The organism is Amycolatopsis sp. NPDC049691 (genome assembly GCF_040675005.1).
Classification (GTDB): Bacteria; Actinomycetota; Actinomycetes; order Mycobacteriales; family Pseudonocardiaceae; genus Amycolatopsis.
The window spans coordinates 220,893-276,140 of record NZ_JBFANX010000002.1; the positions used below are offsets into that span (position 1 = coordinate 220,893).

57 protein-coding genes (2 of these 57 running past the window's edge) are annotated in these 55,248 nt (G+C 70.5%); 37 read left to right on the top strand and 20 right to left on the bottom strand.

Annotated elements, in window-relative coordinates:
* On the top strand, positions 1–181 hold the 3' portion of the coding sequence (locus AB0J40_RS05290) for an amino acid permease (RefSeq protein WP_364447894.1). It extends 1,364 nt beyond the left edge of the window; the window shows 181 of its 1,545 coding nt (coding positions 1,365–1,545); the start codon falls outside the window, past its left edge; it ends in the stop codon at positions 179–181.
* Here the strand turns inward: AB0J40_RS05290 and AB0J40_RS05295 are convergent.
* Complete coding sequence (locus AB0J40_RS05295; RefSeq protein WP_364447897.1) at positions 108–1,385, bottom strand: aromatic acid/H+ symport family MFS transporter; 1,278 nt, start codon at positions 1,383–1,385, stop codon at positions 108–110. The genes AB0J40_RS05290 and AB0J40_RS05295 overlap by 74 nt on opposite strands.
* A gap of 149 nt (positions 1,386–1,534) precedes the next feature.
* Between AB0J40_RS05295 and AB0J40_RS05300 the strand changes: the two genes are divergently transcribed.
* A complete protein-coding gene (locus AB0J40_RS05300) occupies positions 1,535–3,169 on the top strand; it encodes a cation:proton antiporter (protein ID WP_364447899.1) in 1,635 nt (544 codons plus the stop codon).
* On the opposite strand, the gene AB0J40_RS05305 is transcribed toward AB0J40_RS05300, so the two are convergent.
* Positions 3,150–4,055: a TIGR03564 family F420-dependent LLM class oxidoreductase gene (locus tag AB0J40_RS05305; RefSeq protein WP_364447902.1), complete on the bottom strand. Its 906-nt coding sequence runs from the start codon at positions 4,053–4,055 to the stop codon at positions 3,150–3,152. The genes AB0J40_RS05300 and AB0J40_RS05305 overlap by 20 nt on opposite strands.
* Positions 4,056–4,582: 527 nt before the next feature.
* On the opposite strand from AB0J40_RS05305, the gene AB0J40_RS05310 reads away from it, so the two are divergent.
* Positions 4,583–5,080 (top strand): OsmC family protein, encoded by a 498-nt coding sequence (locus AB0J40_RS05310; RefSeq protein ID WP_364447905.1) that lies wholly within the window; start codon positions 4,583–4,585, stop codon positions 5,078–5,080.
* Here AB0J40_RS05310 and AB0J40_RS05315 read toward each other — a convergent pair.
* Positions 5,077–6,363, bottom strand: a complete 1,287-nt coding sequence (locus AB0J40_RS05315; RefSeq protein ID WP_364447908.1) for an adenylosuccinate synthase — start codon at positions 6,361–6,363, stop codon at positions 5,077–5,079. The genes AB0J40_RS05310 and AB0J40_RS05315 overlap by 4 nt on opposite strands.
* 112 nt (positions 6,364–6,475) lie before the next feature.
* Here AB0J40_RS05315 and AB0J40_RS05320 point away from each other — a divergent pair, with 112 nt between their 5' ends.
* The 8 genes from AB0J40_RS05320 (at position 6,476) to AB0J40_RS05355 (ending at position 15,023) form a co-directional block, all read left to right on the top strand.
* On the top strand, positions 6,476–7,120 hold the full coding sequence (locus tag AB0J40_RS05320; RefSeq protein ID WP_364448694.1) for a hypothetical protein: 645 nt from the start codon (positions 6,476–6,478) through the stop codon (positions 7,118–7,120).
* 140 nt (positions 7,121–7,260) lie between these two features.
* A complete protein-coding gene (locus tag AB0J40_RS05325; protein ID WP_364447910.1) occupies positions 7,261–7,899 on the top strand; it encodes a DUF1524 domain-containing protein in 639 nt (212 codons plus the stop codon).
* Between the two features lie 127 nt (positions 7,900–8,026).
* A complete protein-coding gene (locus tag AB0J40_RS05330) occupies positions 8,027–9,634 on the top strand; it encodes an ABC transporter substrate-binding protein (protein WP_364447912.1) in 1,608 nt (535 codons plus the stop codon).
* Positions 9,631–10,584, top strand: coding sequence for an ABC transporter permease (locus AB0J40_RS05335; protein ID WP_364448696.1), 954 nt, complete (start codon positions 9,631–9,633; stop codon positions 10,582–10,584). Before AB0J40_RS05330 ends, AB0J40_RS05335 begins: the two co-directional genes overlap by 4 nt.
* Complete coding sequence (locus AB0J40_RS05340) at positions 10,577–11,392, top strand: ABC transporter permease (protein ID WP_364447915.1); 816 nt, start codon at positions 10,577–10,579, stop codon at positions 11,390–11,392. Before AB0J40_RS05335 ends, AB0J40_RS05340 begins: the two co-directional genes overlap by 8 nt.
* Positions 11,389–12,936 (top strand): ABC transporter ATP-binding protein, encoded by a 1,548-nt coding sequence (locus tag AB0J40_RS05345; RefSeq protein ID WP_364447918.1) that lies wholly within the window; start codon positions 11,389–11,391, stop codon positions 12,934–12,936. Before AB0J40_RS05340 ends, AB0J40_RS05345 begins: the two co-directional genes overlap by 4 nt.
* Before the next feature lie 69 nt (positions 12,937–13,005).
* Positions 13,006–13,899, top strand: coding sequence for a glycosyl hydrolase family 18 protein (locus AB0J40_RS05350; RefSeq protein ID WP_364447920.1), 894 nt, complete (start codon positions 13,006–13,008; stop codon positions 13,897–13,899).
* Between the two features lie 17 nt (positions 13,900–13,916).
* Positions 13,917–15,023 carry a glycosyltransferase gene (locus AB0J40_RS05355; RefSeq protein ID WP_364447923.1) on the top strand — a complete coding sequence of 369 codons (1,107 nt, stop codon included), beginning with the start codon at positions 13,917–13,919 and terminating at the stop codon, positions 15,021–15,023.
* Positions 15,024–15,038: 15 nt separating this feature from the next.
* Here the strand turns inward: AB0J40_RS05355 and AB0J40_RS05360 are convergent, their stop codons facing one another.
* Positions 15,039–16,919 (bottom strand): FAD/NAD(P)-binding protein, encoded by a 1,881-nt coding sequence (locus AB0J40_RS05360; RefSeq protein ID WP_364447926.1) that lies wholly within the window; start codon positions 16,917–16,919, stop codon positions 15,039–15,041.
* A 248-nt stretch (positions 16,920–17,167) separates the two neighbouring features.
* Between AB0J40_RS05360 and AB0J40_RS05365 the strand changes: the two genes are divergently transcribed.
* The 4 genes from AB0J40_RS05365 (at position 17,168) to AB0J40_RS05380 (ending at position 21,742) form a co-directional block, all read left to right on the top strand.
* Entirely contained in the window at positions 17,168–17,458 is a 291-nt protein-coding gene (locus tag AB0J40_RS05365; RefSeq protein WP_364447929.1) for a hypothetical protein, read from the top strand.
* A gap of 80 nt (positions 17,459–17,538) precedes the next feature.
* Positions 17,539–18,684 (top strand): LLM class flavin-dependent oxidoreductase, encoded by a 1,146-nt coding sequence (locus tag AB0J40_RS05370; RefSeq protein WP_364447932.1) that lies wholly within the window; start codon positions 17,539–17,541, stop codon positions 18,682–18,684.
* 312 nt (positions 18,685–18,996) lie between these two features.
* Positions 18,997–20,256, top strand: a complete 1,260-nt coding sequence (locus AB0J40_RS05375) for an MFS transporter (protein WP_364447935.1) — start codon at positions 18,997–18,999, stop codon at positions 20,254–20,256.
* A gap of 319 nt (positions 20,257–20,575) precedes the next feature.
* Positions 20,576–21,742 (top strand): GGDEF domain-containing protein, encoded by a 1,167-nt coding sequence (locus tag AB0J40_RS05380; protein ID WP_364448699.1) that lies wholly within the window; start codon positions 20,576–20,578, stop codon positions 21,740–21,742.
* Here the strand turns inward: AB0J40_RS05380 and AB0J40_RS05385 are convergent.
* On the bottom strand, positions 21,739–22,383 hold the full coding sequence (locus AB0J40_RS05385) for a TetR/AcrR family transcriptional regulator (RefSeq protein WP_086671830.1): 645 nt from the start codon (positions 22,381–22,383) through the stop codon (positions 21,739–21,741). The two genes, AB0J40_RS05380 and AB0J40_RS05385, sit on opposite strands and share 4 nt — an antisense overlap.
* Before the next feature lie 88 nt (positions 22,384–22,471).
* Here AB0J40_RS05385 and AB0J40_RS05390 point away from each other — a divergent pair, with 88 nt between their 5' ends.
* Positions 22,472–23,686: a lipase family protein gene (locus AB0J40_RS05390; protein WP_364447938.1), complete on the top strand. Its 1,215-nt coding sequence runs from the start codon at positions 22,472–22,474 to the stop codon at positions 23,684–23,686.
* A 40-nt stretch (positions 23,687–23,726) separates the two neighbouring features.
* Here the strand turns inward: AB0J40_RS05390 and AB0J40_RS05395 are convergent, their stop codons facing one another.
* Together AB0J40_RS05395 and AB0J40_RS05400 are read right to left on the bottom strand one after the other, a co-directional pair.
* Entirely contained in the window at positions 23,727–24,137 is a 411-nt protein-coding gene (locus AB0J40_RS05395; RefSeq protein ID WP_364447941.1) for a DUF3151 domain-containing protein, read from the bottom strand.
* A gap of 21 nt (positions 24,138–24,158) precedes the next feature.
* Positions 24,159–24,431 (bottom strand): hypothetical protein, encoded by a 273-nt coding sequence (locus AB0J40_RS05400; RefSeq protein ID WP_364447943.1) that lies wholly within the window; start codon positions 24,429–24,431, stop codon positions 24,159–24,161.
* Here AB0J40_RS05400 and AB0J40_RS05405 point away from each other — a divergent pair.
* Genes AB0J40_RS05405 through AB0J40_RS05415 form a run of 3 tightly spaced genes read left to right on the top strand, consistent with a single transcriptional unit; the run spans position 24,430 to position 26,300 of the window.
* Positions 24,430–25,602 (top strand): hypothetical protein, encoded by a 1,173-nt coding sequence (locus AB0J40_RS05405; protein ID WP_364447946.1) that lies wholly within the window; start codon positions 24,430–24,432, stop codon positions 25,600–25,602. The two genes, AB0J40_RS05400 and AB0J40_RS05405, sit on opposite strands and share 2 nt — an antisense overlap.
* A gap of 22 nt (positions 25,603–25,624) precedes the next feature.
* Positions 25,625–25,903 (top strand): type II toxin-antitoxin system prevent-host-death family antitoxin, encoded by a 279-nt coding sequence (locus AB0J40_RS05410; protein ID WP_364447948.1) that lies wholly within the window; start codon positions 25,625–25,627, stop codon positions 25,901–25,903.
* Complete coding sequence (locus AB0J40_RS05415) at positions 25,896–26,300, top strand: type II toxin-antitoxin system VapC family toxin (RefSeq protein WP_364447950.1); 405 nt, start codon at positions 25,896–25,898, stop codon at positions 26,298–26,300. Before AB0J40_RS05410 ends, AB0J40_RS05415 begins: the two co-directional genes overlap by 8 nt.
* 47 nt (positions 26,301–26,347) lie before the next feature.
* Here the strand turns inward: AB0J40_RS05415 and fbaA are convergent, their stop codons facing one another.
* The gene (gene fbaA, locus AB0J40_RS05420) at positions 26,348–27,379 is read right to left on the bottom strand and encodes a class II fructose-bisphosphate aldolase (RefSeq protein ID WP_364447952.1); all 1,032 of its coding nucleotides are present in this window, start codon (positions 27,377–27,379) and stop codon (positions 26,348–26,350) included.
* A 154-nt stretch (positions 27,380–27,533) separates the two neighbouring features.
* Positions 27,534–28,358 carry an LLM class F420-dependent oxidoreductase gene (locus AB0J40_RS05425; protein WP_364447954.1) on the bottom strand — a complete coding sequence of 275 codons (825 nt, stop codon included), beginning with the start codon at positions 28,356–28,358 and terminating at the stop codon, positions 27,534–27,536.
* A gap of 63 nt (positions 28,359–28,421) precedes the next feature.
* Here AB0J40_RS05425 and AB0J40_RS05430 point away from each other — a divergent pair, with 63 nt between their 5' ends.
* The 6 genes from AB0J40_RS05430 to AB0J40_RS05455 all read left to right on the top strand — a co-directional run bounded on the left by AB0J40_RS05430 (position 28,422) and on the right by AB0J40_RS05455 (position 34,180).
* A complete protein-coding gene (locus tag AB0J40_RS05430; protein ID WP_364447957.1) occupies positions 28,422–29,330 on the top strand; it encodes an aldo/keto reductase in 909 nt (302 codons plus the stop codon).
* Between the two features lie 71 nt (positions 29,331–29,401).
* Positions 29,402–30,313, top strand: coding sequence for an SDR family oxidoreductase (locus AB0J40_RS05435; RefSeq protein WP_364447960.1), 912 nt, complete (start codon positions 29,402–29,404; stop codon positions 30,311–30,313).
* 2 nt (positions 30,314–30,315) lie between these two features.
* Positions 30,316–30,789 carry a pyridoxamine 5'-phosphate oxidase family protein gene (locus tag AB0J40_RS05440; RefSeq protein WP_364447963.1) on the top strand — a complete coding sequence of 158 codons (474 nt, stop codon included), beginning with the start codon at positions 30,316–30,318 and terminating at the stop codon, positions 30,787–30,789.
* Positions 30,790–30,870: 81 nt separating this feature from the next.
* Positions 30,871–32,343, top strand: coding sequence for an NAD(P)/FAD-dependent oxidoreductase (locus AB0J40_RS05445; RefSeq protein ID WP_364447966.1), 1,473 nt, complete (start codon positions 30,871–30,873; stop codon positions 32,341–32,343).
* Complete coding sequence (locus AB0J40_RS05450; RefSeq protein ID WP_364447969.1) at positions 32,340–33,191, top strand: metal-dependent hydrolase; 852 nt, start codon at positions 32,340–32,342, stop codon at positions 33,189–33,191. The genes AB0J40_RS05445 and AB0J40_RS05450 overlap by 4 nt, the downstream gene beginning before the upstream one ends.
* A complete protein-coding gene (locus AB0J40_RS05455; protein WP_364447971.1) occupies positions 33,188–34,180 on the top strand; it encodes a PDR/VanB family oxidoreductase in 993 nt (330 codons plus the stop codon). Before AB0J40_RS05450 ends, AB0J40_RS05455 begins: the two co-directional genes overlap by 4 nt.
* Here the strand turns inward: AB0J40_RS05455 and AB0J40_RS05460 are convergent.
* Positions 34,175–34,459 carry a YciI family protein gene (locus AB0J40_RS05460; protein WP_364447974.1) on the bottom strand — a complete coding sequence of 95 codons (285 nt, stop codon included), beginning with the start codon at positions 34,457–34,459 and terminating at the stop codon, positions 34,175–34,177. The two genes, AB0J40_RS05455 and AB0J40_RS05460, sit on opposite strands and share 6 nt — an antisense overlap.
* A gap of 189 nt (positions 34,460–34,648) precedes the next feature.
* Here AB0J40_RS05460 and AB0J40_RS05465 point away from each other — a divergent pair, with 189 nt between their 5' ends.
* The 4 genes from AB0J40_RS05465 (at position 34,649) to AB0J40_RS05480 (ending at position 37,580) form a co-directional block, all read left to right on the top strand.
* Positions 34,649–35,221, top strand: a complete 573-nt coding sequence (locus AB0J40_RS05465) for a SigE family RNA polymerase sigma factor (RefSeq protein WP_163046624.1) — start codon at positions 34,649–34,651, stop codon at positions 35,219–35,221.
* Between the two features lie 91 nt (positions 35,222–35,312).
* A complete protein-coding gene (gene nagA, locus AB0J40_RS05470) occupies positions 35,313–36,464 on the top strand; it encodes an N-acetylglucosamine-6-phosphate deacetylase (protein ID WP_364448701.1) in 1,152 nt (383 codons plus the stop codon).
* A gap of 24 nt (positions 36,465–36,488) precedes the next feature.
* Positions 36,489–36,827: a hypothetical protein gene (locus AB0J40_RS05475; RefSeq protein WP_364447977.1), complete on the top strand. Its 339-nt coding sequence runs from the start codon at positions 36,489–36,491 to the stop codon at positions 36,825–36,827.
* A gap of 45 nt (positions 36,828–36,872) precedes the next feature.
* Positions 36,873–37,580, top strand: a complete 708-nt coding sequence (locus AB0J40_RS05480; RefSeq protein ID WP_364447979.1) for a VTT domain-containing protein — start codon at positions 36,873–36,875, stop codon at positions 37,578–37,580.
* 395 nt (positions 37,581–37,975) lie between these two features.
* On the opposite strand, the gene AB0J40_RS05485 is transcribed toward AB0J40_RS05480, so the two are convergent.
* Complete coding sequence (locus tag AB0J40_RS05485) at positions 37,976–39,367, bottom strand: FAD-linked oxidase C-terminal domain-containing protein (protein ID WP_364447982.1); 1,392 nt, start codon at positions 39,365–39,367, stop codon at positions 37,976–37,978.
* 57 nt (positions 39,368–39,424) lie between these two features.
* Positions 39,425–39,850: a PPOX class F420-dependent oxidoreductase gene (locus AB0J40_RS05490; RefSeq protein ID WP_364447985.1), complete on the bottom strand. Its 426-nt coding sequence runs from the start codon at positions 39,848–39,850 to the stop codon at positions 39,425–39,427.
* 185 nt (positions 39,851–40,035) lie between these two features.
* Here AB0J40_RS05490 and AB0J40_RS05495 point away from each other — a divergent pair, with 185 nt between their 5' ends.
* The 4 genes from AB0J40_RS05495 (at position 40,036) to AB0J40_RS05510 (ending at position 44,762) form a co-directional block, all read left to right on the top strand.
* A complete protein-coding gene (locus AB0J40_RS05495; RefSeq protein WP_364447987.1) occupies positions 40,036–40,566 on the top strand; it encodes a MarR family transcriptional regulator in 531 nt (176 codons plus the stop codon).
* Positions 40,563–43,145 carry an MFS transporter gene (locus AB0J40_RS05500; RefSeq protein ID WP_364447990.1) on the top strand — a complete coding sequence of 861 codons (2,583 nt, stop codon included), beginning with the start codon at positions 40,563–40,565 and terminating at the stop codon, positions 43,143–43,145. Before AB0J40_RS05495 ends, AB0J40_RS05500 begins: the two co-directional genes overlap by 4 nt.
* Complete coding sequence (locus tag AB0J40_RS05505) at positions 43,142–43,963, top strand: YceI family protein (protein WP_364447993.1); 822 nt, start codon at positions 43,142–43,144, stop codon at positions 43,961–43,963. Before AB0J40_RS05500 ends, AB0J40_RS05505 begins: the two co-directional genes overlap by 4 nt.
* A 130-nt stretch (positions 43,964–44,093) precedes the next feature.
* Positions 44,094–44,762, top strand: a complete 669-nt coding sequence (locus tag AB0J40_RS05510; RefSeq protein WP_364447995.1) for a DedA family protein — start codon at positions 44,094–44,096, stop codon at positions 44,760–44,762.
* A gap of 1 nt (position 44,763) precedes the next feature.
* On the opposite strand, the gene AB0J40_RS05515 is transcribed toward AB0J40_RS05510, so the two are convergent.
* The 8 genes from AB0J40_RS05515 to AB0J40_RS05550 all read right to left on the bottom strand — a co-directional run bounded on the left by AB0J40_RS05515 (position 44,764) and on the right by AB0J40_RS05550 (position 51,424).
* Positions 44,764–45,174: a VOC family protein gene (locus tag AB0J40_RS05515; protein ID WP_364447998.1), complete on the bottom strand. Its 411-nt coding sequence runs from the start codon at positions 45,172–45,174 to the stop codon at positions 44,764–44,766.
* 151 nt (positions 45,175–45,325) lie between these two features.
* Positions 45,326–46,345, bottom strand: coding sequence for a 2OG-Fe(II) oxygenase family protein (locus AB0J40_RS05520; RefSeq protein ID WP_364448000.1), 1,020 nt, complete (start codon positions 46,343–46,345; stop codon positions 45,326–45,328).
* 71 nt (positions 46,346–46,416) lie between these two features.
* Complete coding sequence (locus AB0J40_RS05525) at positions 46,417–47,157, bottom strand: SDR family oxidoreductase (protein ID WP_364448003.1); 741 nt, start codon at positions 47,155–47,157, stop codon at positions 46,417–46,419.
* Complete coding sequence (locus AB0J40_RS05530) at positions 47,154–47,789, bottom strand: nucleoside/nucleotide kinase family protein (protein WP_364448006.1); 636 nt, start codon at positions 47,787–47,789, stop codon at positions 47,154–47,156. The genes AB0J40_RS05525 and AB0J40_RS05530 overlap by 4 nt, the downstream gene beginning before the upstream one ends.
* Entirely contained in the window at positions 47,786–48,613 is an 828-nt protein-coding gene (locus AB0J40_RS05535; RefSeq protein ID WP_364448703.1) for a PfkB family carbohydrate kinase, read from the bottom strand. Before AB0J40_RS05535 ends, AB0J40_RS05530 begins: the two co-directional genes overlap by 4 nt.
* 2 nt (positions 48,614–48,615) lie before the next feature.
* Positions 48,616–49,425 carry an ATP-binding cassette domain-containing protein gene (locus AB0J40_RS05540; protein ID WP_364448009.1) on the bottom strand — a complete coding sequence of 270 codons (810 nt, stop codon included), beginning with the start codon at positions 49,423–49,425 and terminating at the stop codon, positions 48,616–48,618.
* Entirely contained in the window at positions 49,422–50,411 is a 990-nt protein-coding gene (locus AB0J40_RS05545) for an ABC transporter permease (protein WP_331658570.1), read from the bottom strand. Before AB0J40_RS05545 ends, AB0J40_RS05540 begins: the two co-directional genes overlap by 4 nt.
* Positions 50,408–51,424, bottom strand: a complete 1,017-nt coding sequence (locus tag AB0J40_RS05550; protein WP_364448012.1) for a substrate-binding domain-containing protein — start codon at positions 51,422–51,424, stop codon at positions 50,408–50,410. Before AB0J40_RS05550 ends, AB0J40_RS05545 begins: the two co-directional genes overlap by 4 nt.
* 107 nt (positions 51,425–51,531) lie before the next feature.
* Between AB0J40_RS05550 and AB0J40_RS05555 the strand changes: the two genes are divergently transcribed.
* From AB0J40_RS05555 to AB0J40_RS05570, 4 genes are all read left to right on the top strand, one after another.
* Entirely contained in the window at positions 51,532–52,569 is a 1,038-nt protein-coding gene (locus tag AB0J40_RS05555) for a LacI family DNA-binding transcriptional regulator (protein ID WP_364448015.1), read from the top strand.
* A gap of 69 nt (positions 52,570–52,638) precedes the next feature.
* Positions 52,639–53,505 carry a substrate-binding domain-containing protein gene (locus AB0J40_RS05560; protein WP_364448018.1) on the top strand — a complete coding sequence of 289 codons (867 nt, stop codon included), beginning with the start codon at positions 52,639–52,641 and terminating at the stop codon, positions 53,503–53,505.
* Between the two features lie 105 nt (positions 53,506–53,610).
* Entirely contained in the window at positions 53,611–55,128 is a 1,518-nt protein-coding gene (locus tag AB0J40_RS05565) for a hypothetical protein (RefSeq protein ID WP_364448021.1), read from the top strand.
* 26 nt (positions 55,129–55,154) lie between these two features.
* On the top strand, positions 55,155–55,248 hold the 5' end (the start) of the coding sequence (locus AB0J40_RS05570; RefSeq protein ID WP_364448024.1) for a GNAT family N-acetyltransferase. Its footprint extends 428 nt past the window's final position; only the first 94 of its 522 coding nucleotides appear in the window; the start codon lies at positions 55,155–55,157; its stop codon lies beyond the right edge, outside the window.

Genomic DNA, 55,248 nt, shown 5'->3' on the forward strand with positions numbered 1-55,248 from the left:
GCAGGTGTCGCCGGTGACGGTGGACTCCTTCAACTACACGCCGATCGCGTTCCTCGTGGTGCTCGGCGGCGCGGCCCTGTGGTGGGTGCTCTCGGCCCGCAAGTGGTTCAAGGGCCCGAAGGTCCAGGGGTCCGAGGCGGAACTGGCCGCGGTCGAGCAGGAGCTGAAGGAGCTGGGCTGACGTCGTCTTCGGCCGGGGAGCGGCGGCCGGGACGGACCACCGTCACGGCCGCCGCGCCCAGCGCGCCGACACCCGCGAACGCGTAGAAACCCCACGGGTACGCGATTCCGGCCGTCAGCAGCGCGCCGCCGAGGATCGGACCGGAGATCGCGCCGATCCGGCCGATGCCGGCGGACCAGCCGAGGCCGGTCGCGCGGATGGCGTCCGGGTAGATCCGGCCGATGTAGGCGTACACCAGCACCTGCGCGCTGAACACGAAACAGCCGGTGAGGAACACCGCCGCATACAGCCCGACAGCGGGCAGCTTCACGCTCAGCAGTGCGAGGAACACCGCGCCCGCGCAGAACCACACGATGGCCGACGGCCGGATGCCGACGCGGTCGGCGACCCGGCCCGCCACGAGCAGGCCCGCGATGCCGCCGACGTTCAGCGTCAGCAACAGGCTCAATGCCGCGCCGAGCGGGTAGCCGGCCTGGCGCATGATCTCCGGCAGCCACGTGTTCAGGCCGTACACCAGCAGCAGTCCCATGAACGACGTGACCCAGAACGCGATCGTCGCGCGCAGCAGGCCGCCGCGGAACAGGCCGGCGACGGCGTGCCCGGCCGACCGCTCGGTCTCGCGAACCCGCTGGAACGACTCGGACTCCGGCAGGAACTTCAGCATCAGCGGGATCAGCACCACCGCCGGGATCGCGCCCGCGACGAACATCGCGCGCCAGCCCAGCGGCGAGATCAGCACGATGCCCAGCAGCGCCGTCAGCACCGCGCCGACGTGGTAGCCGGTCATCACCGTGGTCGTCGCGCTGCCGGACTTGCCTTGGCGCGCGTACTCCGTGACGAGCGTGATCGCCGTCGGCAGGCAGCCGCCGAGGCCGAGGCCGGCGACGAACCGCAGCAACCCGAAGACGAACGTCGAGGGCGCGAACGCGCACAGCAGCGTGCAGAGCGAGAACAGCGTCACCGAGATGATCAGCGACTTCCGGCGGCCGATGACGTCGGTGACGGTGCCGATCGCCAGCCCGCCCAGCATCATCCCGGCGAGCCCGACCGTCGACACGACCGACGCCGTGGCGGGTGTCAGGCCCCAGACGTGGCCGCGGAGCAGCACGGGCAGCACGGTGCCGAGCACGACCAGGTCGAACCCGTCGAGCAGGACGGCGGTCCAGGCCAGGGGCACGACCCAGGAGCGGGTGCCAGGGGACATGGAGAACCTCCGGATGTGCGTCGGTGCACGTGATCCGCACAGGTGTACGTATTGCGCACAAGTATGCCTGGGAGGTATGTCGTAATCCAGGTCACTTCCACTGAGCGGAAGCCGAGCGCAGGCCGTCTACCTGCGGGAAGATCACGCGAGTGGAAATCCTGACGCTGATGGGCGTGCTCGCCGGCTCGCTGGCCCTGACCGCCCTCGCGCGGCGCTACAACCTGTCGGCGCCGCTGCTCGTGGTGGTCGTCGCGCTCGGCGTCGCGCTGATCCCCGGCGTCCCGCGGTTCGAGCTGGAGCCCGAGCTGGTGCTCACCGTCGTGCTGCCGCCGCTGCTCTATTCGACGTCACTGGAAAGCTCGCTGACGCACTTCAAGAACAGCCTGCGGCCGATCGTCGCGCTCGGCGTGGTGCTGGTCGCGGTGACCGCGGTGGTCGTCGCCTCCGTCGTGCACCTGCTGCTGCCGGACGTGCCGTTCGCCTCGGCGCTGGTCCTCGGCGCGGTGGTGGCGCCGCCGGACGCGGTGACGGCGGTGGCGATCGGGCGCAAGCTCGGCCTGCCGCGGCGGCTGATGACCGTGCTGACCGGGGAAAGCCTGGTCAACGACGCCGCCGCGCTGACGCTGTACAAGGTCGCGCTGGCCGCGGTCGCGGGCACCGCGGGTTCGGCGGGGCACGGGTTCGCGGTGTTCGGCGTGGCGACCGTGCTGGGCATCGCGGTCGGCCTCGCGATCGGCGCGGCCGTCGTGCTGGTCCGGCGCCTGCTCGACGACCCGCTGATGGAGTCGGCGTTCGGGATCATCGTCCCGTTCGGCGCGTACGTCACCGCGGAACACCTGCACCCGTTCGGGGCGGAGTTCAGCGGATCCGGCGTGCTGGCGGTCGTCGCCGCCGGCCTCTACCTGGGGGCACGCTCGCTGTACGCGTCCCCGGCGACGCGCATGCAGGACAGATCCGTGTGGGCGTCCATCGACGTCCTGCTGGAGGCGCTGGTGTTCGCGCTGATGGGGCTGCAGCTGCCGTTCGTGCTCGACGGCGCCCAGCACGCCGCCCGCGACAACGGGACGCTCGCGCTCGTCGCGGTGGTCGTGCTGCTGGTGACGATGGCGGTGCGGATCCCGGCGGTGTTCGTCTTCGCCTACCTGCCACGGGCGATGCGGCTGTTCGGCCGCGGCCGCGCGGCCCCGCCGTGGCGCTCGCTGGCGGTGTTGTCGTGGACCGGCATGCGCGGCGTCGTGACGCTGGCCGCGGCGGCCGGCGTCCCGGCGGGCACCCCGGGCCGCGAGGAGATCCAGCTGTTCGCGTTCGCCGTGGCGATCGGGACGGTGCTGATCCAGGGGCTGACGCTGCCGCCGTTGATCCGGGTGCTGAAGGTGCAGGACCCGGCGGAAGCGTCGCGGGACGAGGCCGAGGAGCTGGCCGCGCGGGAGGTCGCGAAGAAGGCGGCGCACGAACGCCTGCGCGAGATCAGCCGCGAGCGGCTGGCATCGCTGGACCTGCCGCCCGAGAAGGTCCAGCGGCTCAAGGAGCGGCTGGAACGGCTGGTCGACACGCGCTACCGGTTCGCCGAAGCGACGATCAAGCTGTCGGGCGAGGACCGCCCGGGCACCCCGCAGGCCCAGTTCGCGAAGGCCCGCAAGGAGCTGCTGATCATCCAGCGCAAGGCGATGATCGAGGAGAACCGCGCGGGCCGCCTCGATGACGACGTCCTGCAGAAGGTGCTGCGGGAGCTGGACCTGGAGGAGATGTCGGTGACGGCGACCCTCACGAACCGATTGAGCTGATGACCTCCCAGGTCCGTTTCCGTTCCGCGGCCGACCGGATGCCGGTCTGCGAGACGAGGACGTCGGTCGCGCCGGCGTCGTAGTAGCGCCGGAGCCCCTTGAGGACGGTGTTTTCGTCGCCGATGATGGCGAGGTCCGCCGCGTGGCCGACGCCTTCGACGTCGAGGATCCGCCGGTAGGACGGGATCTGGCCGTAGAAACCCATCTGTTCGACGGCTTTCGCGCGGACTTCATCGGGTTCGTCGGTGACAATGGCGGGGACGGCGGCGATGACCCGCTTGCCGGCCATGGCCGGCACGATCCGCTCGGAAAGCGCTCTCGGGCCGGCGAGGAAGGGCAGGGTGCCGTCGGCGAGCTCGGCGGTGACCTTGAGCGCCTGCGGCCCCATGGCGGCGACGATGACCGGGATGTCGCGGCCGCCGGCCACGGTGGAGGGTCCCGGCGGTTTCGCTTGGACGGTTTCGCCTTCGAAGTCGACGGCTTCCCCGGCGAAGACCTGCTTCAGGACGGTGAGGTACTCGCGCAGGTGCCGGATGGGCGGCGGGTAGCCGAGGCCGTAGACGGGACCGAGGAAGCCTTTCGAGCCGAGCCCGATGCCGAGGGTGAAGTTGCCGTGCGCGGCGGCTTGCGCGGTTTGCGCGGCACTGGCGACGAGCAGCGGGTGCCGCGGGTAGGTCGGGACAACGGAGGTACCGACCTCGAGGCCGGGGTTTTCCCGCCCGGCCAGCGCGGCGACGGCGATGGCGTCCTGGCTGAGGGGAAGCTGCGAGAACCAGACGGACTTGAGCCCGGCATCGGCGGCTTGCCGGGCCTGGGCGAGCAGCTCGTCGACGAGATTGGGGGCGGCGTCGGTGTCGCCGGCGGGGAGGGTGACTCCGATGGTCATGGGTTCAAGTTAGCGAGACGCGCCACCGGTTTCCGGCTTCCCAGGAATTGAGAACCGACGGCTTGGCTTGGTTCGGCGGGGTTTCCGACAGTTTCCGGCTCGGGGAGCCGCGGCGGGCCTGGGTTGTCCACATGCGGTCCGGTTGTCCACAGATTCCGGCCGAGCCCGTTTTTGCTACCCGGGTGCCGATACGCTGGAAGCGGGACCGGCCCCCCAAGGGAAGGGCGGGGTGCGCCCGGCGGCCGGTTCGACGGGTCCCGGTCGGATTGCTGCGGAGCTTCGAAGAAGTTCAGCTCAACCTCGTGATCGTGATCGCGACTGGACCGACGTTGGTCGCCACAGGAAGAACTGGCCCGCCCGCGCCGGCAGGCACAGCGGACGGAGGCCGCCGCTCATCATCCCCGTCCCAGCCGCCCGTGCAAGCGCTTCCGCATTCCGGACGCCGCCGCTCCCAGGAATTGAGAACCCGAGCGGGCCGTCGTGAAATCCCCCACCCTGAAGCGAAATCACGATCTTCAGGAGAGCCCATGTCGCTGACCGACGTCATCGAAGGCACCCGCAAGGCCGTCGACGCCGACCCGCACAACGCCGCTGTTTCCTTCTCCGTCGCCAACACCCTCAAGCCCGGGACCAAGACCGAGGTCCACGTCCAGGTGCGGGACCACAGCTTCACCGTCGACGAGCCGCCCGCGCTCGGCGGGACCGACCAGGCCGCCAACCCCGTCGAGTTCGCGCTCGCCGCCCTTGGCTCCTGCCAGGTCGTCACCTACCAGTTCTGGGCGGCGAAGCGCGGGATCCCGCTCGACTCCGTCAAGGTCACCGTCGACGGCGACCTCGACCTCCACGGCTTCTTCGGCTTCTCCTTCAACACGCGCCCCGGTTTCGGGGACGTGCGCGTGTCCGTCGAACTCGAAGGGCCGGCGAGCCGGGAGCGCTACGAAGACCTCAAGCGCGAGGTCGACGAGCACTGCCCGGTGCTCGACCTCTTCCGCAACGAGACGCCGGTCAGCACGAAACTGACCTAGACGAACTGGTGCCGGACGATCGTCTGGTCGCGGCCCGGGCCCACGCCGATCGCCGAAATGCGGGCGCCCGACAGTTCTTCCAGGCGCTCGACGTACGCGCGCGCGTTCGCCGGGAGCTCCTCGAACGTGCGACACGCCGAGATGTCCTCGAACCAGCCCGGGTGCTCTTCGTAGATCGGGATGGCGTGGTGCACGTCGGTCTGCGTCATCGGCATGTCCGGCGTGCGGAAGCCGTCGACCTCGTAGCCGACGCACACCGGCACCTTCTCCAGGCCGGACAGCACGTCCAGCTTCGTGAGGAAGTAGTCGGTGATGCCGTTGACGCGCACCGCGTACCGCGCGATCACCGCGTCGAACCAGCCGGTGCGGCGTGAGCGGCCCGTCGTCACGCCGAACTCGCCGCCCTGCTTGCGCAGGTACTCGCCGGACTCGTCGTGCAGCTCGGTCGGGAACGGGCCCGAGCCGACGCGGGTCGTGTACGCCTTGAGGATGCCGAGCACCGTGGTGATCCGGCCCGGGCCGATGCCCGACCCCGCGCTCGCGCCGCCGGACGTCGGGTTCGACGACGTCACGAACGGGTACGTGCCGTGGTCGACGTCGAGCAGCGTGCCCTGCGAACCCTCCAGCAGCACGGTTTCGCCGCGCTCGAGGGCCTGGTTGAGCTGCAGGCGCGTGTCGGCGATGCGGTGCGCGAACTTCTCGCCCGCGGCCAGCACCTCGTCGGCGACCTCGTTCGCGTCGAGCGCCTTGCGGTTGTAGACCTTCACCAGCACCTGGTTCTTGAACTCCAGCGCGGCTTCGACCTTCTGGCGGAAGATCTTCTCGTCGAGCAGGTCCTGCACGCGGACGCCGACGCGGGCGATCTTGTCCTGGTAGCACGGCCCGATGCCGCGGCCGGTGGTGCCGATCTTGCGGCTGCCGAGGTACCGCTCGGTGACTTTGTCGATGGCCACGTGGTACGGCATGATCAGGTGCGCGTCGGCCGAGATCAGCAGCTTGGACGTGTCGACGTCCCGCGCTTCGAGGCCGGACAGCTCTTCCAGCAGCACGCCCGGGTCGACCACCACGCCGTTGCCGATGACGTTCGTCACGCCCGGCGTCAGGATGCCCGACGGGATGAGGTGCAGGGCGAAGTTCTCGCCGTTCGGCAGGACGACCGTGTGACCGGCGTTGTTGCCACCCTGGTAGCGGACGACCCACTGGACGCGGTCACCCATCAGGTCGGTGGCCTTGCCCTTGCCTTCGTCTCCCCATTGGGCACCGATGAGCACGATGGCCGGCATGTGACACTCCAGGTGTTCGACGACTGAGGTTTAGTGTCCCGGACGGACACCGGTGGCGCTGACGAAATGCCGGTGCATGACTGTAACGGAGGACCTGCGGGTGCGCGGAATCGTGGTGGCCTGTGGCGACGGCGCGGCCGGCTTCGAAGAAGTCGACGACGTCGAATCCGTCCGCGTGCCCAGCCGTCCCGGCAAGGCGGAAATCGACCCCTTGCTGGGCGAACACGATCACCTGGTCGTGTCGGGCACGGACGCGGACCTCGCCGCGGTCGTGCTGCGGCTGCTCCGGAAGGACGCGCTCTCCGGCGTGTCGGTCGGGTACGTGCCGTCGTCGCCGGACTCGTCGGTCGCCGCGCTCTGGAACCTGCCGAAGACGCCGCTGCAGGCCGTCGCGCTCGCGCTGCGCGGCGAGGTCGACCCGGTGCCGCTGATCCGCGACGACGTCGGCGGCGTGCTCGTCGGGCGCGGCGAGCTGCGGCTGGTCCGCGGGGTGGCCTACGCCGACGAGCAGGTGGCGCTGCGCGGGCCCGCCTCGACGGTCGAGGTGACGCCGGACCCGGGCGGGCCCGGCCTGGCGATCCGCGTCGTCAAGGGGACCCTCTTCAAGCGGCCGACGACGTTCTACGCGCGCGCGTTCCAAATCGGCTGCATCCCGACGCGGCCCGTCAGCGACGACGTCGTCCACGAGCGCGCGGTGAACAAGTGGACGTGGTACCGGCACACCCAAGACCTTCGGCTGGTCCGCGGACCGGCCTGACCTGCTAGTTTCACGGTCGAGCGAACCGGTGGCAACGCAGCGTTCACCAACGGGCAGCAACATGTCACCTATACGTGTTGCACACGCCACTCAGGTGTATCAGGGTTAGCTGTCCCCACACCTGAACCGGAGGCAGCAAGATGCCAACCAGGCGTGCTGTTCGTCATTCGTTCACCATCCTCGCGGCCACCGCCGTGCTCTCCGGGACGCTGGTCAGCGTCGCCGAGGCCACCCCGCCGGGCATCCCGTCGGCTTCGACGGCGAAGACCGAGCTCGCGTCCCTGACCGTCAAGGCCGACGGTTCGCAGACCGGCTACAGCCGCGACAAGTTCCCGCACTGGATCGACCAGGGCGGCGGCTGCAACACCCGTGAGGTGGTGCTCAAGCGCGACGGCACGAACGTGGTCACCGACTCCAGCTGCGCGGCGACCTCCGGCAGCTGGAAGAGCCCATACGACGGCGCGACCTGGACGGCGGCGTCCGATGTGGACATCGACCACGTCGTGCCGCTGGCCGACGCGTGGCGCACCGGCGCCTCGTCGTGGACGACCGCGCAGCGCCAGGCGTACGCGAACGACCTGTCCGACCCGCAGCTGATCGCCGTGACGGACAACGTGAACCAGGAGAAGGGCGACAAGTCGCCCGACCAGTGGAAGCCGCCGCTCGTGTCCTACTGGTGCACCTACGCAAAGATGTGGGTCGCGGTGAAGTACAAGTTCAAGCTGACGATCAACACGGCGGAGAAGTCGGCGCTGACGGACATGCTCGGCCGCTGCTGAGCGCTGTCAAGGCCGAATCCGTGCGGTGTCAGGGATTGGGACCGCGGTTCGCCTGGTGGGACGGCCTTCAGCGCGTGGTTAGCGTCGCTCTTCGAAGACGCAACCGCTCCCCGCTGGAGGCCGTCCGGTGTCCCCACTCTTCCGCGCCCGCAACGCCGCGGCCCTGCTCGCCCTGCCCGTTCTGCTGACCGCCTGCTCCGCCGCCGGCACCGAACAAGCCGCTTCCGGGCCGCCGAAACCCGGTGGCACGCTGCGCCTGGGTATTTCGTCCGCGCCCGACTGCATCGACCCGCAGCAGGTCGCGACGAACGCGTCGATCAACGTCGCGCGTCAGCTCGTCGACTCGCTCACCGACCAGGACCCGAAGACCGGCGAGATCAAGCCGTGGCTGGCCGAAAAGTGGGAGAGCAACGCCGATTCGACGGCGTTCACCTTTCACCTGCGGTCCGGCGCGACGTTCTCCGACGGGAGCCCGGTCGACGCCGCCGCGGTGAAGACCAGCTTCGACGGCATCAAGGCCCTCGGCACGAAGGCCCAGCTCGGTTACGGCTACCTCGCCGCGTACAAGGGCGCCGGCGTGGTCGACCCGCGGACCGTCCGCCTCGAGTTCTCCGCGCCCAGCGCGCAGTTCCTGCAGGCCAGCTCGACCGTCTCGCTCGGCGTCCTCGCCCCCGCCGCGTTCAAGAAGACGCCGGAGCAGCGCTGCCAGGGCAACGGCCTGATCGGCTCCGGGCCGTTCGTCTTCGAAAGCCTGAAGCAGAACCAGGAAATCGTCCTGGCCAAGCGCAAGGGCTACGGCTGGGGCTCGTCGCTGTTCAAGCACCAGCGCGAGGCCTACCTCGACAAGATCGACTACAAGATCGTGCCCGAGCCCGGTGTCCGCACCGGCAGCCTCTCCTCCGGCCAGCTCGACGCCGCCACCGACATCCAGCCGGTCGACGAGCCGCAGTTCAAGGGCAACGGCTTCAGCGAGAACATCCGGCCCAATCCCGGCGTCGTGTTCAACCTGCACGCCAACACCACCCGCGGCGTGCTCACCGACGAGAAGGTGCGCCAGGCCGTGCTCAAGGGCGTTGACCGCACCGAGGTCGTGAACACCGTGCTGACGCCGAGCTACCGGGCCGCGACCAGCATCCTCGGCTCGGCGACCCCGCTGGTCAGCGACCTCTCGCAGCAGCTCGCGTACGACCAGAAGAGCGCGGCCGCGCTGCTGGACGGCGACGGCTGGGTGCCCGGTCCCGACGGGATCCGCGTCAAGGACGGGCGGCAGCTGAGCGCCTCCGTCGTGTTCTCGCCGGTGTTCAACCAGAACCGCAGCGTGCTGGAGCTGATCCAGCAGCAGCTCCGCAAGATCGGCTTCGACCTGCGGATCGAGCAGCACACGACGGCCGAGACGACGCAGCTCCAGCTGGCCGGCAACTACGACTTCCTCTGGTACAACGTCACGCGCGCCGACCCGGACATCCTGCGCGGCCAGTTCTCCACCAAGGCGGGCAACCGCAGCAAGCTCGCCCCGGGCAACCCGCTCGACGTGGCCCTGGACGCCCAGTCGTCCACTGTGGACACCGCCAAGCGCAAGCCGTCCGCCGACGAGGTGCAGAAGCTCATCATCGACCACGCCTACGCGATCCCGGTGTTCGAGCTGACCCAGGTCGTCGCGCTCAGCGCGAAGGCGCACGCCGTCGACTTCGAAGCGTCGTCGCGGCTGCAGCTGTTCGACGCGTGGCTGTCGTGAGGCGCTACCTCCTCCGCCGCGTCGGGCAGGCGGTGTTCGTGCTGTGGGCGGCGTTCACGCTGTCGTTCCTCATCCTCTACCTGCTGCCGGGGGACGCCGTTTCGGCGAAGCTCGCCGCCGGGGAGGCGGGTTCGTCGGCGACGCCCGAGCAGCTCGCCGCCGCCCGCTCGGAGTACGGCCTCGACTCGCCGTTGCCGGTGCAGTACCTGAAACGGCTGGTCTCGGCGCTGCACGGCGACTTCGGCCGCAGCGTCGCGACCGGCGACGACGCGACCCACATGGTCGTCACGGCGTTGCCGCCGACGCTCGCCGTGACCGGCCTGGCACTGGTCTTCGCGGTGCTGTTCGGCGGCGGGTCGGCGTTCCTCGGCACGTTCACGCGGTTGCGCTGGCTGCGGCAGGCGCTGCTGTCCCTGCCGTCGCTGGCCATCTCGCTGCCGCCGTTCTGGGTCGGGCTGCTGCTGATCCAGTTCTTCTCGTTCCGCCTGCGGCTGCTGCCGGCGCTCGGCACGCAGGGCTTCGCCGCGGTGATCCTGCCCGCGATCACCCTGGCCCTGCCGACGGGCGCGATCATCGGGCAGGTGCTGGCCAAGAGCCTGGCGACGCAGCAGGAGGAGCCGTACGCGGAGATCGCGGCGGCCAAGGGCGCGAGCCGCTGGCGCGTCCACTTCGGACACCTGCTCCGCAACGCGGCCGTGCCGGCGCTGACCATCACCGGGGTGGTGGCGGGCAACCTCGTCGCGGGGTCGGTGATCACCGAGACGGTGTTCTCGCGCGACGGCGTCGGCCGGATCACCGCGGCCGCCGTCACCGCGCAGGACGTTCCGGTCGTGCAGGCGGTGATCGTGCTGGCCGCGCTGGTGTTCGTGGTGCTCAACCTGGTCGTCGACCTGCTGTACCCGCTGCTCGACCCGCGCATCGCCCGGACGCCGGAGGTGGCCCGTGGTTGACCTCGCCACCCCCGTCGTCCGCCGTCCGGGACTCGCGATCGCGGTCGCGGTACTGGCGTTCGTCCTGCTGGCGGCCTTCGCGCCGGCCCTGCTGACCGGGTACGACCCGATCACGGGTGTCCCGGCCGAGCGGCTGCAGGCGCCGTCGTTCCACCACCTGTTCGGTACCGACGAAACCGGCCGGGACGTCTACGCGCGCGTGATCCACGGTGCGTCGCTGTCGTTGCGGGCCACCGCGATCGCCGTGCTCGTGGCGCTCGTCGCGGGCTCGGCGCTCGGCCTGCTCGCCGGGTTCCGCGGCGGCTGGGCCGACACCGCGATCATGCGGGTCGTCGACGTCTTCCTGGCCATCCCGCCGATCCTGCTGTCGCTGGCGCTGGTCACGGCGCTGGGCTTCGGCACGACGAACGTGGCGATCGCCGTCGGCATCGCGAACCTGGCGTCCTTCGCGCGGGTGATGCGCGCGGAGGTGCTGCGCGTGCGAAACGGCGTGTTCGTCGAAGCGGCACGGGCCTCCGGAGTGCGTTGGTCGGGCGTGCTGCTGCGGCACGTCCTGCCGAACGCGGCGGGCCCGGTGCTCGCGCTGGCGACGCTCACGCTCGGCACGGCCGTGCTCGAGGTGTCGGCGCTGAGCTTCCTCGGCTTCGGCGCGACGCCGCCGACGCCGGAGTGGGGCTCGCTCGTCGCGGGCGGGCGCAGCTTCCTGGCCACCGCGTGGTGGATGACGACGTTCCCGGGCCTGACGGTCGCGGCGGTGGTGCTCGCCGCGAACCGGCTGTCCCGCGCGCTGGACGGAGGAGACCGATGAGCCTGCTGCGGATTTCGGACCTGGCCGTGTCATACCAGGGGGTCCCGGCCGTGCGTGACGTCGGGTTCGCCGTCGGCGCCGGCGAAGTGGTCGCCGTCGTCGGCGAGTCGGGCTCGGGCAAGTCGACGACCGCGCACGCGGCGATCGGCCTGCTGCCCCGCGGCGGCCGCGTCGACGGCGGTTCGATCACCTTCGACGGCCGGGACCTGCTTTCACTGTCGCCCCGGCAGTGGCGGTCGGTGCGCGGCCGCGAGATCGCGCTGGTGCCGCAGGACCCGGCGGTGTCGCTGAACCCGGTGCACCGCATCGGCGACCAGGTCGCGGAGGTGCTGAAGATCCACGGCCTCGCGGACCGGCGGTCGGCGCCGGCCGAGGCGATCTCCTTGCTGGAGCGGGCCGGCGTCCCCGAGCCGTCGGTGCGCGCCCGGCAGTACCCGCACCAGCTGTCGGGCGGGCTGCGGCAGCGGGTGCTGATCGCGGCGGCGCTGGCCGGGCGGCCGAAGCTGATCATCGCGGACGAGCCGACGTCGGCGCTGGACGTCACGGTCCAGCGCCGGATCCTCGACCACCTGACGTCCTTGGCCGCCGGCTCCGGGACGGCGATCCTGCTGATCACGCACGACCTCGGCGTCGCGGCGGACCGGGCGTCGCGGATCGTGGTGCTGTCGCAGGGTTCGGTCGTCGAGGAGGGCTCGTCGGTGGTCAGCGCGCCGACGCACCCGTACACGCGGCAGCTGATCGCGGCGGCGCCGAGCCTGTCGAGCACGCTGCGCCCGCCCGCGCCGTTGGCCGAGCCGCTGGTGTCGGTGCGGGATCTCGCGAAGTCGTTCGACGGCATCCGCGCGGTCGACGGGGTCTCGTTCGACATCCCGCGCGGCCAGACCTTGGCCCTGGTGGGCGAGTCCGGCTCGGGCAAGTCGACGACGGCCCGGCTGCTGCTGCGGCTGGAAACGCCGTCTTCCGGCTCGGTGTCGTTCGACGGCCAGGACATCACTTCGCTGGCAGGTGAGGAACTCCGGAGGCTGCGGCGGCGGATGCAGATCGTGTACCAGAACCCGTACGCGTCGCTGAACCCGAAGTTCTCGATCGAGGACGTCGTGGCGGAGCCGCTGCGGGCGTTCAAGCAGCCGCGCACGCGGGTCCCGGAGCTGCTCGACCAGGTGGCGTTGCCGGCGTCGGTGGCGCGCCGCAAGCCGGCGGAGCTGTCGGGCGGGCAACGCCAGCGGGTGGCGATCGCCCGGGCACTGGCGCTGCGCCCGGACTTGGTGGTCTGCGACGAACCGGTGTCGGCGCTGGACGTTTCGGTGCAGGCCCAGATCTTGGCGTTGCTGGCAGAGCTGCAGTCGTCGCTGGGGTTGTCGTACCTGTTCATCTCGCACGACTTGGCGGTGGTGCGCCAGCTGGCCGACCAGGTCGGCGTGATGCGCTCGGGCAAGCTGGTGGAGCTGGGACCGGCGGCGCAGGTACTGGCGGAGCCCCAGTCGGAGTACACGAAGGAACTGCTGGCGGCGATCCCGGGGCGGTCGGTGCAGGAGGTCGGCTGAGACAGAAAACCGGACAGGACGCACGGTGGGTGGTTCCCCAACCACCCACCGCGACGTATGGTCTGGACCATGCGGAGGATCGGCGTGGCCTTCGTGGCCTTGGTGCTGATGATTTCGGGTGCGGTGCCGGCTTCGGCCGCCGCCGGGCGCAGGGTTGTCGTCTACTACCAGACCATCTACAACGGCTCCGCCTACGTCTCGCCGCTTCCCCTGCGCGACGCCGGGGCCACGGACGTCATCGTCGGGGCCATTCACCTCGACGCCAACAGCGTGGTGCACCTCAACGACGATCCGCCGAACGCCGCCAAGTTCACGCGGATGTGGCAGGACCTCGCCACCCTGCGCAACCAGGGCGTGGACGTCCTCGCGTTCGTCGGCGGGGCGGCCGCGGGCAGCTTCCAGCGCCTCGAAACCCAGTTCGGCACGTATTACCCCTTGCTGCGGAACCTCATCCGCACCTATTCGCTGTCCGGCATCGACCTGGACATCGAAGAGCACATGTCGAACGCGGCCCTCAACAAGCTGATCGACGCCCTGCGCACGGACTTCGGCAGTTCGTTCCTGATCACCCTCGCCCCGGTGGCGACCGAACTCAGCGGCGGTGGCGGGCTCTCGGGGCTGAACTACGACACCCTCTACCGCGACCGCGGCGCGCAGATCTCGTGGTTCAACGCCCAGTTCTACTGCGGCTGGGGCTCCCTTTCCACCACCTCCGGCTACGACAACATCATCCGCCGCGGCGTCGTGCCGGCGAGCAAGGTCGTCGCCGGGACGGTCACCAATCCCGCCAACTGCAGCGGGTACGTCGACATGCCGACCCTCCAGTCGACCGTGCGGAGCCTCAAGAGCAAGTACGCGGACTTCGGCGGCGTCGACGGCTGGGAGTACTTCAACTCCCTGCCCGGCGGGACGTCGGCACCGCAGCAGTGGGCGCAGCAAATCGCTCCGGTCGTGCAGGGCTGACCAGTACGCTCGGGTGAGTGCGCATCCTCTTCACGTGCCGCCCGGCGTACGGCCACCTGTTCCCCTTGCTGCCGCTGGCGAACGCCGCCGCGGCGGCCGGCCACGACGTCGTCTTCGGCACCGGCGAGTCGTTCGTCCCGAAGGTGCGTGACCTCGGGTTCGCCGTCCACCGGGCCGGGATCGGCATCGGCGAGGCGGAAGCCGAGGCGAAACGGCGGCACGGCGCGGACGCCGGTTTCCTCGACGTCGGCATCACGATGTTCGCCGAGCTGCTGCCGCGTTCGCTGCTCGAAGACCTGACGCCGCTGCTCCCCGGACTACGTCCCGACCTCGTCGTCTACGAGATGAGCGACGTCGGCGCCGGCATCGCGGCCCGCCGCGCGGGCATCCCCGCCGTCTCGGTCGTCATCGGGCGGTCCATGCCACCGGAGCTGCTGGCCGTCGCCGCCGAACGGCTGCGGCCGCTCTGGGGCACGCTCCCCGCGGACGCGCTCTTCGGCGACGCCTGCGTCGACGTCTGGCCGGACAGCGTCCGCGACCCGGGTACGGCGGCCGTCCCGACGGTGTTCCGGATGCGCCCGACGCCGTACGACCCCGACGTCCCGCTGCCGCCCCTGCCGGAAGACGGCTTCGTGTACCTGACGCTCGGCACGGTGGTCTTCGGCGCGACGGACGTCCTGCGCGGCGCGATCCGCGCGCTGGCGAACCTCGGCGTCGACGTCCTGGTGGCGCTGGGCCCCGGCGATCCCACTCTGCTGGGAGAACTGCCGTCGCGCGTCCGGGTCGCCGGGTTCGTGCCGCAGGCCGAGGTGCTGAAGCACGCGGGACTGGTCGTGCACCACGGCGGCACGGGCACGGTCCTCGGCTCACTCGCGGCCGGGCTGCCGCAGCTGATCCTGCCGCAGGGCGCCGACCAGTTCGCCAACGCCGAGAACCTTTCCCGCCTCGGACTCGCCCGCGCGCTGGTGGGCGACGAGATCCGCATCCCCGCGATCGAGACGGCGGCGCGCGAACTGCTCACCGACCCGAAGCCGCGCGAACTGGCCCGGGGAGTCGCGGCCGAGATCGCGGAAATGCCGCCGCCGGAGCAGGTCCTCGACGAGCTGGTCACCTGGGCCTCGTGAGTGGTCAGGGCGGTTCTAGCCGCCTTGACCACTCACGAGCGCCAGGATCTCGCGGGCCACGGCGTCGTTCTGGCGGAAGCTCGCCGCGTTCGTGCGGGGCCGGGTGAACGCCGCCGCCGAGCGGGCGCTCGTGTGGGGGCCCATCGCGAACCGGTGCGGGTGGGGGCGGCCCGTGCCGTCGAGGAGGCGGGAGTCCGACACGCGCGTGTGGATCCGGCCCGACGGCAGCGACGCGCCGGACACCGGGTCCGCCACCGTCTCCTCGGCCAGCTCGCCCGCGTCGCGCAGCTGACGGAGCAGGCCGTCGGCCGCGCGGGTCACGCTCGGGCCCGGGAGCCGCGCCTCGACGAGCGTCCGCGCGGACACCGTTCCCGGGTAGCTGGCGGTGGTCGCGACGAACGCGCCGCCGTCCGCCGTCACCTGCATTTCCGCGCCCGCGAACGAAACCACGCCTGCTTCGTGCAGCGCCAGCAGCTCCTCCAGCCGGCGGGGCGGCGGTCCGCTGGCGTAGTAGGAGAAGAAGCCGTGGAACCAGCCGTCCATATCGGACACCTGCGAAGCCGCGTTCAGCCGTCCTTTTTGGACTAGCACCGGCAGCTGGCCGTACACCGACAGCAACGCCATGAACGCGCCGAGGTCGGCGCTGAACTCCTGGTCGGCCCGGCGCGCGAGGTCGGCCTCGACGTACTCGCGCAGTTCCTTGCCGAACTCCTCGGCCGTGCCGAATGAGCGGCCCTCCAGGGGCCGGTCCAGGCGGTCGAGGTCGAGGCGGTCGGCCTCGGCGGGCACCGCCCGCGCCACGAGGTCGCGCATGCCCGGCGAATCCCAGGGCAGGTCGGCGAAAGCGTCGGCGAACACCGCGAAGTCCAGGCGCACGCGGTCGGGGTGGCCGGTGAACAGCTCGCTGTAGTAGCCCCAGGCCAGTTCCTTCGCGATCAGCGGCCAGACGTCCGCGCGGAAGTCGAGCGCGTCGCCGGCGAGGCCGTCCATGGCGTAGGCGTCGAAGAACCGGGGCAGCCGCGGCGGTTTCCCGCGCAGCCGGTAGCCGATCTTCGCGTGGTAGGGCACCCCGCGCCGCGAACCGACGTGCAGCACCGGCTCGGCGCCGCTCGGGTGGTAGCGCAGGCCGCCGGACGGGAGTTCCTCGAACCGGCCGCCGCGGCCCTCGGTGAGCAGCAGCATCAGGTCGACGAACGCCAGCCCGAACCCGCGCACCAGCACCGTTTCGCCCGGCGCGATGCCGGAGTAGTCGACGTCGGCGGTGTAGCCGGCCGGGTAGTAGGCGAGCCCGTGCCGCGCGGCGAACGCCACCAGCTCCTGCTCGCGGTCGTCCGGCTCGGCGTCGAGGTGCCCGACGGTGAACACGACGGCGTCCGCGCGCACGGTCGTGCCGTCGGACAGGCTGACGGTGTACCCGTCGACCCCCACCGCCCGCGCCGCGTGCTCGACGACGTCGATGCCGTCGGGGAGATCGCCGAGCACCTTGCGGTAGAACCAGGTCAGGTAGGCGCTCTGCAACCGGCGGGTCGGGAAGTCGAAGCTGCCGAGGGCGGCCAGCTCGGCGACGACGTCCGGCGGGACCTCGGCGTCGAGCGCGCCGTCACGCACCTTTCGCGCCCACTCCAGCAGCGTCGGCCCCGGCCGGACCGGCCCCGCCATCTTCACCGACTCGTCGGTGAACATCGTGACGTCCTCGGGCATGGAGTTCATCCGCAGCAGCGGCGACTGGTCGTAGCGCCAGACGCGGCCGGGCCCGGGCGGGAACGGGTCGATCAGGTGCACCTCGAGCCGCCGGTCGCCCAGCAGGTCCGCGTTCGCGCCGAGCCGTTCGAGGACGCCGACCCCGCGGGGTCCGGCGCCCACGACAGCGAGGGTGAACGGCGCACGATCGGCCACGCGACCGAAGCTACGCGCGGGATCCGGCCTCGGACGTCCTTCCCATACTCCGGAATTCCGGGAATAAAACCAAACACTCCGGCGACCGGCGCCGAATCCCCGGGGCAGGTTGGCGAGAGGAGCGGATTTGTCCGTAGTCCACCAAGGCGCCGCGGCCTTCACACCCGCTTTGCGGGGGTCCGGGTGGCGAAGCCCCCGGCCGCGGGGCCAAGCCCCGCTTGTCGCAGCAGCACCGCGGCTGCGAAGACTTGGCCGCTGAAACAGGTCCGCCGCACCGCGTCCACACCGCGCAGGACGTGGTCGGCACCCTGCTCAGGGGCAACTGGGCGATCTTCGCGCACGAGTGGGCCGATCCGGACGGGATCGACCCGGCGCACTGGCGGGACGTCGTCGAGGCCGCGTCGGAGGCGGCCGGGGTCGACGTCGAGTTCGTGGTCATCCCGCGCCGGTCGCTGACCGTCGTGTTCAACCGGGCGGCCCCGCCCACCTTCGAGCAGGTCCGCGCGTCGATCGAGGTGATCGAGGCGTACCGGGCCTGAGTTCCACCCTGCGGACTTCGTTGCCGCCCACCCGCGCCCAGGCGTAGCTCTGGCGAGTACCGACGTGGATGGAGGACGGTATGCCGGTCGAGTTCCTGGGCATCGGGGGCACGCACGACGGGTCGGAGACGCACGCCCGGTCGGGCGGGGTGTTCGACAAGGAGTACACGCTGCGCCTGGCCCGCGCGCACGAGGACTTCGGCTGGGACCGGGTCCTGTTCGCCTACGGCTCCGGCTCGCCGGACCCGGCACAGGCGGCCGCGTACGTCGCCACGAAGCTCGAGAAGCTGCAGATCCTGCTCGCGCACCGCCCGAACGTCTCGTACCCGACGTTCGCGGCGAAGACGTTCGCGACGCTCGACCAGATCTCCGACGGCCGCCTGACGGTCCACTTCATCACCGGCGGCAACGATCACGAGCAGCAGCGCGAAGGCGACTACCTCACGAAGGACCAGCGCTACGCCCGGACGCGCGAAGCCATCCAGATCATCAAGAAGGCGTGGACGTCGGACGAGCCGTTCGGCTTCGAGGGCGAGTACTACCGCTTCGCGGACTACGTCGCCGACGTGAAGCCGGTGCAGCAGCCGCGGCCTGGGGTGTCGTTCGGCGGCTCGTCACCGGCCGCGTACGCCGCCGGGGGCGCCGAAGCGGACATCTACTGCCTGTGGGGCGAGCCGCTGGCCCAGACCGCGGAGCAGATCGAGTCGGTGAAGGCCGCGGCGCTGGCGGCCGGCCGCACGGACGTGCCGCGGATCCAGGTCGCGTTCCGCCCGATCATCGCGCCCACCGAGGAGCTGGCCTGGGAGAAGGCCTACGCGACGGTCGGAGCGATCAAGGACCGGACGAAGGGCGGTCAGCCGCTGACCCGGCGGCACAAGCTGACCGAGCCGGAGAACACGGGCTCCCAGCGGCTGCTGGCCGTGGCGGCCCAGGGCGAGCGGTTCGACCGCGCGCTGTGGACCCCGACGGCGGCCGCGACGGGCGGCGCGGGCAACTCGAACGCGCTGGTGGGGACGCCGGAGACGGTGGCGCAGGCGTTGCTGGACTACTACGACCTGGGCGTCGAGATCCTCTCGGCGCGGGGCTACGACATGCTCGGCGACACGATCGACTTCGGCCGGTACGTCATCCCGATCGTCCGGGAAGAAGTGGCGAAGCGCGACGCCGAGCGGGCGTCGGCGGCGACCCGCAGTCCCGCCGAGGACGCCCTCGCCGTCGACGGCTGATCCGTCGCCGTTCCCCCGGTAGCCACCTCGCGGCCGCGAGGTGGCTACTTTTGCCTCTGGTCCTGGGCCAACGGGTACGGAATGATCCATTGGTGACTCCTGGGCGACCGGTCGGACACTGCGGGCTATCGTCTGACACGTTCGGGGAGCTCCGTGACACGTTGGATACCGGCTAAAGCACCTAGAGATTCACCAACAGTCACGGGACACTAGCTGGAGCAACTCACGTACCGTGACTGCCCGATGACCGGCTGATTCATGCGTCGCCGCTGGTCATGCGCGCCACGGTCTGCACAAGGTCGGGAGAAACGCATGGCAGCACCGCCGGACCGGGTCACGTTCCGCGAGGTGTTCGGGATCGCCGAGTTCCGCGCGCTGTGGCTCGCGGAACTGCTGTCCATGGCGGGCGACCAGCTCGCGAGAGTCGCGCTGTCCGTGCTCGTCTTCACCGGCACCGGCTCGGCCACGCTCACCGGCCTCACCTACGCGCTGACGTTCGCCCCGTCGCTGGTCGGCGGCATCTTCCTGACCGGGCTCGCCGACCGCTTCCCGCGCCGCTCGGTGATGGTCGCCGTCGACGTCGGGCGCGCCGCGCTCATCGGGCTCGTCGCGCTGCCCGGCCTGCCGTTCTGGCTGGTGTGCGTGCTCGTCGGCGGCGTCTCGCTGCTGAACCCGCCGTTCAAGGCGTCCCAGCTGGCCCTGCTGCCGCAGGTGCTGGAGGGCGACCGGTTCGTCGTCGGGATGGGCATCCGGAGCATGACCGTGCAGTCGGCCCAGCTCCTCGGCTTCGCCGGCGGCGGCGCGCTGCTGCTGGCCGTCGAGCCGCACATCGCGCTGGCCATCGACGCGGCGACGTTCCTGCTCTCCGCGCTCTTCGTCCGGTTCGGCCTGCGCGCCCGCCCCGCCGCGGCGACCGGCGAGAAGCGCAAGAAGTTCCTCGCGATGATCAGCACCGGCGGCAGCGTGGCCTTCCGCGACTCGGCGCTGTGCTCGCTCGTGCTGTTCACCTGGCTGATGGGCCTGCTCCCGGTGTACGAGGGCATCGCGGCGCCCTACGTCGCTTCGGCGGGTGGCGGCTCGGCCGCGATCGGCCTGCTGCTGGCCGCCGACCCGGTCGGCAGCGTGATCGGCACGTTCATCTACACCCGGTGGGTGCCGGCCCGGGTCCGGCCGCGGCTGATCGGGCTGATGTCGCTGCTCTGCGCGATCCCGTTGCTGCTGTGCCTGCTGCAGCCCGGGCCGTGGGTGTCGATCGCGCTGTTCGTCGTCTCCGGCGGGTTCGGCACGATCGCGCTGCTGCAGGCGACGGCGTCGCTGACGCTCGCGGTGCCCGACGAGACCCGCGCCCAGACGATGGGGCTGTCCAACACCGGGCTGACGACGATGCTGGGCATCAGCCCCTTGATCGGCGGGCTGCTGGCCGACCACGTGAGCCCGCAGACGACCGTCGGCATCTTCGGCCTTGTCGGAATCGTAATGACCCTGCCACTGGCGCTGGTGTGGCAGCGGAGCCTGGGCGCGAACCCCGGGCGATGGGTCGACGAAGAAGCCACACGCGCGGAACATGCATGACATGCCCCAGCGCGTGGGCTGACCTGCGCGACCTTGGCGGTGCGGCTAGTCGGTCACTGTTCCTTCGTGCGCATCGCTGGTCACCCTTCATCCGGCGTCAGAGAAAAGGTACACACCTCAGGCCCTTGTGGACAGGCGGCAAACGGGCTGAAACTGTGCGTGAGTAGTTTGTCACGGCATAGTTGCGCAAGCCAATGGGGGAAGAATGATTACATCGGGGGAACAGACTGGACAAGCCTCGGTTTCTCTGATCCGTAACTGGGCTCTGTGGTCGCGACCGCGCAGGTGGATCGCGGTCACGCTCACGGCGATGGCCGCGATGGTGGTCTGGACCGTCACCACGGCCGTGGTGGTTCCGGTGACGAGCAGCGCACTGGGGATGTTCGCGTTGATCACCGGGCTCGCCGTCGCGCAGACGGAGATCAGCAGGCGGATCGAACGCCAGCGCCGCACCCTGAGCAAGGGCCCGCACATCAGCACCACCTCGGTGTGGCTGGTGCCGGCGAGCCTGCTCCTGCCGCCGCAGCTGGTCACCGCGCTCGGTCTCGTGCTCTACGTCTACCTCGCCTTCCGCAGCTGGTCCGGCACCCGGCCGGGGCAGCCGCACCGCGTCGCCGCGAACATGACGACGGCGATCCTTTCGGGACTGGCGGCGAACCTCGTGGGCCCGGTGGGGAGCGGGCACACGGTGGCGACGGTCGGCGCGGCGGCGCTCGTGTTCTTCGTGGTCAACACCGCGCTCACCGGCCTCGGCCTGTACTGCGCGGACCCGGCCAAGGCCACCCTGGCGTCGTGCCTCGGCACCATGGACGACAACCTGCTGGAGCTGGCGCTGCTGTCGGTCGGCGGGCTGCTGACGATGATGCTGGCCGACGAGCCCTACCTGTCCGTGCTGGTCATCCTGCCGCTGTACGTGCTGCAGCGGTCCGTGCTGATCAAGCGGCTCGAGGAGCTCGCCACCACCGACCAGAAGACCCAGCTGCTCAACGCGACGACCTGGCAGGACGGCGCCCAGCGCGAGATCTCCCGCGCCCAGCGCGAAAACGGCAGCTTCGGCGCCATGATGATCGACCTCGACCACTTCAAGCGGATCAACGACACCTACGGGCACCTCGCGGGGGACGACGTGCTCAAGGCGGTCGCCGCCGTGGTCAAGCAGGAAACCCGGGCGCACGACCTGGTCGGCCGGTTCGGCGGCGAGGAGTTCGTCGCGCTGCTGCCCGCGACGTCCAAAGAAGACGCCATCGTGACGGCGGAACGGATCCGGCAACGGGTCAGCGAGCTGGTCATCAGCACGACGACCAACGAAGGCGCCGCCGTCGACATCGAACGCCAGACGGCGTCGATCGGCGTCGCCGCCTACCCGCTCGACGGGTCGTCGATCGAAGAAGTGATGGCATCCGCCGACGCGGCCGTGTACGCGGCCAAGCACGGCGGGCGCAACCGGGTGGTGGGTTCCGCCGAGGTGGCCCTCGCCGCGGCTTAGCGCAGCCGGTCGATGACGTCGCTCGCCTTCGTCTGGAGGCGGGCGACGCCGCCGACCGTGAATTCGGTGAGCAGGTCGATCAGGGCTTCCTGGTCCGGCGGCTCGCCGTCCCAGGTCGCCTGCACCAGTGACTCCGTCATCGCGAAGAAGAGCGTGACGAGCGCGCGGTCGGCGCGGCCGGAGTCGATGCCGTGCGCGGCCCACCGCTTGCGGGCGGCGCCGGCGTAGACGACCGCCAGCCTCTCCCTCAACCGGGTGAGAGCGGGGTCGCCCGCGCGCTCGGCCGCCCGGAGTACGCCGTAGGCCTCCGGGCTGTCCGCGACGAAGGTGACCATGTTGGCGTAGTTGGCTCGTGCCCAGGCCCGCAGGCCCGGCTGCGGGTCGGTCACCGCCGGGCTCGCGATGGCGGCGAACGCCTGCTCCTCCGTCACGGCCACGACCTCGGAAAACAGCGTCGCGCGGTCCCCGAACTGCTCGTAGACGGCCTGGCGGGAGACGCCGGCCTCGCGCGCGATCTGCTCGATCGTCGCGCCCTGCATCCCGTGCTGCGCGACGACCTTCGCCGTCGCGTGCAGGACGCGGGCGCGCTGCTCCCCGACCGGGAGCTTGCGCGGCCGCCCGCGCGGAGCCGGGCTTGACATTGTGGTCCACCTCACGTGATTCTTTTTCCGACACCTCTGTCTGAAAAGGTGTTCCCCGCGCACTAGTCCTGCTCAACGAGGAGCAAGCATGCGTATCTTCCCTCGCCGCGCCCTGTCCGCGGCGGTCGCCACGGTTTCCGTTCTGGCCCTGGTGGCACCCGGCGCCTCCGCCGCGTCCTTCTACGATCCCCCCTCACCCCTGCCCGCCGGGAGCGACGGCGACGTCATCCGGCACGAGGCGTCGACGTTCTACGTCGACCCGGTCAAGCTGATCAAGGCCGACGCGGAGGTGCAGCGGATCATGTACCGCAGCACCGACACGCACGGTTCGCCGATCGCCGTCACCGGCACGGTGCTGACCCCGCGCTCGGCGTGGCACGGCGCCGGCGTGCGCCCGATCGTCTCCTACGCCGTCGGCACGCAGGGCGAGGGCGACGACTGCGCGCCGTCGAAAGCGCTTGCCGCCGGCTTCGAGTACGAGGGCCCGTTCATCGCCGGGCTGCTGACGCGGGGCTACGGCGTCGTCGTCACCGACTACGAAGGGCTCGGGACGCCGGGCGACCACACGTACGTCAACCGCGCGGCGGAAGGGCACGCGGTGCTCGACGCGATCCGCGCGGCGCAGCGGCTGCCGGAAGCGGGCCTGCCGGACGACGGCCCGGTCGCGATCGCGGGCTACTCCCAGGGCGGCGGCGCGTCGGCCGCCGCGGCGGAGCTGCAGCCGAGCTACGCGCCCGAGCTGAAGCTGAAGGGCGCGTACGCGGGCGCGGTGCCCGCGGACCTGGCTTCGGTGGCCAAGAACCTCGACGGCCACTACGCGGTCGGCTTCCTCGGCTTCGCGCTGGTGAGCATGAACTACGCGTACCCGGAGCTGAACATCCCGGCGCTGCTCAACGCGCGCGGCAAGCAGCTGTTCGAGCAGGTCCGGACCGAGTGCACGGTGGAGGCGATCGCGGCGCACGCGTTCACGCAGTCGTCGACGTTGACGACCGACGGCCGCTCGCTCACCGCGTACCTCGGCGAGGAGCCGTACGCGTCGCGGGTGGCGGAGCAGAAGATCGGGAGGCTGAAGCCGTCGGTGCCGGTGCTGATCGTCCACAGCGCACTCGACGACATCGTGCCCTACGCGCAGGACCGCGACCTGGGCCGGACGTGGTGCGGCAAGGGCGTGAAGGTGCAGTTCAGCACGTCACTGGTGCCGACGCACGTGCTCACCGCGGTGCGCGCGTTCCCGGAGGCGTTCGCGTGGCTGGAAGGCCGCTTCGCCGGCCTCCCGGCGCTGAGCAACTGCGGCCTGTTCTGACCCGCGGGGCCCGGGACCGCGCGGTCCCGGGCCCACGGCGTCACTTCAGGCCGGTGGCTTCCGCGGCGGCGGGGTCGGAGTCGGCGAGGAACGTCCGGCAGCGGTCGTACTCCTCGGTCTCGCCGATCTTCCCGGCGGCCTTGCCGAGGACGGCGAGGGCACGCAGGAACCCCTGGTTGGGGCGGTGCGACCACGGCACCGGGCCGAAGCCCTTCCAGCCGGCGCGGCGCAGCTGGTCGAGACCCCGGTGGTAGCCGGTGCGGGCGTACGCGTACGCGGCGATGGTCTCGCCCGCGTCCAGGGCCTTCTCGGCCAGCGAAGCCCACGCCTCGCTGTAGTCGGGGTGTTCGGCCGCGACGGCGGCCGGGTCGTTCCCGGCGTCGAGCGCGGCCTGGGCGGCGGTGTGCTCGGGCAGCAGCGTCGGCTCGGGGCCGAGCAGGTTGTGCGTCATGCCGCCCATTCTGCACGCGAGTCAGAAGAACAGGCCCGCGAGAACCCCGCCGCCGGCCAGTACCAGAGCGCCGACCAGGACGGCGGCCACAACTCGTTTCGGCATCATGGCGGCACACCATGCCAAGCCGTGCACATCGAAGGCAAGTCGTCCACCCCTAAGGGTGAATCCGGGCGCGAAGCGCCTCCGTTGAGGGTGGCGGCGGGGAAGAAGGTAGGGGGGAATCCGGATTTTCGCGGCTTTCGCCACGGTCCTGACCCGCTCGTGACCATGACCGGCCATGATGTCCGACATGGCCAAGGCAGTCGACGTCCCGGTGGACGTGATCCCGCGCAGCCCCGTCGGCAAGACGCGGCTGTTCTTCACGCGGCACTGGCACCGCGGCGCTCCCGGGCAGCCGACCCCGGACTGGGTGCTCCGGTTCTGCTACGGGATGTGGCTGGCGGCGTTCGCGTTCAAGCTGCTGGGCTCGTCGTGGGACATGTCGTGGCACTTCAGGTGGCTGCGCGACGACCTGGCGCCGCCGCACCTGATCAACACCGTCGGCACGGTGATCATCGTCGTGCTGGTGGCGATCCACAGCTACACGGGGCTGGGTGCCGACAAGACGTCCCTGCGGCTGATGCAGATCGGCCTGCTGACGTTCCTGGTGGCGGCGCCGCTGGACGTGATCAACCACCGCGTCAACGGCCTGGACCTGACCGCGTGGAGCCCGTCCCACATGATGTTGTACCTGGGCACGGGCATCATGCAGGCGGGCGTCCTGCTCGGCTGGCTGCGGCTGTCCCCGCCGGGCCGCTTCCGGACGGGCGTGCTGCTGGCGCTGTGGGCGTTCTTCCTGGAGAACACGTTCTTCCCGAACGGCCAGCAGGAGTACGGCATCCTGGGCCTGCGCGCGTGGGAGCGCGGCGAGCCGGAGGCGGAGAAGTCGCTGCTGGACTTCGCGGCGAACCAGATCGGCCACCCGGTCGACCGGACGGCGGTGCTGCACTTCACGATGCCGATCCCGGAGTGGGTGTACCCGCTGTGGGGCATCGGCGTGATGGCGCTGATCCTGGTCCTGGCCCGCCGGACGCTGGGCTTCCGCTGGGCGGCCACTTCGGTGGCGCTGGCGTACGTGGCCTACCGGTCGGTGATGTGGCCGCTGCTGCTGGGGCTGGGGTTCCCGGTGTCGACGGTGCCGTTCTACCTGCTGTTCGTGGGGTTGGCGGTGGACCTGGCGTTCTCCGTCGGAGCCGGCGTTGTCCAGGCCGGCGCGGGAGCGCTGCTGGTGACGGCGTTCGGGTACGGGGCGTTCTGGGTGCAGTCGCAGTTCCGGCCGTGGGTGCTGGGTGACGCCCACACGGAGTCGGCCCCGCCGGCGGCCTACTGGACGGCTTTGGTGGTGCTGGGCGGGGTGTTCGCCCTCTGGGCGGCGGCCGGCCCGGCTTCGCGCCGCTGGTCGGCAAGGCGGGTAATCGTGTAGCACACGGTGCTACACTCGTTCGGTGAACATCATCAGCCAACGGGAGTTCCGGAACAATTCGGCCGCGATCATGGACGCGGTCGAAGCCGGCGAGACGTACCACGTCACCCGCAACGGCGTGGAGATCGCCGAACTGCGGCCGGTGCCGCGCCGGAAGCGGTTCACGGCCGAAGAGCTGGTGGCGCGGCACAAGCGACTTCCCACGGTGGACGCGGCCGAGCTGCGACGGGATGCCGACGAGTTCTTCGGCGAGGATCGCCTCGGCGACCACGACAACCCCTGGGACCGCCAGCGTGGCTGACCGACACACCGTGGGTGTGCTGGACACCTGCACCTACATCGAGCTCGGCACCCTGGATCCGAAGACCCTCCCGGAGTTCCCGGAGATCACCGCGGTGACCATGGCCGAGCTCCACCAGGGCGTCGTCATGACGGCGGACCCGGCCACGAAGGCGCTGCGGAACGAGCAGCTGGGCGCGGCGATCGTCGAATTCACCCCGTTGCCGTTCGACGGCGAGGCCGCCGCGCGCTACGGCACGCTGGTCGCGCTGACGGTGGCCGCGGGCCGCTCACCACGACCGCGCCGGATGGACCTGATGATCGCCGCGATCGCGTCCGTGCACGGCTTGCCGTTGTACACCCGCAATGCGAAGGACTTCAAAGGCCTCGAAAGCCTGCTGGAAGTCGTCGAGGTCTGAACACGACGAAGGCCGCCACGAGAGTTCGTGGCGGCCTTCGTGTTGTCCTACTTGACCTTCGTGCCCGCCGAGCCGAGCGCCTGGCACGCCTCAACCACGCGCTGCGCCATCCCGGCCTCCGCGGCCTTCAGGTACGACCGCGGGTCGTAGACCTTCTTGTTGCCGACCTCGCCGTCGATCTTCAGGACGCCGTCGTAGTTCTTGAAGAAGTGGTCCACGATCGGGCGCGTGAACGCGTACTGCGTGTCCGTGTCGACGTTCATCTTCACCACGCCGTACGACACCGCCTCGCGGATCTCCTCCGGGAGCGAGCCCGAGCCGCCGTGGAAGACCAGCTCGAACGGCTTGGAACCGCTGTCCAGGCCGAGCTTCTTGGCCGCCGCCTCCTGGCCGCCCTTCAGCACGTCCGGGCGCAGCTTCACGTTGCCCGGCTTGTACACGCCGTGGACGTTGCCGAACGTCGCCGCCAGCAGGTAACGGCCCTTTTCGCCGGCGCCGAGCGCGTCGATCGTCTTCAGGAAGTCGCCCTCGGCGGTGTACAGCTTCTCGTTGATCTCCGCCTCGACGCCGTCCTCCTCGCCGCCGACGACGCCGATCTCGACCTCGAGGATGATCTTCGCCGCCGCCGTCTTGGCCAGCAGCTCCTGGGCGATCTCGAGGTTCTCGTCGAGGTCGATCGCCGAGCCGTCCCACATGTGGGACTGGAACAGCGGGTTCTGGCCGTTCTTGACGCGCTCGGCCGAGATCTCGATCAGCGGGCGGACGAAGCCGTCCAGCTTGTCCTTCGGGCAGTGGTCGGTGTGCAGCGCGACGTTGACGTCGTACTTCGCCGCGACGACCTGGGCGAACTCCGCCAGCGCGGTCGCGCCGGTCACCATGTCCTTGACCTTCTGGCCGGATGCGAACTCCGCACCGCCGGTGGAGAACTGGATGATGCCGTCGCTCTCCGCCTCGGCGAAGCCGCGGATGGCGGCGTTCACGGTCTCGGACGAGGTCACGTTGATGGCCGGGTAGGCGAACTCGTTCGCCTTGGCCCGGTCGAGCATCTCCGCGTAGACCTCGGGGGTGGCGATGGGCATCGTTACTCCTCCTTGGCACAGGGTGGTCCCGACCGCATCGTACGAGGTGGACCGCCGCCGCACACCGGTCCCCGGCGAGAAACTTTTCCGCACGTGGGATCGGTTCAGAAGGGGGTGCGTCCGGCCGCCGGGCGAACCGGCGGCCGGACGGAGATCACAGCAGCTCGGCGGCCAGGGCGCGGTAGCCCGGCCACGGGTCCTCGTTCAGCACCTGGACCACCACCTGGTCCGCCCCCGCCTCCAGGTGCGCCGACAACCCCCGCGCGATCGTCGCGGCGTCGCCGTGCAGGGCCAGCGCGTCCACCAGGCGGTCACTGCCTTCACCTGAGAGATCGTCGTCCGTGAAGCCGAGTTTCCGCAGGTTGGCGACGTAGTTCGACAGCCCCAGGTAGTACTTGACGGTGTTGCGGCCGATCGCCCGCGCCTCGGCCGCGTCGGTCGACAAGACGACCTTGTGCTCCGGCGCCAGCAGCGGGCCGGAGCCCAGGATTTCGCGCGTCGACCGGGTGTGCTCCGGCGTCGTCAAGTACGGGTGCGCCCCCGCCGTGCGCGAACCCGACAGCTCCACCACCTTCGGGCCCAGCGCCGCCAGGGCGCGGCCGGCGACCGGGACGCCCGCCGCGTCGAGGCCGTCCAAGTAGTCGACCAGGGCCGCGTACGGCTTCTTGTACTCCTTCGTCGCTTCGCGGTGGCCCGCCCCGATGCCCAGCAGGAACCGGTCCGGGTACTTGCCCGCGATGCGCTCGTAGACGCGCGCGATGTCCGCCGGCTCGTCCTGCCAGATGTTCACGATGCCGGTCGCGATGACCAGGGAGTCCGTCGCCTCCAGGATGCCGTCCACCGACGCGAGGTCGGCGCCGCTGGGCGAGCCGCCCAACCAGATCGCCCCGTAGCCGAGCTTCTCCGCTTCCGCCGCGAACTTCGCGTCGACGTTCGCGTGGTACCGCCAGATCCCGAGCTTGCCCAGTTCGATTGCCATGGAACACTCCAACGCGGGGGACGGCGATTTTCCTCCCGGGTCCGGCGAATTACTGTCGAAGACATGACCAAGCTGGGAAACACCGACCTCGACGTCTACGGGCTCAACCTCGGCGGCAACGTCTTCGGCTGGACGGCGGACGAGGCCCAGTCCTTCGCCGTGCTCGACGCCTACGCCGCGGCCGGCGGCAACTTCGTGGACACCGCCGACCTCTACGGCGGCGGGGGCGGCTCCGAGGAGATCCTCGGCAACTGGCTGGCCGCGCGCGGCAACCGGGACGACGTCGTCGTCGCGACCAAGGTCGGCATGTGGGAGGGCCGGCCGGGCCTGTCGGCGAAGAACATCCAGGCGGCGGCCGATGATTCGCTGCGCCGCCTCAGGACCGACCACATCGACCTCTACTACGCGCACCGGGACGACCCGGACACCCCACTAGAGGAGACGCTGACGGCGTTCGACGCGCTGGTCCGCGCGGGCAAGGTCCGCCACCTCGGCGCGTCCAACTACAGCGCCGACCGGCTCGCCGACGCACTGTCCATTTCGGACAAGAACGGCCTGGCCAGGTACGCGGTGCTGCAGCCGCACTACAACCTCCTCGAGCGTGACTACGAGCGCGACCTCGCCCCGCTCGTCGAGCGCGAAGGCCTGGCCACCCTGCCGTTCTTCTCGCTCGCGAAGGGCTTCCTGACCGGCAAGTACCGCACGAAGGACCACCACGTCGACAGCCCGCGCGCCGCCCGCGCGGAGTCCTATTTGGACGAACGCGGCGAGCGCGTGCTCGCGAAGCTCGACGAAGTCGCCGAAGCGCACGGCACGTCGGTCGCCGCGGTGTCGCTCGCCTGGCTGCGGCAGCAGCCGACGGTCGCCGCGCCGATCGCCAGCGCCCGGACGACCGAGCAGCTCACCGACCTGATCGCGTCGGTGCGCCTCGAGCTGAGCGACGCCGAAGTCGCCGAACTGAGCGAAGCCTGACCCTACTGTTGGGTAGCTTACTGCGGGTAAGTTGAGGTACGGTGCCCTCAAGTGACGTCTAGGAGGGCACCGTGGCCAACCCGTTTTCGCTGCTGAGCGGCACCAAGAAGGTCGACGGCAAGGTCGTGCTGATCACCGGCGCCGCCCGCGGCATCGGCGCCGGTCTGGCCGAACGGCTGGCCGCGCGCGGCGCGAAGGTGGCCCTCGTCGGGCTCGAAGCCGACGAGCAGCAGAAGGTCGCCGACCGCATCGGACCGAACGCGCACGCCTGGGAAGCCGACGTCACCAGCTGGGACGCCCTCGAAAGCGCGACGAAGGGCGTCGTCGCGCACTTCGGCGGCATCGACATCGTCATCGCCAACGCCGGCATCGCGACCGCGGGCTTCGTCCGCTCGGTCGACCGGGCCGCGTTCGAGAAGGTCATCGAGGTCGACCTGCTCGGCGTCTGGCGCACGTTCCGCGTCACGCTCCCGCACGTCATCGAGCGCAAGGGCTACCTGCTGGCGATCTCCAGCCTCGCCGCGATCACGCACGCGCCCGGCATGGCGAACTACGCCGCCGCGAAGGCGGGCGTCGAAGCCTTCTCCAACAGCCTCCGCGCCGAGGTCGCCCACCTGGGCGTCAAGGTGGGCGTCGCGCACCCGACGTGGATCCGCACCGACCTGGTCGAAAGCGCCGACGCGCACCCCGTGTTCGGCAAGCTCCGCGCGTCGATGCCCGGCCTGATCGGCAAGACCTACCCCCTCGACGTCGCCCTCGACGACCTCGAAGCCGGCATCCTCAAGCGCGCCCGGACCATCCACGTGCCGCGCTGGGTCGGCGGGCTCAAGCTGCTGCGCGCGTTCCTCCCGCCGATCATCGAAATCGGCTCCCGCAGCCGGGTACCTTCGGCGGACAAGGCCGCGCTCGCCGACATCGAGGCCCGCGGCGCGTTCGAGTCGGCGGTCACCGGCCACGGCGGCCGGGCCGCCACCAAGGGGTGAAGATGTCCCGTCGTGACCAGATCCGGATGACCGAGGACGAAGTGCGCGCGTACTTCGCCGAGCAGAAGGTCATCAACGTCGCCAGCATCGGCCCGAACGGCCGCCCGCACCTCGCGCCGCTCTGGTACTACCCGCACGAGGACGGCGTCGCGACCTGGACGTACGGCACCTCGCAGAAGGCGAAGAACCTCCGGCGCCTGCCGGAGGCGACCGTGCTCATCGAGGACGGCGACAGCTACGAGAAGCTCCGAGGCGTCTCGCTCGAGGCCGATGTCGAGATCATCGAGGACACCGAAGAAGTCACCCGGATGGGCATCACGCTCATGCAGCGGTACGCCGGCGCCAAGCCCGGCGACCCCGTACCGGACGAGCTCAAGGGCTTCATCGCAGGTCAGGCCCCGAAACGCGTCGGGCTGGTCTTCCGCCCGACCAAGGTCGTCAGCTGGGACCACACGAAGCTCGGCGGGACGTACTAACCAGTAGGGAGTACTTCCAAGTAACTGTTACCTGAGGTAACGTCATCTGGGCAGCATCCTCGAAGCAGCGGAGGCCGACAGATGACCGAGCGGTTCAAGGTCGTGATCGTGGGCACCGGGTTTTCCGGGCTCGGCCAGGCGATCCAGCTCGAAAAGGCCGGCATCCGGGACTACGTGATCCTGGAGAAGGCCGACGAGGTGGGCGGGACCTGGCGCGACAACTCCTACCCCGGGTGCGCGTGCGACGTGCAGTCGCACATGTACTCGTTCTCGTACGAGCAGAACCCCAGCTGGTCGCGGTCGTTCTCGCCGCAGCCGGAGATCTTCGACTACCTCAAGGGTGTCGCGGACAAGTACCGGCTGCGCGAGAAGATCCGGTTCGGCGTCGAGCTCACCGGCGCCCACTGGGACGAGCGCGAGCGCCGCTGGACGGCGACCACGAAGGACGGCCGCGAGTTCGTCTCGCAGTTCCTCGTCTCCGGCGTCGGCGGCCTGCACATCCCCCAGGTCCCCGAGCTGCCCGGGATCGCGAAGTTCAAGGGCCAGACCTGGCATTCGGCGCAGTGGAACCACGAGTACGACCTACGCGGCAAGAAGGTCGCCGTCGTCGGCACCGGGGCCAGCGCCGTCCAGTTCGTCCCGAAGATCGCCCCCGAAGTCGCCGAGCTGACGCTCTTCCAGCGCACGCCACCGTGGATCATGCCCAAGCCCGACCACGCGATGCCGTCGTGGGCGCAGACGCTCTTCAAGCGCGTCCCCGGCACCCAGCGCCTCTACCGCAACGCGCTGTACTGGCTGCTCGAAGCCCGCGCCATCGGCTTCAACGGCCACCCGGCGATCATGAAGGCCGGCGAGCTGATCGCGAAGCGCAACATCGCCAAGGGCATCCAGGACCGCGCGCTGCGCAAGAAGGTCACGCCGGACTACACGATGGGCTGCAAGCGCGTCCTGATCTCCAACGACTACTACCCGGCGCTGAACCGGCCGAACGTCGACGTGAACACGGCCGGGATCAAGGAGGTCAAGGCGCATTCGATCGTCGACTCCGCGGGCGTGGAGCACGAGGTCGACGCGATCATCTACGGCACCGGCTTCAAGGTCACCGACGCGCTGGAGTACCTCGACATCACCGGTGTCGACGGGCGCGACCTCGCCAAGGAGTGGGCCACCGAAGGGATGCGGACGCACAAGGGGATCTCCGTCTCCGGCTTCCCGAACCTGTTCTTCCTGCTCGGGCCGAACACCGCGCTGGGCCACAACTCCGTGGTGTTCATGATCGAGTCGCAGTCGCGGTACGTCGTGGACGCCATCAAGCTCGCCGACTCCCGCGACGCCGCCGCGCTCGACGTCCGGCCGGGCGTGCAGGAGAAGTTCCAGCAGGAGATCCAGGACAAGCTGGTCAAGGGCGTCTGGACGCAGGGCGGCTGCAAGAGCTGGTACCTCGACGCCAAGGGCGTCAACCGGACGATCTGGCCGGGCTTCACATGGCGCTACTGGCTGGAGACGCGCAAGGTCGACCCCGCGGACTACGAACTGTCCGGGCGAGCATCGTGACGGACGAGCAGCTCGTGCTGCACGCCCGGGACGTGAAGTTCGACTGGGCGGCGCTGCCGATGCACTGGCTCCCCGGCGAGCCGCAGGCCACGCACACCATCAACGTGCTGCACCTGGCGCTGCCGGAAGGCGAGCGCTGGTTCGTCGAGGTGTTCAAGCAGGCGGTGCCGCTGATCCGGGACGAGCGGCTCAAGGCCGACGTCCTCGGGTTCATCGGCCAGGAGGCGGTGCACGCCGAGGCCCACGACGGCGCGGCGGCGCACCTCGAAGCCGCGGGCGTGCCGGTGCGGCCGTTCGTCGCGCAGATGGAGTGGCTGTTCCGGAAGCTGCTCGGCGACCGCGGCCTCACCGGCCGCGCCGCCGAGGAGTGGCTGGTCGAACGGCTGGGAATCGTCGCCGCGATCGAGCACTACACGGCGTTCCTCGGCCAGTGGGTGCTCGACGCGCCCCTGGAGGAGGCCGGCGCCGACCCGGTGATGCTCGACCTGCTGCGCTGGCACGGCGCCGAGGAGGTCGAGCACCGGTCGGTCGCGTTCGACCTGTTCATGCACCTGGACGGCCGGTACACGCGCCGCGTGCGCAGCATGGCGGCGGTGACGCCGGTGCTGGCGTGGGTCTTCGCGCGCGGCACGCGATATCTGATGCATAACGATCCGACGCACCCGGGCCGCGCTTCGCTGCGGGGCTATCGCCGAGCGGCGAGGCGCGGGTTGCTGCCGAGCGGGCGTCAGCTGCTGCGGGAAATCCGGCCGTACTTCCGGAAGTCGTACCACCCGGCGGAGACCGGGAGCACCGAGCAGGCGGTGGCCTACCTGGCGAGTTCCCCGGCCGCCCGGGCGGCGGAGTGACGCTCGGCCGGCCCACCCGGCTGGACGGCAGTGGCCGCACCGACCGCCTGATGTCCACTTTGGTCGGTGTCGTGGGCGTTTACCGCCGGATGTCGCAATTCAGCGGACGGCGGCGGCCGCCGGTGCGCGCGGTCGACCGGAACCTGCCGCTGGTCGTCGAAGACGTCCGTCCCGAAGCCGAGGGGGTCGTCAGCCTGCGGCTGGCGAACGGCGCGCCACTGCCCTCCTGGCGCGCCGGGGCGCACGTCGACCTCGTGCTGCCCTCCGGCCGGGTGCGGCAGTACTCCCTCTGCGGCGATCCGTCCGAAACGGATCATTACCGCATCGCCGTGCGGAAGATCGGCGTCGCGTCGGCCGAAGTCCACGCGCTCACGCCGGGCACGCGGGTGACCGTCCGGGGCCCGCGGACCGCGTTCCCCCTCGTCGGCGACGGACCGTTCCGGTTCATCGCCGGCGGCATCGGGATCACGCCGATCCTGCCGATGGTCCGCCGCTGTGCCGAAGCAGGCGCCGACTGGCGGCTGGTCTACACCGGCCGCAGCCGGGAGTCGATGCCGTTCCTGGACGAGCTGCCGGACGACGAACGCGTGCGGATCCGCCCGGACACCGAGTACGGCATCCCGGCCTCGGGCGCGGAACTGCTGGAAGATCTGCCCGAAGGGGCAGCGGTGTACTGCTGCGGCCCGGTGCCGATGATCACCGGGGTCCGCGTCGACCTGGCGCTGACCGGCGCGAAAGCCGTCCACTTCGAACGGTTCGCGCCGCCGCCGATCGTCGACGGCGCGCCGTTCCGGCTGACTTTGCGCAGGTCAGGGCAGGTGCTGGACGTCCCGGGCGACCGATCCGCCCTCGACGTCCTCCTCGAAGCGCGCCCGGCCACGCCCTACTCGTGCCGGCAGGGCTTCTGCGGGACGTGCGCGGTGCCGGCGGCCGGCGGCGGGTCGATGCGGATCTGCGTCGACCGCGGCACCACCACGCTCGACCTATGACTCCGCGGGCAGCCAGGCGCCGATCACCGGCTTGAACTCGCGGACGCTGCGCTCGGCGACGACGCCCTCCAGGAAGTACGGGTCCTGGTCGATCGTCTCCTTGAGGTGCGCCTCGTCGTCGGCCTGGTAGAGCGTGAGGCCGCCGGTGCCGTCGCCCAGCGGGCCGGCGACCGCGACGCGGCCCTGCTCGGCCAGCTTGCTCAGGAACTCGCGGTGCCGGGGGCGGACGTCCGGCATCTTCTCCTGGACGTAGGTGATTTCGACGAGGAACCAGGCCATGGGGGCTCTCCGGGGTCGGGCGGGCGGTACGGGGCCGACGCTACCCGGGTCGAGGCGGCCGACCTGTGGCGACGGCAGGCCAACCCGATAGGCTGGGCGTGCGTCAGTACCTGTGTGAGCGCTGTGAATACCGTGAACCTGCTGACGCGACACACCGTGCAAACCGGGGTCGAGGACAGGCAGGGGTTCATGCTCGAGGGCAATGCGGAACGCAGTGTCGAGGCGACCCTCGGCCACCTGCGGGTCATGGACGGTCCGGCCCCGGCGCAGACGGCCGCGCCGCTGACCCTCGAAGACCTCTACCGCCAGCACCGCATGCGGCTGGTCCGGCTGGCGATTCTGCTGGTGGACGAGCCCGCGACGGCGGAAGACGTCGTCCAGGAGGCCTTCACCGGCCTACATCGCAACTGGGGGCGCCTGCGCGACGCCGCGGCCGCGGTCGGCTACCTGCGCACGGCCGTGGTCAACGGGTCGCGCAGCGTGCTGCGCCGCCGCAAGACCGCCCGCGAGTACGTGCCACCGCACGCGGTGAACGCACGCTCCGCGGAGAGCCTCGCGATGCTGTCCAGCGAGCACCAGGCCGTCGTGTCCGCGTTGTCCAAGCTGCCGCCCCGCCAGCGCGAAGTGCTGGTGCTGCGTTACTACGGTGGGCTGAGCGAGGCCGAAATCTCTGAGGCCGCAGGCATTTCCAAGGGTACCGTTAAGTCGACCGCCAGCCGGGCGCTCGAGGCACTCCAGAAGGCCATGCAGGCCCCACAGTGACCCGGGTGGACCATTCCGATCACTGAGTCGTATCACCATGCTTGGTCCAGACCAATATATGCTGGGGTGCGTGAGAGGCGCCGGAGATTTCGTGATCATGGGCGGCCGGGTCGCTGCCCCGGACCGTGTACTCGACGACGGCTGGGTAGCCGTCTCCGACGGGCGGATCGCCGGCGTGGGTTCCGGGACCCCGCCGTCGGGCGAGCACGTCGACGTCGGTGGGGCACTGGTCGTGCCCGGGTTCATCGACACCCACTGCCACGGCGGGGGAGGTGCTTCGTTCACCTCCCTCGATCCCGAGGAGCTCCTGACGGCGGTGCGAGCGCACCGCCGTCACGGCACCACGACCATGCTCGCCAGCCTGGTGTCCGACCCGGTGGACATCCTGCGTGACCAGGTCGCGGCGCTGCGTGAGCTCGTCCAGGACGGCGAGGTCGCGGGCATCCACCTGGAGGGGCCGTTCATCTCGAAGGCCCGCTGCGGGGCGCACGACCCGGAGACGCTCCTGGAGCCGGACACCGGCACGGTCGACAAGCTCCTGCGCGCCGGCCAGGGCGCGATCCGGATGGTCACCATCGCCCCGGAGCTGCACGGCGGCATCAAGGCCGTCCGGCAGCTGGCCGAGTCGGGCGTCATCGCCGCCATCGGGCACACCGACGGCGTCGAGGAGCAGCTGCTGCCCGCCATCGACGCGGGCGCGACGGTCGCGACCCACCTGTTCAACGGCATGCGGCCGCTGCACCACCGCGAACCGGGCCCGGTCGGGGCACTGCTCGATGACGAGCGCATCACGATCGAGCTCATCTGCGACCTGGTCCACCTGCACCCGACGGTGGTGCGGCTGGCCGCGAAGCACGCGGGCCGCAACCGCACGGTGCTGATCACGGACGCGATGTCGGCCACCGACGCCGCCGACGGCCGCTACACGCTGGGCCGGCTGGAGGTCGACGTCCACGACGGCGTCGCCACGCTGGCGGACAACGGCTCGCTGGCCGGCAGCACCCTGACGATGGACACCGCCTTCCGCAATCTGGTCCGGGGTGCGAAACTCGGCATCCTCGACGCGGTGCACGCGACGTCGCAACGGCCCGCCGAGCTGCTCGGCATCGCCGACCGCACCGGGATGCTGTGCCCCGGGTACGTGGCCGACATCGTCGTCCTGGACCAGGACCTGCGGCCCGCGAAGGTGCTGCGCCGGGGTGAGTGGGTCGCCGAGGTGGGTACGGCTACCTTGAGTACCTGATACGGACGAGCGAATTGGGCGGAGATGAGCGAGCCGAAGGACCCCGAGCAGTTGCTGGCGGACGCCCTTCGCGCGCAAGCCGTCTTCGCCCCTTCGGCGTCGCCGCGGGACAGCGAGACGGAGGCCGTCCCGACCAACGAGCTGCCGTCCGCGTACGGGCTCCTTTCGGGCGCCGGCGCGGACTCGCTGGAGCGCGAGCGGGCGGCGCTGGACCCGATCGCCGAGGCCCCGACGGCCTACGCCCCGCCGCCTCCGCCGCCGCCACGGCAGTCGGCGCAGCTGCCCGCGTACTGGATCCTGCTGCTGGCGGTGCTGCTGGGCCTCGCCGCGGGATCCGTGGTGGGCCTGCTGACGCTGGTCTGACCGGGTCTCAGTAACGACTCAGGGTGACCCTGTACCGTTTTTGGGGTGATTCTCGCCCAGAGCACGGTCAACACGATGTCGCTGCTGCCGTCATGGCTGGACCCGCAGCACCTGCTGAGCGGCCTGACGACGCCGGTCATCGCGGTGCTGTGCCTGATCATCTTCATCGAGAGCAGCGTCTTCCCGGTGCTGCCCGGTGACTCCCTGCTGTTCACGGCGGGCCTGTTCATCGCGAACGGGACGCTCGACGCGCCGTTGTGGCTGGTCTGCGTGCTGGTGACGGTCGCGGCGCTGCTCGGCAACGTGGTCGGCTACTACATCGGCTACTTCGTCGGGCCGAAGCTGTTCAACCGGCCGGATTCGAAGTTCTTCAAGAAGGAGTACGTCGACAAGACGCACGAGTTCCTGGAGAAGCACGGGCCGAAGGCGGTGGTGCTGGCCCGGTTCGTGCCGTTCGTCCGGACGTTCATCACGTGGATCGCGGGCATCGGCCGCATGGACCCGAAGCGCTACTTCACGTACACGGTGATCGGCGGCATCCTGTGGGCGGCGGGCATCACGGTGCTGGGGTCGCTGCTGGGCGGGGTGTCGTTCATCGCGAACAACGTCGACGCGATCTTCGTGCTGATCGTGCTGGTTTCGGTGGTGCCGATCGCGCTGGAGTACCTGAAGGCACGGCGCGAGAAGAAGACGGCGGTTCCGGCGGAGGCCGACGCCGAGGTCACGCAGCGGATTCCGCGGATCAAGGACTGAGGTCGCGCGGTTTCGGAGGGCCCCACCGGTCGGCGGTGGGGCCCTTTTTGTCAGACCCCCGCGGTAACGTGAAAACAGGGGTCCCCTGGGCGGGGACCCCTGCGGTCAGCTCAGACCGATGAGGGTCGCTCGGGCAGGACCCGGGCAGCTCATCCCATACCGACGCGGTCGCTCGGCCGAGCCAACGACCAAGCCGGCGCCGGCGGCCCGGCCGGGCGAGAAGCACCAAGCCTCTCGGCGGCGCTCGAGTGAGGCCCCTCACCCGACGGAAAGATCGCTCCCTTTCGGAGCCCGCGGGCGGGAACCCTGCGCGAGCTGCGCCGGCCGACGAGGACCGCTCGGTCTGGACCGGCAGCGCAGTTCGGGGCCCCCGGGCGGGGACCCCCGCGGTCAGCTCAGGTCATCGAGAACATCGACCCCGGGTTGAACAGGTTCCCCGGGTCCAGCGCCGCCTTGATCTGGCGGTGCACCCGCATCCCCACCGGGCCGATCTCCCGCTCCAGCCACTCCCGCTTGATCTTGCCGACCCCGTGCTCCCCGGTCACCGTCCCGCCCAGCGACAGCCCCACCTCGAGGATCTCGTCGAACGCGCGCCGCGCGCGGGCGAACTCGTCCGGGTCGTCCGGCTGGTAGACGATCGTCGGGTGCATGTTGCCGTCGCCCGCGTGGCCGACCACCGCGATCCGCAGCCCCACCTCGGAACTGATCTTCTCGCAGCCGCGGATCAGCTCCGCGATCCGCGTCCGCGGCACGCACACGTCGTCGGTCAGCCAAACCCCGTACGTCTCCAGCGCCGTCAGCACCACCCGGCGGGCCTGCAGCAGCATCCGCCCCTCTTCGAGGTCCTCGGTCGTGTACGCCAGGTCCGCGCCGCAGTCCACGCAGATCTGCTCCAGCGCCGCCAGCTCGCGGCGCGCGACCTCGCCACCCGCGTCGGACTGGCCCAGCAGCAGCGCCTGGCACTCCGATCCCGCGCCGAGGTCCGTCTTCAAGTACGTCTCGGACGCCTTGATCGACGACGCGTCCATGATCTCCAGCAGCGACGGCACGAGCCCCTCCCGCACGACCCGCGCCACGGCCTCGCCCGCGGCTTCGGTCGTCGAGAAGCCCGCCACCAGCGTCGCCGGGGCCTGGGGCAGCGGCTTGAGCTGGACCGTCGCCTGCGTGATCACGCCCAGCGTGCCCTCGCTGCCCACGAACAGCCGGGCCAGGTCGTAGCCCGCCACGCCCTTCACCGTCCGGCGCCCGGTCTTCAGCAGCGACCCGTCCGCCAGGACGACCTCCAAGCCCAGCACCGAGTCCGTCGTGACGCCGTACTTCACGCAGCACAGGCCGCCGGCGTTGGTCGACAGGTTGCCGCCGATCGTGCACCAGTCGTAGCTCGACGGGTCCGGCGGGTAGAACAGCCCGTGCTTCTCGACCGCGTTGCGGAAATCCAGGTTCACCACGCCCGGCTGGACGACCGCCAGCCGGTTGCCCGGGTCGATCTCGACGATCTCGTTCAGCTTGGTCAGTGACAGCGTCACGCAGCCGTCGACGGCGTTCGCCGCGCCGGACAGGCCGCTGCCCGCCCCGCGCGGCACGATCGGCACCCCCGCTTCGGCGCACGCCTTGACGACCGCCTGCACCTCCTCGACGTTCGCGGGCAGCACCACCGCCAGCGGCTGTCCCGAGGGTGCCAGCGGCATCATGTCGCGCGCGTAGGACGCGGTGACGTCGGTGTCGGTGAGCACCGCGCCCTTGCCGAGCAGGTCGCGCAGCCGGGTGACCAAAGCTTCGTTGCCCATGGCCTCATGGTAAGCCCGGGTAGTCCGCACTGCGGAACTTCTATTTCAAAACCGCCCCTACCGGACCAGTCCCAGCAGCTTCTCCACGTGCACCCGGAGCAGGACCCGCTGGTCGCTGACCATCGCGGCGCGGTACTCGTCCCAGTCGGGGTGCTCGCCGGCCGCGCGGCGGTAGTAGTCGACGAGCGCTTCGACCGTCTCGTCGTCCGGCGACGCCGCCGGCGCCGTCAGCGAGGCCTGCCCCTCCGCGACGACGTAGCTCCAGCCGTCCTCGCTGCCCACGTGGTAGGTCACCCGCGGGTCGCGGCGCATGTTCTTCGTCTTCGCCCGGGTCTCGGTGATCGACGCGGTGATCGTGTTCGTCTCGACGTCGTATAGGTGCGTGATCGTGGACAGCTGGGGCCGCCCGTCGCGGCGGATGGTGGCCAGCACGCCGTGGCGGTGCGCGGCGAGGAAGTCCTTCAGCGCTGTGTCGTCCGTCATAGCTGTACCAACCGGGTGCCGCCGCGTTTGTTCCGGGAGCCGCCGGGAAACTGCTTGCGTGTGACAACTAAAGTGGGTTCCGACACATCGACCCGGCTCCCGCTTGCATAACCGGTGGTGAAGGCACATCCTTGCCTGAGGCAACTAGTTGCAGCCGCCAACCAACGCCGTGAAGGACTCCACCCATGGCACCGAACAGCTCCGCCACCCGGCCCACCGCCGAACTGGACCTCGCCGACCAGCTCGGGCACGAGCTCGTGCGCTTGGTCCGCCTGATCAACAAGGCGAAGTCCCAGGTGTCGAAGCAGGGTCCCGACGGCATCGAGCGGGCGGCCTACGCGATCCTCTTCACCCTCATCCACGAGGGCCCGCAGCGCACCAGCCGGCTCGCCGAGTCGCTCCACTCCGAGATCTCGACGATCAGCAGGCAGTCGAGCTCGCTCGTCCAGCACGGCCTGGTCGAGCGCCAGGCCGATCCCGAGGACGGCCGGGCCTGCCTGCTCGCCCCGACCTCCGAGGGCATGCGGGTGTTCGAAGAGAACCGCAAGCAGCGCAACCAGTGGCTGGCCGAAGTGCTCGGGGACTGGACCGAAGGGGAGATCCAGACCCTGAACACGCTGTTCGGCCGGCTCAACACAGGTATCGAGAACCACTCTCCACAGCTGGCCGACGCGAGTGCGTCCGCCGCTGCACCGGCCAAGGGGGCCAACGCATGAGCACCACCACCGTCGAACAACAACCCGTGGCGAAGGAACCACCACGGCTGAGCCACCGCCAGATCGTCACGATCCTGAGCGGCCTGATGTGCGGCATGTTCCTCGCCGCGCTCGACCAGACGATCGTCGGCACGTCGATCGTCAAGATCGCCAACGACCTGCACGGGTTCGACCTGCAGGCGTGGGCGACCACGGCGTACCTGATCACCTCGACGATCGTCACGCCGATCTACGGCAAGCTGTCCGACATCTATGGCCGCAAGCCGTTCTACCTGGCCGCGATCACGATCTTCGTCGCCGGTTCGCTGGCCTCGACGTTCTCGCAGTCGATGTACGAGCTCGCCGCGTTCCGCGCGGTGCAGGGCCTCGGCGCCGGCGGCCTGATGTCGCTGGCCATGACCATCCTCGGCGACATCGTGCCGCCGCGTGAGCGGGCGAAGTACCAGGGCTACATCCTGGCCGTCTTCGGCCTCTCCACCGTGCTCGGCCCGGTACTGGGCGGGCTCTTCGCCGGCTTCGACACCCTCGCCGGCATCTCCGGCTGGCGCTGGGTCTTCCTGATCAACGTCCCGATCGGCGTCGTCGCGCTGTTCGTCGTGGCGAGGGTCCTGAACGTCCCGCACACCCCGCACAAGCACCGGATCGACTGGTGGGGCGCGCTGACGCTGGTCGTCGCGGTCGTGCCGTTCCTGGTCGTCGCCGAGCAGGGCCAGAAGTGGGGCTGGGGCGACCAGAAGGCCATCTGGTGCTACGTCATCGGCGGCGTCGGCGTGATCGCGTTCATCGTGGTCGAGAAGCTGATGAAGGACGCCGCGCTGATCCCGCTGCGGCTGTTCAAGAACTCGACGTTCACCGTGGCGATCATCGGCGGCATCATCGTCGGTGTCGCGATGTTCGGCGCGATCACGATGATCCCGCAGTTCATGCAGGTCGTGCAGGGCTACACGCCGACCGAGTCCGGGCTGCTGATGCTGCCGCTGATGGCGGGCATCATGACCAGCTCGATCGTGTCCGGCCGGCTCACCGGGAAGACCGGGCGCTACAAGATCTTCCCGATCATCGGCACCATCCTGATCGCCGGTGGCGCGTTCTTCTTCGCGCAGGTCAAGTACGACTCGCCGCTGTGGCACCCGCTGGTCGCGGCCGCCATCATCGGCCTCGGCCTCGGCCAGTGCATGCAGACGCTGATCATCGCGGTGCAGAACGCGGGCCCGCGCAGCGACATGGGCGTCTCGACCGCGTCGGCGACGTTCTTCCGCCAGATCGGTGGTACCGCCGGTGTCGCGATCTTCCTGACGGTCCTGTTCAACACCCTGCTGCCGAACATCACCAAGGCGTTCGGCGGCCGGCTCCCGGCCGGCGCCGGGGCGGGCATCGGCAACCTGTCGGAGAACACCAGCGGCATCCAGAACCTGCCCGAGGCGATCCGGACCCCGGTGCTGATCGGCTTCACCGAGTCGATCACGACGGTGTTCTACATCGCGGGCGGCGTGGCGCTGCTGGCCACCGTGGTGCTGCTGTTCATGAAGGAGATCCCGCTGACCAACGCGGCCCCGGCCGCGGCGGCCATGGAGGGCGGCGAGGCGCTGCTCGAGGAGGACAGCCTCGCGGACGCGCCGACCGAGATCGTCGAGCCGGTCAAGCCGGCCGACCGCGAGCCGGCCCTGGTCGGCGGCGGGAAGCACGCGCTGAGCACCAACGGCCACGGTGACTACCAGGCCGTTTCGGGTGCGTTGCCGATGCCGATCACGAACTCCGTCTCCGACGCCGAGGTCGGCACCTCGGTCGGCGCGGGTGGCGTGCCGGTGATCGGGCACGTGCGGCGGCAGGACGGCAGCCACGTCCCGGGTGCCGCACTGACCCTGATCGACCAGCGCGGCCGCCAGGTCGCGCGGGCCACCGGCGCCGCGGACGGCAGCTACTCGGTGCCCAGCCAGGGCCCGGGCGCGTACGTCCTCATCGTGTCGGCCCACGGCCACCAGCCCCAGGCCTCCAGCGTCGTGATCAGCAACGGGCCGGCGACGGTCGACGTCACGCTCACCGGGTCCGGCGAGCTGACCGGCACCGTGCGGGCGGCCGCCACCGGCTCCCCGCTGGCGAACGTCACGGTCACGCTGACCGACAGCCGCGGCGAGGTGAACGGCGCGTTCATCACGACCACGGACGGCACCTACGCCTTCGTCGGGGTCGGCGCCGGGGCCTACACCCTGGTCGCCAGCGGCCCGGGCTACCGGCCGGTCGCGGTGACGCTGACCGTGCCCGACAGCGGCGTGCTGCGCCACGACGTCGAGCTGTCCAGCTCGGTGCAGCTGACCGGCTTCGCGCGGACCGAGGGCGACCGGGTCGTCCCGGACGCGCGGATCACCGTGCTCGACGCCGAGGGCAACGTGGCGGCCGTGGCGCGGACCGACGCCGAAGGCCGGTACCTGGTCAGCGACCTGCCCGCGGGCGCGTACACCGTGGTCGCGAGCGGCTACCCGCCGGCGACCAGCCAGGTGGAGCTGACCGGCGGCGAGGCGGGCCACGACGTCCGGCTGAGCTACGACCAGGCCCTCGACGAGCTGGTCGACCGGTCATGACCGGCCTGCGCGCGACCTTCCGCACGGCCGAGGGCTGGGCGGTGGAGCACGCCGTGCTCACCGTGACCGACCCGGCCGGGCGGCAGGTCGCCCGGCAGGCGGCCGACGTCCGCGGGGAGGTCGTCACCGGCGCCCTCCCGGCGGGCACGTACACCGCGGTCGTCACGGCGGCGGGGTACACCCCGGTCGCCCGGATGGTGCAGATCGCTTCGGACGGCTCCGGTTCGCTCGGCGACGTCGTGCTGGCCCCGGTCGCCGAGGCGATCGAGCTGCCGCCCGCCGGGCCGTGGGTGATCGACCCGATGCACTCGTCGGTGGTCGCGACCGCCCGGCACCTGGGCATCGCGAGCATCAAGGCGCGGTTCCCGGACGTGTCCGGCCGGATCGAGATCGGCCGCCCGGCCGAGCGGTCGTCGGTGCACGCCGAGATCAAGGCGGCGACCATCGACACCGGCATCCGGATGCGCGACGACCACCTGCGCTCGGCGGACTTCCTCGACGTCGACGTCCACCCGGTGATCACGTTCACGAGCACCGGGCTGCACCAGCGCGGCGTCGACTCGTGGACGCTGGCGGGCGAGCTCACGCTGCACGGCGAGCGCCGCGAGATCGAGCTGGAGCTGACGTACGGCGGCTGGGGCCCGGACCCGTGGGGCGGCGTGCGCGCGGCGTTCCACGCCGAGACGACGCTGCACCGGAACGACTTCGCGATCAACTACAGCGCGATGGTCCGCGCCGGCGTCGCGGCGGTCGGGACGACCGTGAAGGTCGAGCTGGACATCGAAGCGGTGCAGGGCGAATCGCTGCCGCAGTTCTGAGCCTCGTGCCACGAAGGCCCTCTCACCGCTGGTGAGGGGGCCTTCACCGTTCGTAGCACCTGAATATCCCGGACAGCTCGATTCGACCGTTCGCCGTGGGGTGTTCACCTCGGCCACGTAGGCTTCCGGTGTGAACGTCGTGAGCATCGAGGCCGCGGGCGTCGGCGTGAGCTGGCTGGACACCGCCGGGCCGCTGCTCGTCTGGGTGATCGTGCTGAGCTTCGTGCTGGTCGAATGCGCGCTGATCATCGGGCTGTTCCTGCCCGGTGATTCGCTGCTGTTCGGGGCCGGCGTGGTGCTGGCCCAGCACGGTTCGGACGCGAACGCGTGGTTCCTGTCGGGGGCCGCGCTGATCGTCGCCGTGCTCGGCAACCAGATCGGCTACTACATCGGCCGCACGAGCGGGACGAAGCTGATCGCCCGCCGCGACGGCAAGGTGCTGAACCGGCAGGCCCTGGAACGCGCGCAGCGGTTCCTGGACCGCAAGGGGTTCTTCGCGATCGTGGCGGCCCGGTGGATCCCGTGGATCCGCACGCTGGCCCCGCTGATCGCGGGCGCGGCCCGGATGGACCCGCGCCGCTTCCTGGCGGCGACGGCGCTGGGCGGGCTCCTCTGGGTGCCGACGCTGGTGCTGCTCGGCTACTACGGCGCGGGGCTGCTGGACGCCCTGCCCTGGCTGAAGACGGCGGCGCTGTGGATCAGCATCGCGTTCTTCGTGGTGGGGACGGGCTACGGCGTGCTGCGCTACCGCCGGGAGATGCGCCACCCGGTCGACGAGCGCGACGACGCCCGCGCCTGAGTCACTCGGGATCGGCCCAGATCTCGAGCTGGATGCCGTCCGGGTCGCGGAACACGACCACCTTCGACCCCTCGAACGTCCGCGAAGGCGCGGCGGGCAGGTAGGACACCCCGAACTCGGCGAGGCGGCACTCCCACTCGGCCAGCTCGGCGGTCGACTGGACCCGGAAGGCGACGTGGTCGAGCCCGGTTCTGCGCTCGTCGAAGCCGCGTCTGCCGGTGTCCGCGTGCTGGACCAGCACCACGGAGAACTCGTCCCCCGCGGACCGGAGCACGACCTTGCGCAGCCCCGTGTCCGGCTCTTCGCGCCGGGTGACCTCCTCGAGGTCGAGGACGCGCACGTACCACGGCACGCTGCGGTCCACGTCGGTCACGGTGAGCGCGAGGTGGTGCACGGACATGAGTTTTGCCATGGCTTCCGAAGCCGTCCTTTCGCGTGGCGGCTCCCCAGAGTTGCACAGCGTTCCCCGGCCGAAACCGAGGTGACCAAGTCCGCGTCCGATCGTGATCTCGCCGTCTCCGGGCGTCCCAGCAGGCGGACAAAATCCACGGAAAGCGACACACCTATAACGATGGGTTACGGATACGATCCAGGACGGCGAGGCGTCCTTCGCGCTCGATGCGCCGGGTCGTCACCCGGTCCGGGTAACAGCGGGTGAACATGTTCGTGAAGTGCGTCCCGTAGTGGATGGCCTCCGCGCCACCCGCCAGCGGCCGCACGGTGGTGCCGAACGACGGCTCGTGGAAGTACGCCAGCGTGTACCGCTCCCGGGTGGCGAGGCGGACCTTGTGCGGTGTCGACAGGAGCCGGCCGCCGGTGAGGAACTGCAGGATGTCGCCGGGAAAAACGGTGAACACGCCCGGCTCGGGTTCGACGTAGTGCCACGGCTCGTCGTCCTGGTACATCCCGGCCGTGCTCTCCTCCGGCAGCCAGTTGCGGTTGCGGAGTTCGCCGGGAACCGGCGGCCGGACGAAGAGGCCGCCGACGTCGTCCTGCGCGGCGATCACGAGCAGTCCGTAGTCGGTGTGCGCGCCGATCCCGCGTTCGGTGGTCGCGGACCGGGCGGGGAACCGCAGCACGCGCATGTGGTGCCAGCCTTCGCGGGTGAGCCGGGTCAGCCGGTCGATCTCCACGCCCAGCCCGAGCGCGACGAGCTGCAGCAGCTTTTCGCCGATGTCCCCGACCTCGCGCAGGTGGGCCGTCATCGCGGTCCGGTAGTCCTCGTCCGGCCACGGCACCGGTCCGTGGCACGGCCAGCCGCCCGTGACGCGGGGGTCGGTGAGCGGGATGTCCGGGCAGACGGTGAAGATCTCGGAGAAGTCGGCTTCGCCGGCGGTCATCTCTTCACCCGAAGCTATGTACCCGCTGTAGGTCAGGTCGCTGACGAACTTGGTCTTCTCCGGCAGGGATCTCGCGAAGAACCGGCGGCTTTCGGCGATCGCTTCGCCGGTGATGCGGGCCTGCTCGGCCGTGGCGGCGACCTGGAATATCCCGTCGTCCTCCCAGGTCCGGACCAGTTGCCTGCCCAGTACTCGATCGGCTGTCGTCGCACCGACCGAAGCGGGCAGCTCGAACGTACGCATTGTTGTTCACCTTTCGCGCGGTTTCGGGAACGCTCACCACACGAAAGCCGGGAAATGCCGGTTCACAAGGATCAGCGGCCGCCGCCGACCTCCAGCACGGCGCCCGTGGTGAACGACGACGCCTCCGACAGCAGGAACAAGACTGCTTCCGCGATTTCCGCCGGTTGCCCGGCGCGGCCCAGCGGAATCTGCGGCGCGTACTTCGCCATCCGGTCCGGCAGTCCCGCGGCCGCGTGCAGCCCGGTGTGGATCATGCCCGGCCGGACCGAGTTGACGCGGATCCCCTCCCCGGCGACCTCCTGGGCCAGCCCGAACGTCAAGGTGTCCACCGCCGCCTTGGACGCCGCGTAGTGCACCCACTCCCCGGCCGAGCCCGTCCGCGCGGCCGTCGAGGAGATGTTGACGATCGCGCCGCCCTCGCCGCCGTAGCCCGTCGACATGCGGCGGACCGCCTCCCGGCAGCACAGGAACACCCCGGTCACGTTGACGTCGAGCGTGCGCCGGACGACCTCGACGTCGTAGGAGTCGAGCCGCCCCGGTGTGTTGCCGACGATCGCCGCGTTGTTGACCAGCGCGGTCACCGGCCCCAGCTCGGCGGCCGCGTCGAACAGCGCGCGGACGTCGTCCTCCACCGAGACGTCCGCGCGCACCGCCAGCGCCTGCCGGCCGAACCCGCGCACCTGCGAAGCGACCTCTTCGGCAGGGACCGGATCACCCGAGTAGTTCACGACGACGTCGTAGCCGCGCGAAGCCGCCAGCGTGCAGATGGCGGCCCCGATCCCGCGGCTGCCGCCCGTGACGATGAGGGTCAAATCGCGAAGTTCGCCAGCGGCAGGTTCTCCAGCACCAGGTCCGCGCGGTCACGAGTCTGCGAGATGAGGTCGGCGTTGCGCTGGTCCGAGCCGAGCGCGCGCCGGCGGGCCTCGACCAGCGACCGGCCGTACCGGCGGTGGCGCGACACCAGCCGTTCGATCCGCTCGGGCTCGTCGGGCGCGAGGAACCACGCCTCGGTCAGCAGCGGCCGGATGCCGCTCCACGGGTCGTCCGGCAGCAGCAGGTAGTTGCCCTCGGTGATCACCAGCTGGACCTCCGGCGGCACGGCCACCGCGCCGGCGATCGGCTCCTCGATCTCGCGGCGGAACTCCGGCGCGTAGACCGTCTCGCGGCCTTCGGCCAGCCGCTTGATCATGTGGTAGTAGCCGGCCGCGTCGAACGTGTCGGGCGCGCCCTTGCGCTCGGTGCGTTCCAGCCGGCGCAGCTCGACCTGCGCGAGGTGGAAGCCGTCCATGCCGACCACCGCGGCGCGCGAGCCGAGCGCGTTGGCCAGCGCCCACGCGAGCGTGGTCTTGCCGGACGCGGGCGCGCCGATGATGCCCAGCACGTTGCGCTGCCCGCGCACGGTCAGGCCCTCGGCCCTGGCCAGCAAGTCGTCGAACGCCGTCATGTCCTGTTCCTTCCTGCGATCGCGGTCGTCCACGACCGCGGTCCCACCTGCCGCACCCGTTCGGCGGCCACCTCGTTGGCGAAGCGGATCCGGTCCGTCACCGTCGGTTCGCGGGCCACGGCGACGGCGAAGGCGCCGTGCCAGACGTCGCCCGCACCTAGTGTGTCCCGCGCTTCCACGTCCGCGACAGGCACCTCACCCGAGCCGCCGTCCGCAGTGGACCACCGCACCGGCCCGGGGCCCGCGGTGGTGATGACGGTGGGGACGCCCCGCGCGTGCAGCCCCGGTTCCGGCGCGGTGAAGTGCGCGGAGCAGGCGGCGACGTCGACCAGGGGCAGCAGCTCGTCGAGCACGGGCTTCCAGCTCCCCGCGTCGAGGACGACCGGTGCCTTCGTGCCCCGCGCGACGGCCAGCGCGAGGTCCGGGTAGTGCCCGTCGAGGAGCACCACGTCCGCCTCCGGAAGCGCCGCTTTCACGTGAAAGCGGCGGTCCGCGGCGTTGCGGGCGACGACCGTGCGCTCACCGTCGCGGTCGCGGACCGCCACCGCGCTGAGCGGCGGCGGATCGGGCAGGCCGGGCGCCAGGTCGATCAGCCGGACGCCGCAGGCTTCGAGGTCGGCGCGGGCGAGCGCGGCCAGCGGGTGTGCCCCGAGGACGGTCAGCAGGGTCGCCTCGGCGCCGAGCGCGGCGGCCGTCACCGCGGCGTTCGTCGCGGGCCCCCCGGCCGCGACGTCCACCCGTAGCGACTGCACCTTTTCGCCCGGCGCCGGGAGCTCGTCGACCCGCTGGACGACGTCCACAGTGCACAGTCCCGCCAGCAGCACCCTCACTGCAGGCCGGCCACGTGGGTTGCCGCGGCTGCCTCTTCGACTTCGCCGTTTTCGTTGAGCCGCAACGCACCCGTGAGCAGGCCGACGACCTGGTTCATCGAGTGCGTCTTCGGCGAGACGACCGCGACGCGCTTGCCGAGGCGGTGCACGTGGATGCGGTCGGCGATGTCGAAGACGTGCGGCATGTTGTGGCTGATCAGCACCACCGGCAGGCCGCGGTCGCGGATCCGGCCGATCAGGTCGAGCACCTTGCCGGACTCGGCGACGCCGAGGGCCGCGGTCGGCTCGTCCATGATCACGGCCTTGGTGCCGAACGCGGCCGCGCGGGCCACGGCGACACCCTGGCGCTGACCACCGGACAGCGTCTCGACGGGCTGGGAAATCGACTTGATGTTGATGCCCAGCTCGTCGAGGATCCGCTGCGCCTCTTTCCGCATGGTCGCGGTGTCGAGCTTGCGGAACAACCCGAGCGGCCCGCTCAGGCGTTTCTCGCGCCCGAGGAACATGTTCGACGCGATGTCGAGCGCGGGCGCGACGGCGAGGTCCTGGTACACCGTCTCGATCCCGTAGTGACGAGCGTCCAAAGGGGACTTGAAGTGGACGGTCCTGCCGTCCACTTTGATCTCGCCCTCGTCGGGGATCACCGCGCCGGACAAGGCTTTGATGAGCGACGACTTCCCGGCACCGTTGTCCCCGACCACGGCGAGCACCTCGCCGGGCAGGAGGTCGAAGTCGGCGCCGTCGATGGCGGTGACCCGGCCGTACCGCTTGACCAGTCCGCGAGCCTGGAGGATGGGTTCGGTCATGACTGCTGCTGCCTCCTCGCGATCCGGTCCACCACGACGGCGGCGATGAGCAGGGCGCCGGTGGCGAGGTCCTGGTAGTTGCCGTCGACGTTCATCTGCGTCAGTCCCGACCGCAGCACCGCCACGACCAGCGCGCCCATCAGCGTCCCGAGCACCGAGCCACGGCCGCCGAAGAGGCTCGTGCCGCCGAGGACGACGGCGGTGATCGAGTCGAGGTTGCCGAGCTGGAACTGGTTCGGGTCGGCGTTCGGCGTCCGACCGAGCGCCTGCCAGGCCGCGATGCCGAAAGTAAGGCCGGCCACGATGTACACCGACAGCACCGTGCGGTTGACCTTGATGCCGGACAGCCGCGCGGACTCCGGCGCGTTGCCGACCGCGTAGACGTGCTTGCCCCACGCGGTTTTCGTCAGCGCGTACCAGACGCCCAGGTACATCAGCAGCGCCAGCGTCATGCCGTAGGTGATCGGGATGCCGCCGAAGAGGTAGCGCTTGGTGCCGAGCCACTGCAGCAGCCCGTCGGTCACCGGCACGGCCTGACCGCCCGCGATCAGCTTCGACACCGCGGTCAGCATCGTGAACGTGCCGAGCGTGATGATGAACGCCGGCAGCTTGATCCGCGTGGCCAGCCCGCCGATGAAGATGCCGACGATGATCGTCAGGACGACGCCGGCGAGCAGCGCGACGAAGCCGTTCGTGCCGGCCGCGGCGAGCTTGGCCATGATCAGCGTCGCGACGACCATCGACGACGCGTTGGACAGGTCGATGCCCGCGATGAGGATGACGAGTGTCTGTCCTAAAGCGAGCGTCCCGACGACCAGCGACTGCTGGACCACTGTGGACAGGTTGTCGAGGTCGAAGAACGTGTCCGTGGCCAACGAGAACACCACGATCGCGACGACCAGCGCCAGCGCCGGGCCGACCGCGGGGGCGCGGAGGAGGAACTCGCCGAGGGACTCACGTTCCTTCGTGGCGACTGCCGTGGTCATTTGTTTCCTCCCCAGCAGTTCTGCAGGCCCCAGGCGGAGTCGTGGCTCTCGATGCCGGGCAGCGGCTTGTCGGTGATCACGGCGGATCCGGTGTTCACGAAGCCGGACGGCTTCTTGCCGGTCTTGGCGTACTCGACGGCGGCGAGCACACCCTGCTCGGCCATCTTCTTCGGGAACTGCATGACGGTGGCGGCGAACTGGCCGTCCTTGACGTTCTGGACGCCTTCGCAGCCGCCGTCGATCGAGCCCATCACGATCTGGCCGGTGAGGCCACGCGCCTTGAGCGCCGCGTACGCGCCGCGGCCCATCGGCTCGTTCATCGAGTAGACGGCGTTGATGTCGGTGCTGCGCTGGAGCAGGTTCTCCATGCCCTGCTGGGCGAGGCTCTGGTCGCCGTTGGCCGCGGTGTGGCCCTTGATCTCCGGCGAGGAGTCGGTCAGCCCGATGCCCTTGAGGAAGCCGCCGTGGCGCTGGGTGTCGACCGAGCTGCCGGCCGTCCCGTCGACCATCAGCAGCTTCGGCGGGACGCCCTTGAGCGCGGCCTTGACGTAGGCGCCCTGCTGCTCGCCCGCGGCGAAGTTGTCGGTGGCGAAGGTGGCGTCGACCGCGTCGGCCGGTTCGGTGGCCGTGTCGAGGGCGATGACCAGGATGCCGGCGTCCCGGGCGTCCTTGATCGCCTTGAGCACGCCGGTCGAGGAGCTGGGCGTGATGAGGATGGTGTTCGCACCCTGCTGCCGCAGGTTCTCGATGGCGCGGACCTGGCCGTCGTTGTCCCCGTCGAACTGACCGGCGAGCGCGCTGAAGTCGGCGCCGTTGGCCTGCGCGGCCGCTCTCGCCGCGTTGCGGAGTTCGACGAAGTAGGGGTTCGTGTCCGTCTTCGTGACGAGGCCGACCTTGGCCTTGCCGCTCCCGCCGGTGTTGGTGTTGCCGCCCCAGTGGCGTTCGACCGTGCACCCGGTCGTCGCGGCGAGGACGGCGGCCAGCACGACTGCGGTGAGACTTCGCTGTCTCATGGGTTCCCACCCTTTGTTCGTGTCGGAGCTTGCCGATGGACGGGAACGTAGACAGACTGCACCGTGGACGCAAGCGTTTGCGCAAACGCTTGCCGGAAAGGATTGGCATGCCCCAGCCGAGATCATCGCGGCCGACCCAGCGGGACATCGCCGAGCTCGCCGGCGTCTCGATCACGACCGTCTCGCACGTCGTCAACGGGACGCGGGCGGTCGCCGAGGACACCAAGGCGGCGGTGCTGCGGGCGATCGAGACGACCGGCTACACCGGCGACGCGATCGCGCGTTCGCTGGTCACCGGCGGGACGCGGTCGATCGGGATGGCGATCTCGCTGGTGGCCAACCCGTACTTCGCGACGCTGATGCAGGCGATCGAGCGGGAGGCGTCGGCGCACGGGTACACCGTCCTGCTGGCCGACACGCACGACACTGCGGACACGGAACGTGACACCGTGCGGGCGCTGCGCTCCCGGCGCGTCGACGGCCTGCTGATCACCCCGGCACCGGGCGACGGCCCGGTGATCGGCGAACTGGTGTCGCTCGACGTGCCGACGGTGCTGATCGACCGGCTGACCACCCGGACCGACGTCGACCAGGTGGGCACGGAGAACATCCAGGCGACCTCGGCGCTGACCGCGCACCTCGGGACGCTCGGGCACCGGCGGATCGGGATGATCAGCGGCGCGCCCGGGCTGTCGACGAGCGAGGAGCGCGTGCTCGGCTACCGGCTGGGGCTCGGCCGGTCCGGGCTGACGTGGTCGTCCGAGCTCGTGGCCTGCGGGAACTCGTCGCACGAGGGTGGCTCGCTGGCGCTGAGCACGCTGCTGGCGCTGCCCGAGCCGCCGACGGCGCTGGTCGTCGGCAACGACAGCATGATGGTCGGGGTCCTGCACGAAGCACGGCGGCGCGGCCTGCGCATCGGCCGCGACCTGCCGGTGGTGGTCTACGACGACGTCGAGTGGGCGGACCTGGTCGACCCGCCGCTGACGACGATGGCGCAGCCCATCGAGGAGATCGGCAGGCAGGCGGTGCGGCTGCTGCTGGCCCGGATCAACGACCCCGCGCGCAAGGCCGAGACGGTCCGGCTGGCACCCACTCTGCGTCATCGCGAGTCGTGCGGCTGCCCCTCGGTTCACTCACTTCAGTGATTCTGGAGTTTTACCGGCACGGCGTGGAGGCTCAGCGGCTACGTTTCGGCTGAGCGTCTGCGAGGGCTTATGACCGCACTATCGCCGGAGCTCCGGTTGTGGGACCCCCCGGTCACCTACCGGATCGGCGTCGCGATGGGTACGCGCGCGAACCCGTACTCGGGTGAGCTGCTGCGCTCGATCCGGGCGGCCGCGGCCCAGGCGGGCTGCGACGTCACCCTCGCCGACACCGGCGACACCGTCAGCCAAGAGGCGGCGGTGGTCCGCGCCCTGCGGGCGGACCTCGTGGACGGCGTGCTGCTGGTGCCGTCGGCGGGCGCCGACGCGGTGGTCAACGGCCTGGTCCGGATGGGCGTCCCGACGGTACTGGTCGACCGGGTGGCGGCCCGCAACGACGTCGACCAGGTCGGCACGGAGAACGTGCACGCGGTGGCTTCGCTGGTCCGGCACCTGACCGAGCGCCGTCACCGCAAGATCGGGTTCATCTCGGGCGACGAGGGCCTGGAGATCAGCCGCGAGCGCGTCCGCGGCTACCGGCTGGGGCTGGAGCAGGCGGGGCTGCGCTTCAACCGCGAGCTGGTGGAATGCGGCCTGTCGACGTCGGGCGGCGCGGCCCGGGCCACGGCGAAGCTCCTGGACGGCTGGCCGTCCCCGACGGCGCTGGTGGTGGCGGACGAGTCGATGCTGGTCGGCGTCCAGTACGAGGCCCACCGGCGCGGGATCCGCATCGGCTCGGAGCTGGCGGTGGTCGGCTACGGGGACATGGAGTGGGCCCGGCGGGTGAGCCCGGCGGTGACGACGCTGGCCCAGCCGGTCGCGGATCTCGGCAGGCGGGCGGTGCAGCTGCTGCTGTCCCGGCTGGCCGACCCGGACCGGCCGCCGGAGTCGGTCTCCCTGACGCCCCGGTTCCTGCACGGCGCCTCCTGCGGCTGCTGAGCGGACACTGGCCAGTTCCGGACGCCGGAGAGTGACGGTTGGCCTGAATGCGTCACTTCGTTGCTACTGTCGGCGCTCGATGGAGGCGAACCGGGAGATGGAGCGATGAGCGGGCAGTACATGAGTGGAAGCGTTTACTCGGCTTCCCTTTCGGCGGCGCTCAACGACTACTGGCAGGCACTGGAACGCCGCTGGATCCGGGACGCCGGCCGGACCCTGCGAGGCGGGACGAGCCAGATCGACGCCGCGCCCGAGCCCGCCCGGTGGCAGGTCCCGGTCGAGTCGCGGGGCCACCTGACGAACTGCCCGATCGTCACCTGGGCGGTCAACGACAGCACGCCGGCCAACCGGCCGTCCGCTCCCTGCGACGGCTGGAGCGTCCCGGACGCGAAGTACGTCGAATGCCGGGCGGCGGAGGTCTTCTCCCAGGTCGGCGACTGGGCGTGGGCCAAGCGGGAACAGCTCGCGGCCGCGATCCCGGATCTGGCCGGCGGGCCGGAACTGTCGTCCCTCGAGGACGCCCGGCAAAGTCTCCTGAAAGCCGACGGGACGCTGCGCCCGGAGGGCTCGATCGACGCCTACAGCCTGCCCGGGATGGTCGACAAGCTCTCGATCAGGGACGACGGCAACAACAACCGGGCCTGGCTGGCCGGGTGGACCGGGCTCGCGGCGAACAGCATCAAAGGCGGCTTCCTCTCGACGGTCGGCCCGACGCTGAAGAACCAGAGCGTGCTCGTGCGGTGGCTGGCGAACTGCTACTCCTTGCGCGCCACGACGATCCACGCCACCCGCAACAACACCCTGCAGCTCATCGGGCAGGCCACCCGCGACCTCTTCGAAGCCGCGCCGCCGTCGGGTGACGCGCCGAAGGACAAGGTCGCGGTGAACGCCGCCAGCCAGGTGTGGGGCATCGTCTCGACGGTCGCCACGGCGTTGGGTGAGGAGGCGCCGGGCAGCATCGGCACCGCGCTGACCCTGATCGACTTCGCCCTGAACCTCCGCGAGGGAAAGCCGAACGAAGAGCTGAAGTTCCCGCAGCTGAGCGGTTTCTTCGCGCACTTGGACGCCGCCGTCCGCGGCCTCCACGAGGACCTGACCGCGGCCGAAGCCGACTACCAGAAGGCCATCACGGGCATCCGGCAGCGGATCGCCGGAGCCGACCGCACGGTGCTGGAGCTCTACGACTTCACGAAGAGCAGCCCCGACGGCGACGACAGCGACCCGTCCGCGTCGAGCCGGTTCGCCGTCGACGTCGCGGTGGTCATGGAAATCGCCCAGCTCTGCGTCGATGCCGCCGACATCTACTCCCGCTCCGTGCTGGGCAAGGTCGCCGAGGCGTCCTACGCCGACGGGCAGCTGGTGGGCCGCGGCGTCGTGCCCACCGCGGCGGACACGGCGTTGATCGCGTTGCGGGAAGACGTCGAGTCGTTCTTCCGGAACACGACCGCGCGGTACCTCATGGCGGCCGATCGCATCAGGAAGGCCGCGGAGAAGTACGCGGCGAGCGATGCGGAGCAGAAAGCCCGGCTCGAGAACGCGATCAAGGATTGGCACAAAGCCGGGGAGGACCGCAAGCGCGCCGGGATCGACCTGGACCCGCGCAAGGAAGGCGTCCAGAACTGATTCGCCCGTAGCGGGAGAATGGCGGGGTGGTCAGACTCGCGCACACCGCCCAGCTGCCGGCCGCCGACCTGCTCGCCGTCCGGGCCCTGCTCGAAGGCGCGTTCCCGGACTTCGATCCAC

Excerpts from the sequence above, each read along its gene's own strand:
- AB0J40_RS05475 (WP_364447977.1), top strand. The coding sequence starts at position 36,489 with ATGAGCGAGCCGAAGGACCCCGAGCAGTTGCTGGCGGACGCCCTTCGC.
- AB0J40_RS05350 (WP_364447920.1), top strand. The coding sequence starts at position 13,006 with ATGCGGAGGATCGGCGTGGCCTTCGTGGCCTTGGTGCTGATGATTTCG.
- AB0J40_RS05405 (WP_364447946.1), top strand. The coding sequence starts at position 24,430 with ATGGCCAAGGCAGTCGACGTCCCGGTGGACGTGATCCCGCGCAGCCCC.
- AB0J40_RS05370 (WP_364447932.1), top strand. The coding sequence starts at position 17,539 with ATGCCGGTCGAGTTCCTGGGCATCGGGGGCACGCACGACGGGTCGGAG.
- AB0J40_RS05565 (WP_364448021.1), top strand. The coding sequence starts at position 53,611 with ATGAGCGGGCAGTACATGAGTGGAAGCGTTTACTCGGCTTCCCTTTCG.
- AB0J40_RS05465 (WP_163046624.1), top strand. The coding sequence starts at position 34,649 with ATGCTCGAGGGCAATGCGGAACGCAGTGTCGAGGCGACCCTCGGCCAC.
- AB0J40_RS05490 (WP_364447985.1), bottom strand. The coding sequence starts at position 39,850 with ATGACGGACGACACAGCGCTGAAGGACTTCCTCGCCGCGCACCGCCAC.
- AB0J40_RS05550 (WP_364448012.1), bottom strand. The coding sequence starts at position 51,424 with ATGAGACAGCGAAGTCTCACCGCAGTCGTGCTGGCCGCCGTCCTCGCC.
- AB0J40_RS05380 (WP_364448699.1), top strand. The coding sequence starts at position 20,576 with ATGGTGGTCTGGACCGTCACCACGGCCGTGGTGGTTCCGGTGACGAGC.
- AB0J40_RS05310 (WP_364447905.1), top strand. The coding sequence starts at position 4,583 with ATGTCGCTGACCGACGTCATCGAAGGCACCCGCAAGGCCGTCGACGCC.
- AB0J40_RS05345 (WP_364447918.1), top strand. The coding sequence starts at position 11,389 with ATGAGCCTGCTGCGGATTTCGGACCTGGCCGTGTCATACCAGGGGGTC.
- AB0J40_RS05395 (WP_364447941.1), bottom strand. The coding sequence starts at position 24,137 with ATGACGCACAACCTGCTCGGCCCCGAGCCGACGCTGCTGCCCGAGCAC.
- AB0J40_RS05440 (WP_364447963.1), top strand. The coding sequence starts at position 30,316 with ATGTCCCGTCGTGACCAGATCCGGATGACCGAGGACGAAGTGCGCGCG.
- AB0J40_RS05390 (WP_364447938.1), top strand. The coding sequence starts at position 22,472 with ATGCGTATCTTCCCTCGCCGCGCCCTGTCCGCGGCGGTCGCCACGGTT.
- AB0J40_RS05555 (WP_364448015.1), top strand. The coding sequence starts at position 51,532 with ATGCCCCAGCCGAGATCATCGCGGCCGACCCAGCGGGACATCGCCGAG.
- AB0J40_RS05500 (WP_364447990.1), top strand. The coding sequence starts at position 40,563 with ATGAGCACCACCACCGTCGAACAACAACCCGTGGCGAAGGAACCACCA.
- AB0J40_RS05545 (WP_331658570.1), bottom strand. The coding sequence starts at position 50,411 with ATGACCACGGCAGTCGCCACGAAGGAACGTGAGTCCCTCGGCGAGTTC.
- AB0J40_RS05425 (WP_364447954.1), bottom strand. The coding sequence starts at position 28,358 with ATGGCAATCGAACTGGGCAAGCTCGGGATCTGGCGGTACCACGCGAAC.
- fbaA (WP_364447952.1), bottom strand. The coding sequence starts at position 27,379 with ATGCCCATCGCCACCCCCGAGGTCTACGCGGAGATGCTCGACCGGGCC.
- AB0J40_RS05430 (WP_364447957.1), top strand. The coding sequence starts at position 28,422 with ATGACCAAGCTGGGAAACACCGACCTCGACGTCTACGGGCTCAACCTC.
- AB0J40_RS05325 (WP_364447910.1), top strand. The coding sequence starts at position 7,261 with ATGCCAACCAGGCGTGCTGTTCGTCATTCGTTCACCATCCTCGCGGCC.
- AB0J40_RS05305 (WP_364447902.1), bottom strand. The coding sequence starts at position 4,055 with ATGACCATCGGAGTCACCCTCCCCGCCGGCGACACCGACGCCGCCCCC.
- AB0J40_RS05315 (WP_364447908.1), bottom strand. The coding sequence starts at position 6,363 with ATGCCGGCCATCGTGCTCATCGGTGCCCAATGGGGAGACGAAGGCAAG.
- AB0J40_RS05520 (WP_364448000.1), bottom strand. The coding sequence starts at position 46,345 with ATGCGTACGTTCGAGCTGCCCGCTTCGGTCGGTGCGACGACAGCCGAT.
- AB0J40_RS05530 (WP_364448006.1), bottom strand. The coding sequence starts at position 47,789 with ATGACGGCGTTCGACGACTTGCTGGCCAGGGCCGAGGGCCTGACCGTG.
- AB0J40_RS05375 (WP_364447935.1), top strand. The coding sequence starts at position 18,997 with ATGGCAGCACCGCCGGACCGGGTCACGTTCCGCGAGGTGTTCGGGATC.
- AB0J40_RS05295 (WP_364447897.1), bottom strand. The coding sequence starts at position 1,385 with ATGTCCCCTGGCACCCGCTCCTGGGTCGTGCCCCTGGCCTGGACCGCC.
- AB0J40_RS05385 (WP_086671830.1), bottom strand. The coding sequence starts at position 22,383 with ATGTCAAGCCCGGCTCCGCGCGGGCGGCCGCGCAAGCTCCCGGTCGGG.
- AB0J40_RS05540 (WP_364448009.1), bottom strand. The coding sequence starts at position 49,425 with ATGACCGAACCCATCCTCCAGGCTCGCGGACTGGTCAAGCGGTACGGC.
- AB0J40_RS05560 (WP_364448018.1), top strand. The coding sequence starts at position 52,639 with ATGACCGCACTATCGCCGGAGCTCCGGTTGTGGGACCCCCCGGTCACC.
- AB0J40_RS05460 (WP_364447974.1), bottom strand. The coding sequence starts at position 34,459 with ATGGCCTGGTTCCTCGTCGAAATCACCTACGTCCAGGAGAAGATGCCG.
- AB0J40_RS05445 (WP_364447966.1), top strand. The coding sequence starts at position 30,871 with ATGACCGAGCGGTTCAAGGTCGTGATCGTGGGCACCGGGTTTTCCGGG.
- AB0J40_RS05505 (WP_364447993.1), top strand. The coding sequence starts at position 43,142 with ATGACCGGCCTGCGCGCGACCTTCCGCACGGCCGAGGGCTGGGCGGTG.
- AB0J40_RS05515 (WP_364447998.1), bottom strand. The coding sequence starts at position 45,174 with ATGGCAAAACTCATGTCCGTGCACCACCTCGCGCTCACCGTGACCGAC.
- AB0J40_RS05400 (WP_364447943.1), bottom strand. The coding sequence starts at position 24,431 with ATGTCGGACATCATGGCCGGTCATGGTCACGAGCGGGTCAGGACCGTG.
- AB0J40_RS05485 (WP_364447982.1), bottom strand. The coding sequence starts at position 39,367 with ATGGGCAACGAAGCTTTGGTCACCCGGCTGCGCGACCTGCTCGGCAAG.
- AB0J40_RS05495 (WP_364447987.1), top strand. The coding sequence starts at position 40,036 with ATGGCACCGAACAGCTCCGCCACCCGGCCCACCGCCGAACTGGACCTC.